The sequence below is a fragment of the Streptomyces sp. NPDC048696 genome, assembly GCF_043198895.1.
Classification (GTDB): domain Bacteria; phylum Actinomycetota; class Actinomycetes; order Streptomycetales; family Streptomycetaceae; genus Streptomyces.
In genome coordinates, this window is the sequence record NZ_JBICVJ010000030.1 from 1 (window position 1) to 54,057 (window position 54,057).

Consider the following 54,057-nt stretch of genomic DNA (forward strand, 5'->3'; position numbering starts at 1 on the left):
TCAGACCGTTTCCGTTCCGATTTCCTCGGTGCTTTCCAGGTTCTTCGCTCTCGCGTTTTCCCTTTCCGGCGGTTCCGACTCTATCAGATCCTTTCGGGCCTGATTTCCGGTCTCCCGGAGCCAAGTCGGCTTGTCTTCCCGGCTGTTGGGCCGTTCCGACGTCCCAGACTCTAGCGGATTTCCCGGGCGGCTCCTAATCGGGCCGGCCAGTCGATCCCACTCTCGTCGAATTGAAATTCGGCATGCCGAAATTCATCCCGGACGGGAGATCGTGCTGAGTAGGGTTGCCGCAAATCTGCGGCGGACGGCTGTCGCAGAAACCTTCCGGCTCCCTGACAACTCGAAGAACCTTACGGATCCGGGAGGGGGATGTCAACCCCCGTCAACCGGTTAACGGACGGGCTCCACAGGGCAGTCCGGCTCGTCGGCCTGGCGACCCCCGCAGGTCAGTCCTGGTCAGACCAGCTCAGTCCAGGTCCGTCAGGCGCCCGCCCGCGTCCGGCTGGGCGTGTTCCACCCGGCGCAGCAGGCGGATCAGCATCTCGCCGAGGACGCCGCGCTCCTCGGAGGAGAGGTCCTGGAGCAGGTCGTCCTCGAAGTCGGTGGCCATCTCCATGGCCTCCAGCCACTTCGTACGCCCCTCGTCGGTCAGCTCGACGATGACCCGCACCCGGTTGTTCTCGTCGCGGTCGCGCGTGACCAGGCCCTCGCCCGCCATGCGGTCGATGCGGTGGGTCATGGCGGCGGGGGTGAGGCCGAGGCGCTTGGCCAGTTCGCCGGGGCCGAGCCGGTACGGCTTGCCCGCGAGGACGAGGGTCTTCAGGACCTCCCACTCGGCGTTGCTGATGCCGAGGGCCGCGACCTGGCGTCCGTACGCCACGTTCATACGGCGGTTCAGCCGGCCCAGGGCCGAGACGACCTTCTCCACCTGGGGGTCGAGGTCGCGGAACTCGCGCTGGTACGCCGCGATCTGCTCGTCGAGGGTCGGCTCCTCGGGGCCGGTGGGCCCGCCGGGCTCGGTGGTCTCAGCCATGCCGCGAGTATCGCACGGTACGCGTTGGCGTCTAAGTCCTTCAGTGTGTATTGTTGAGGTCCTAACTTTAATGTTGAAGTCTTCGGGCCTGAGAGCTTCAGGTTCAAGACCTCCGCTTCGAGACCTCAAGGTGGTGAGTGTGACCAAGGTGATGGGCGCCGCGATGCGCCGGATCCAGGCGGGGAACGCGCTGAGCGCGTTCGGGCTCGGGTTCACCGTTCCGTATCTGTACATCTATGTGGCGACGGTGCGAGGGCTCGGCTCCTTCTGGGCCGGGATCGTCCTCGGCGTCTTCGCCCTGGCCGCGCTCGTCGCGCTGCTCTTCACCGGCCGGGTCATCGACCGGCGCGGGCCGCTGCCCGTCCTGGTCGGCGCCGCCGTGACGGCCGCCGTGGGCGCGCTCTTCCTCGGCATCGCCTCGAACCTGGTCGCGGTCCTGGCGTCCGCCGCGCTGCTCGGCGCGGGCACCGCGGTCATGCAGCCCGCGCTCGCCACCATGATCGTGTGGTGCTCGGGTCCGGCGTCGCGCACCCGCGCCTTCGCCATGCAGTTCTTCCTGGCCAACCTCGGGCTCGGCATCGGCGGGCTCGTCGGCGGGCAGATCGTCGACGAGAGCCGTCCGGGCTCCTTCACGCTGCTCTTCGCCATCGAGTCCGTGATGTTCCTGGTCCTCGCCGGGATCGCGCTGTCCGTGAAGCTGCCGCAGAACGCGGCCATCGGGGACGCCCGGCCCAAGGGCGAGCAGGGCGGCGGCTTCCGCGCGGTGCTCGGGCACGGGGCGATGGTGCGCCTGTGCGTCCTCGGCTTCGTGCTCTTCTTCGCCTGCTACGGGCAGTTCGAGTCGGGCCTCGCGGCGTACGGCACCGAGGCCGCCGGGATCGACCCGGCGACGCTGGGGATCGCCCTGGCCGCCAACACCGGGGCCATCGTCGTCGCCCAGTTCCTGGTGCTGAAGTTCGTCGAGCGCCGCCGGCGCAGCCGCGTCATCGCCGCCGTCGGGATCATCTGGACCGTGGCCTGGCTCTTCGCCGGGTACGCGGGGCTCGGGCACGGCAGCCAGACGATGGCGACCGCCGCGTTCATCTCCACGTACGCGCTCTTCGGGCTCGGTGAGGCGATGCTGTCGCCGACCGTGGCGCCGCTGGTCGCGGACCTGGCGCCCGAGTCGATGATCGGCCAGTACAACTCGGCGTTCGCGCTGGTCAAGCAGATGGCACTGGCGCTCGGCCCGTTCGTGGGCGGGCCCATGGGCGCCACGCTGCACGGCCCGTACATCGTGACGTTCATCGTGTTCTCGCTCGGGATCACCGTCCTCGCGCTGCGCCTCGGCAAGAAGCTGACGCTCGCGCAGGACCATCCGATGCTGGCCGCGAAGTCGCGGGTGGTCGCGGTGCACAAGGCCGAGCCGGCCGAGGTCGCCGTCTAGGACGGAGAGCCGCAGCCGATGTCTACGTAGTGGCGGTCAGCCTCTACGTAGACGCAGTCAGCCACTACGTAGGCAGTGCGAACTCGCACCACACCGCTTTTCCGCCGCCCGGTGTGCGGCGCGAACCCCAGGACGAGGCGATCGTCGCGACGATCGAGATGCCTCGTCCTGACTCGTCCCCGGGGTCGGCACGGCGGCGGCGCGGCAGGTGGTCGTCGCCGTCCGTCACCTCGATGATCAGGCGGCGGTCGGTGCGGCGCAGGCGCAGGCGCATCGGCGGGGTGCCGTGCTGGAGCGAGTTCGCCACCAGCTCGCTCGCCGCCAGGACGCCCAGGTCGCGCAGTTCGACCGGGAAGCGCCAGGAGGCGAGGACCCCGGAGGCGAAGGCACGCGCGCGTGGCGCCGCTTCGACGCCGCCGAGCAGGTCGAGCGCCGCGTTGTGGAACAGCTCCGCGTTCGGGCCCGTACGGGCCGGGTGCTGGAGGACCAGGACCGCCACGTCGTCGTCGTGCTCGGCGGTCACCCCGAGCGAGCGGATCAGGCGGTCGCAGACGACCTGCGGGGTGCCGACCGCGCCGGAGAGCGCGCGCTCCAGGGCGGCGACGCCCTCGTCGATGTCCTCGCCCCTGCGTTCGACAAGACCGTCCGTATAGAGGACGGCGGTCGCGCCGGGCGGCAGGGCGATGGTGCCGGAGGTGTGCAGCCAGCCGCCGGTGCCCAGCGGTGGGCCGTTCGGGTCCTCCGCGCGGTGCACGCTGCCGTCCTCGTGGCGTACGAGTACGGGCAGGTGGCCGGCGGACGCGTACACCAGACGGCCCTCGTTGGGGTCGTGCACCGCGTAGACGCACGTCGCGATCTGGCTGGCGTCGATCTCGGCGGCCAGGCCGTCCAGGAGCTGGAGCACCTCGTGCGGCGGCAGGTCCAGGCGCGCGTACGCCCGCACCGCCGTGCGCAGCTGGCCCATCACGGCGGCCGCCCGCACCCCGCGCCCCATCACGTCCCCGATGACCAGCGCCGTGCGCCCGGCGCCGAGGGTGATCACGTCGTACCAGTCGCCGCCGACCGCCGCGTCCGTGCCGCCCGGCTGGTACGTGGCGGCGACGCGCAGGTCGTCGGGCTGCTCCAGCTCCTGCGGGAGCAGGGAGCGCTGGAGCGTCACGGCGGTCTCGCGGTGGCGGCGCTCGCTGGCGCGCAGCCGCTCGGCGGCCTCGGCGTGGTCGGTGACGTCCGCCGCGTGGACGAGGACGCCTCCGCCGCCCTCCCCGCGCGCGGGGAGGACGCCTCCGCCGCCCTCCCCGCGCGCGGGGATGGCGACGGGCGTGCAGGTGACCGTGTACGACCCGCCGCTCTGGGCCTTGCGGGACTTGACCGTACGGGGCTTGCCGCTGCGCAGCACCTGGTCCATCAGCGGCAGCAGCCCGAGCTCCTCCAGCTCGGGCAGCGCCTTGGCCGCCGGGGCGCCGGGGGTGCGGGGGCCGAAGACCGTCGCGTACGCGTCGTTGACGTACGCCACGCGGTGCTCCGGGCCGTAGACCAGGGCCACCAGGGCCGGGAGCTCGCCGAGGAGACGGCGGACCGACAACTCCTCCAGGGCGGGCGCGCCCGGTCCTTCCGTCCCGTCGCCGTCGGGCCAGGTGTCGGGCCCCGGCCCGTACTCACCGCGCGCGGCGGGCACGGAGCCCCGGTCGGTCCGTGCGGCGGCGCGGCGCTGCGTACCGGGGAGCCGGGCGCTCCAACGCGTGAAGTTCACGGATCTCTTGGCCTCGTGTGTCGCTGGCTGCTGGGGTCACTCTGTGCAGGTGTGGGCCCACCTATGGTCACACGTCCAGTGTGACGGACCGCACTGACAACCGTCAGTTCCCCTGGGGGCCGGACGGCTTGGGGCCGGGTCCCGGGCCGGATCCGTGGCCGGGTCCGACGGGCCGTCCGCCCGCCGCGCTCTCGAATTCCGCGCGCGGGTGCTCCAGCGAGCCCAGCGAGACGATCTCCCGTTTGAACAGGCCCGCGAGCGTCCATTCGGCGAGCACGCGCGCCTTGCGGTTGAAGGTCGGGACACGGCTGAGGTGGTAGGCGCGGTGCATGAACCAGGCCGGATAGCCCTTGAGTTTGCGGCCGTAGACATGGGCCACGCCCTTGTGCAGGCCGAGCGAGGCGACCGAGCCGACGTACTTGTGCTCGTACTCCTTGAGCGGCCCGCCGTTGACGGAGGCGGCGATGTTCTCGGCGAGCGTCTTGGCCTGGCGCACCGCGTGCTGCGCGTTGGGCGCGCACTCGGTGCCCTTCTCCTCGGCGGTGATGTCCGGGACCGCGGCCGCGTCCCCGGCCGCCCAGGCGTGCTCGACGCCCTCGATCCGCAGCTCCGCGGTGCACTTCAGACGGCCGCGCTCGGTCAGCGGCAGATCGGTGGCGGCGAGGACGGGCGCCGGCTTGACCCCGGCCGTCCACACGACCGTACGGGTGGGGAAGCGGGCGCCGTCGCTGAGCACCGCGACCCGGTTCTCGCAGGAGTCCAGCCGGGTCTCCAGGCGTACGTCGATGTTGCGGCCGCGCAGCTCGCGGATGGCGTACTGGCCCATCTCCTCGCCGACCTCGGGCAGGATGCGGCCGCTGGCCTCCACGAGGATCCACTTCAGGTCCTCGGGCTTGAGGTTGTGGTAGTACCGCGCGGTGTAGCGGGCCATGTCCTCCAGCTCGCCGAGCGCCTCCACGCCCGCGTAGCCGCCGCCGACGAACACGAAGGTGAGGGCCGCGTCGCGGATCGCGGGGTCGCGGGTGGAGGAGGCAATGTCCATCTGCTCGATGACGTGGTTGCGCAGGCCGATGGCCTCCTCGACCGTCTTGAAGCCGATGCCGTAGTCGGCCAGGCCCGGGATCGGCAGGGTGCGCGAGACCGAGCCGGGCGCCAGGACGAGTTCGTCGTACGCGATCTCGACCGCTCCGGTGCCCTCCTCCTCGGTGGCGAGGGTGGTGACGGTCGCGGTCCGCGCGGCGTGGTCGATGCTCCGCGCCTCGCCGATGACGACGTGGCAGCGGTCCAGGACGCGGCGCAGCGGCACCACCACATGGCGGGGCGAGATGGATCCGGCGGCCGCCTCCGGCAGGAACGGCTGGTACGTCATATACGGATCGGGAGTGATCACCGTGATCCGGACGGCGCCCTCCCGCAGCCGGGCCTTCAGCTTCCGCTGGAGGCGCAGCGCCGTGTACATCCCGACGTAGCCGCCGCCGACGACGAGGATGTGCGTGCCGGGCGGTGGTTCGGGGCTCGTCCCCCGATTGATCGCAGCCTTCACCATCCCATGAGGCCTCCCGCTCCGGGGTTTGTCCACAGGCCCGGCAAATTGTGTGACTGATGGATGTGGCCACATGTGCTGCCGGGTTTTCCCGCCACTTGAGGAAAACATGCAGGTCAGAGCGGTGATACGAGCCCTGCGAGCGGGTCCGAATCGGGAAGGTTCCGGTCCTTGCGCCGATCGGGGGGCAGACGGTGCGGAACAACCCTCTTCTGAATTGACTCCGGCTCAACTATGTTCGTACCTCGTCGGGGTGTCGGGTCCGGCCACCCGACTGTCAGGGCGGGGAGTCTCCGGGGGGAGACGTCATTACCGGGGGAACGGTTATGCATATTCAGGACTCTCATTGGCAGGCTGCCGTCGTCGCGTCGGCGGACGGCATGGGACGTACGGGCGGTGGTGGGAGCGCTTCCCGCTCCGCACCGCTGCGCGTGGACGCCCAGCGGAATCTGGAGCACGTGCTGCGCGCCGCGCGCGAGGTCTTCGGTGAACTGGGGTACGGGGCGCCGATGGAGGACGTGGCGCGCCGCGCCCGCGTCGGTGTCGGCACGGTGTACCGCCGGTTCCCCAGCAAGGACGTGCTGGTCCGGCGGATAGCCGAGGAGGAGACCGCGCGCCTGACCGACCAGGCGCGCACCGCCCTCGGCCAGGAGGAGGAGCCGTGGTCGGCGCTCTCCCGGTTCCTGCGGACCTCGGTCGCCTCGGGCGCGGGCCGGCTGCTGCCGCCGCAGGTGCTGCGGGTCGGCGTGGACGTCGACGACTCGACGGTGGTCGGCGGAGCGCCGGTGCTGGAGCCGGTGGAGCCGCTGGAGGCGGTGACGCCGCTGCCCGCCGAGGCGCGGGTGCCGCAGCAGCGCCAGGCGGGGCTGCCGGGCACGCCGGACCTCCGGGTCGTCGAGCCGCGCACGACCGCCGACGAGCTCGACGACGCGGGGGCGGCCGAGCTGCTCGCGGTCGTGGGCCAGCTGGTGGACCGCGCGCGCGAGGCGGGCGAGCTGCGCGTCGATGTGACGGTGGCCGATGTGCTGCTGGTGATAGCCACGGCGGCGCCCTCGCTGCCGGACGCGCACCAGCAGGCGGCGGCGTCCGCCCGGCTGCTGGACATCCTCCTTGAGGGGCTGCGGTCGCGGCCGGTGTGACCGGCGTACGTCCAGCGGCTCCGGCGGCCCGCCGCGGCTTCGGGGCGGACGGGCTCCGGCGGTCCGTGCTCGCGGTGGTCGATCCTTCCCCGTACGGGGAAGCGGTAGTGCCGCGGTGCGGGAAGTCTCCCCGGATGAGTGGTTGACGCTCCGGGGGCTCCGTCGGGCCGTGGACTCTGTGGCACGCTTGCCCGGTGGTCGGGTCTGAGCGCGCTTACGGGGGCTTCCGCGATGAACGTTGACGGGCGGGACGAGTCGCTCGGAGGCGGCAGCGGGACGGAGCCGGGCGGGCTGCCCGCTCGGCACGTGCCGAGCCAGGGCGGCTCCGGCGGGCGCCAGGACGGCGACGGCGAGCCCGGCGGGACCGTGCTGCCCGGCCCGTGGGGCGCGGCCCACGGCTCCGACGCCCCGGCGTCCGGATCCGCGTCCGGGTCTGGCTCGGAAGGCAGCGTTCCGCAGCAGCGCGAGGGCGGCACCGGTACCACCAAACCGACCGCCCCCGAGCTCTCCACCGCCGACGCCGAGCTGATCCGGCGGATGCGGGCGGGCGACGACAGCGCGTACGAGGAGCTGTTCCGGCGGCACTCGGACGCGGTGCGCCGCTACGCGCGCACCTGCTGCCGGGACGCGCACACCGCCGACGACCTGACGGCCGAGGTGTTCGCCCGCACGCTCCAGGCGGTGCGCGGCGGAGCCGGTCCCGAGCAGGCCGTGCGGGCGTACCTGATGACGACCGTGCGCCGCGTCGCCGCGTCCTGGACGAAGACCGCCAAGCGCGAGCAACTGGTCGAGGACTTCGCGGTGTTCGCCGCCCAGGCCGCCCGCACCTCGGACGGCCGGGACGACGACACGGTCGACCTGGGCGCGGACGTACGGGCGATGCACGAGGCCGAGCAGTCGCTCGCCCTCCAGGCGTTCCGCTCGCTGCCCGAGCGGTGGCAGGCGGTGCTCTGGCACACCACGGTCGAGGAGGAGTCGCCCAGCGAGATCGCCCCGCTGTTCGGGCTGAGCGCCAACGCCACGGCCGTGCTCGCCTCCCGGGCCCGGGAGGGCCTGAAGCAGGCGTACCTCCAGGCGCATGTCTCCACCGCGCTCACCGAGGGCGGCGACTGCGCCCGTTACGCGGACCGGCTCGGGGCGTACGCGCGCGGCGGGCTGCGGATGCGGGCCGAGCGGGGCCTGAGCAGGCATCTGGAGGAGTGCGCCAAGTGCCGGGTGGCGGTCCTGGAGCTCAAGGACGTCAACGCCGGGATCCCCGCGCTGCTGCCGGTCGCGGTGGTCGGCTGGTTCGCCGCCGGGTACTCGCTCAAGGCCGCAGGGATCGTGGCGGGCGGCGCCGCCGGTGCGGCGGGCGCGGGTGCCGCCGCGGCCGCCGGCGGCGGAAGTTCGTCGGGCAGCACGGCCGGGGGTGCCGCCGCCTCGGAAGGGCTCGGCGCCCCGGCGAAGGCGGGCATCGCGGCGGCGGTCGCCGTCGCGGTGGCCGCGGGCGTGGTCTTCGCGCTCACCGGCAACGACAGCAAGCCGCCCCCGAAGCCCGAGGCGAAGCCGTCGGCGGTGGTCCCGGTCGTGCCGCAGAAGCAGCCGCCCTCCCCCACCCCGGAACCCCCGGCGCCGCCCGCGCCCGTGCCGCCCCCGCCGCCGAAGAAGCCGTCCCCCCGGCCGACGCCCAAGCCCGTACCCCCGAAGCCCAAGCCGAAGCCGCCCGCCCCCGCGCCGAAGCCCACGCCTCCGAAGCCGAAGCCGACCCCTCCCCCGGCGCCCCCGCCCCCGCCCCCGGCGCAGACGGTCTACCAGGTCAACCGGCTCCAGTACGGCGTGTTCGGCGACCACACCAAGCCCGAGGTGCGGCTCGGCGAGTCCAGCTGGCTCTGGCAGCGCTGGGGGCTTTCGATCGACGACCAGCCGTACAGCCATGGCGTGACCGTGCACGCGAGGTCGTCGGTGACGATCGACCTCAACCGGCAGTGCACCTCGTACGACGCGTTCGCGGGGGTGGACGATCTGACGATGGGCCTGGGCGCGGTGCGGTTCTCCGTGTACGGGGACGGGACGCTGCTGTGGCGTTCGCCGGTGATGCACGGCGGGGATCCGGCGGTGCCGGTGCGGGCGGACCTCTCGGGGCGTCGGACTCTGCGGCTGGTGGTCGAGCCGCACACGCCGTTCGGGTCTGTGGCGCTTGCCGACTGGGCAAAGTCGGTCATCAACTGCCGCTGACGCTCCGCGGGGGGGGGTGCGGATCTTCGTCTGCGGATCGTGCGTGGCTGGTCGCTCCCCCAAGCTCTCAAGGAGCAGGGGGGACCCCCATCGCGGCGGAGCCGCAAATCGACACAGCCCCGCGCCCCTTGATGGGCCCTTCGGGCCCGCCTCACAAATCGCTGACCAGCCCCTCCAACAGCGCCACGACTTCCGTCGTCGAGAGATCGGCCCCGGCCGCGCTCTCCTCCTCGTACGTCTCTCGTCCCAGCTCCTCCTTCAGCCGGGTGCGCAAGGCGGCGAGGGCGGATCGGTCCGGGATCCAGAGGGGGATTCCGGCGCGCCAGGTGGTGGCGGCGGCCAGGACTCGGGCGGCCGGGCGGAGTTCGCCGAGGTCGGGCAGGAGGCGGGCGGCGCTCTCGGCGCAGTGCGCGAGCAGGATCTCGGCGCAGTCGCTCTCGGCGGCGGCGCGCAGGGCCGAGGCGAGCCCCCGTACCCCGGCGGCGGGGCCCGACTCGGCTCCCTCGACGCGGGCGCCCAGGCCGTCCAGGATCGCGGCGAAGTGCGGCGGTGGGATGGTGCGGGCGGACTCCGTCACGGCCCGGTCGTACTCGGCCCGCCCGGCGGCCACGTCGCCCCGGTCCAGGGCCATGCAGGCGCGCAGATAGTGCACATAGGAGGCGGTCTCGAAGACGCTGTAGCGGGCGGCGTCCGCCGAGGCCTCGTCGAGCAGGGCCTCGGCTCCGTCGAAGTCGCCCGAGCGGTAGGCGAGTTCGGCGACGCGGGCCAGCAGGAAGGGGGATTCCGCGTACGCGCCGACCTCGCGGGCCAGGCCCAGCGCCTCCTCGTACGCGGGCCGCGCGTCGGCCGGGCGGCCGCGCATCATCGCGGCCTCGCCGACGGCGCTGGCCACCTGCGCGCGCATCCAGCGGTCGCCGACGCGGCGGCAGATCTCGCGCAGCTCGGCGAGGTCGCCGTCCACGTCCCAGACGCCGCCGGGCATGTCGATGACCATGTGCGTACGGAACATGAGGCTGACGCCGATCTCCCATTCGCCGCCGTACGCACGGCAGTTGGCGACCACGGCGTCGACGCAGGCGCGCACCTCGGCGGGGGTGTCGAAGAGGAACGCGGCGAACGGCCAGAGCAGCCCGGGGAAGTTCGCCGCCTGCGGCCCGCCCTGCCCGAAGGCGTCCTTCAGGCGGGCCATCTCGGCCAGGCCCTCGGGCGTGCGCAGGGCGTCGGCCGGGCTGGACTCGCTGAGCAGGAACGTCCGCAGGAGTGAAAGCCGCATGCGCGGCCAGTAGCCGGGGTCGTCGGGGTCGTCCGGCGCCTTCGCGTCCAGGGCCAGGACGCGTTCGGCCCACCCGGCGCCCTCGGCGCGGTAGTTGCGCAGCCACCAGAACCACCCCATGGCGAGGGCGAGTTCGGCGGCGCCGACCGGGTCGGGGTCGATGACGGTGACGCGGTGGAGTACGGCCCGGATGTTGTCGAGCTCGCTCTCCAGCCGCCGGATCCAGGGCAGCTGCCCGTGCGAGCGCAGCAGCGGGTCGGCCTCCAGGGCGAGGTCGCGGTAGTACGCGGTGTGGGCGCGGGCGGCCTCGGCGAGCGCGTCCGGCGCCCGGGCCGCGCGCTCGGCCGCGTACTCGTGGATGGTCTCCAGCATCCGGTAGCGCATGCCGCCCGCGTCGGGGTCGGGGGTGGCCACGACCAGGGACTTGTCGACGAGGGCCGCCAGGTCGTCGGTCGCGGTGTCAGTGTCGCTGTCGCTGTCGGCGGGGTCCGCGCACACGGCCTGGGCGGCGGCCAGGTCCCAGCCGCCCGCGAACACGGAGGCGCGGCACAGCACCGCGCGCTCGCGCTCGTCGAGCAGGTCCCACGACCAGTCGACGACCGCGCGCAGCGTCTGCTGCCTGGGGAGTACGGTCCGGCTGCCGCTGGTCAGCAGCCGGAACCGGTCGTCGAGACGGTCCGCGATCTGGCGCGGCGTGAGCAATCGCAGCCGGGCGGCGGCCAGTTCGATCGCGAGCGGCAGACCGTCGAGCCGGCGGCAGATCTCGGCGATGGCCTCGGGGTCGTCGCGCGGATCGAAGTCCGGTCGTACGGTACGGGCGCGCTCGGCGAAGAGCCGGTGCGCGGGGTCGGGGGGCAGCGGCTCGACCGGGCGGACGCGTTCGCCGGGCACGCCCAGGGGTTCGCGGCTGGTGGCCAGGATCCGCAGGCCCGGGCAGCGGGTCAGCAGGGTCTCGGCGAGGCGGGCGGCGGCGCCTATGACGTGCTCGCAGTTGTCGAGCACGATCAGGGTGGCGGGGGCGGCGGACAGATGGTCGACCAGTCGCGCCACCGGGTCGTCGGCGTGCGGCTGCCCGTCCCGGCCGAGCAGCGTGGTCTCGCGCAGGCCGAGCGCGGAGACGACGGCACCGGGGACGGCGTCGGGGTGCTCCAGCGGGGCGAGTTCGGCGAGCCAGGCGGGGGTGCGGGCGGCGGACTCCTCGGCCAGCCGGGTCTTGCCGGAGCCGCCGGGGCCGGTGAGGGTGACGAGCCGGTGGCGCGTCAAGTCCTCGCGGATGGCGGTGAGTTCGGGCTCACGGCCGACGAAGGAGGTGAGGCGGGGGCGGAGGTTGCCGACGGGGGCGGGGGTGGCCTCGGGCGGGTTCAGGAGCTCCTGGTGCAGCTTGGCCAGTTCGGGGCCCGGGTCGGCGCCGAGGGCGTCGGCGAGGGTGCGGCGGGCGCTCTCGTACGCGAGGAGGGCGTCGGCGGTGCGGCCCTCGGCGCGCAGGGCGCGGATGAGCTGGGCGTGGAGGGGTTCGTCGTACGGGCGGTCGGCGAGCAGCGCGGTGAGCTCGGCGGGCAGCCGCGCGGTGGCGCCCCGGCGCAGGTCCGCCTCTACGCGGTCGCGCAACGCGGCGAAGCGGCGGGCCTCGGCGTGTACGGGGGCGCCGGTGCGGTCGGGGAGGTCGGCGAGGGCGGGGCCGCGCCACAGGGCGAGGGCGGTGCGCAGGGTGCGGGCGGCGGTGTCGGGGTCGCCGTCGGCGAGCTGGCGCGCGCCGGTGCGGGCCAGGTGCTCGAACGCGAACAGGTCGACGTCGTGCGGGCTGTCCACGACGAGGCGGTAGCCGCCGGGGGCGGAGGCGACGGCGTCGTGCCCGAGCGTGCGGCGCAGCCGGCCGACGAGGGCCTGGAGGGCGGCGTGGGCGTCGGCGGGCGGGTCGTCGGCCCAGATGTCGTCGACGAGTGCGGTGGGCGGGACGGGGGTGTCGTGGTCGGCGCGGGCGGCGAGTGCGGTGAGCAGGGCGCGGAGGCGGGGGCCGCCGAGGGGGATGGGGGTGCCGGTGTCGTCTTGGGCGTCGGCGGGGCCGAGGATGCGGTAGGTGTGCGGCACGGGGTCATTGTCGCGTGCGCTTTCCCCACCCCGCCCGTTCCCTTAACCCTCCGGGGGCGGGTGGGGGGTGGAGGTGGTCTCCCGGGGGCTGCGCCCCCGGACCCCTGAGCGGGGGCTGCGCCCCCTGCACCCCGCTTCGTTCGTCTGCGGACCGTGCTGGCTTGCTCGCGCAGTTCCCCGCGCCCCTTAGATGGGCCCTTCGGGCCCCCTTTAGGGGCGCGGGGAACTGCGCGAGCAACCCCCACCGGCCCGCAGACGAAATGACCACCGCCGCCCCCCCCTACGCCCGCAGCGTCGGCCGCCCCGGTGCCACCCCGCTCGCCACCGCTCGCTGCTTCGGGGCTGCCGTGCCCGTCCAGCATGTGCCACGGCGGGCCAGCAGGCGGCGGAGCCAGAGTTCGGTGGAGATCAGGTCTGCCAGGCCGTCCAGCGCGAGGGGCGCGCCGGAGGCCGCCTCGTGGAGGGCCTTGCGGATCGTGGGGGCCTCGATCAGGCCCGCGTCCGCCAGCAGGGGGGCCTCGAAGAGCGCGATCAGGGGGTCGACCGCGAGCCGCAGGCCGGTGCGGACGGCCGCTGTCGAGGACGCGTGGGACGTGGCGCCCCAGCCGGGCGGCAGCTCCCGTACGCCCGAACCCGCCAGCACCGTCCGCAGGATCGCCGCCCGGGCGCCCGGCTGGACCCGCAGGGCCTCGGGCAGGGCGCGGCAGGCCCGTACGACCTGGTTGTCCAGGAACGGGGCGTGCAGGCGCTGGCTACGGATCTCGGCGGCCTGCTCCAGGACGCGGTGGTCGGCCGCGTAGCGGGCCAGCGCCGCGCGGGCCCGGGCCTCGCCGGGGCGCAGGACCGTGGCGGGCCGCGTCGCCGAGGCCATCAGCCGGATCGATACTTCTGCCAGCGCCTCGCCGGTGAGCCAGCGCGCCGCCGGGCCCGGGCGGGTCCACGCGAGGGACGCCAGCGAGGCGTCCAACGGGCTCTCCGCGTCCGCCACTTGGAGGCCGACGTCGCGCCGCAGCCGCTCGGCCGCCGACTCGATGCCCGTCCGGTACGGCGTACGGGCCAGCTTGCGCGCGGCCCGGTAGACGGTCAGCGGGACGAACAGCGAGTGGGCCGAAGGGCCGCCCGCCTTCGCCAGCGCTGCCGCCGGGCGGAGCAGATGGCGGCGCTGGCGGTCCATCAGGAGGTCCGCCAGGCGGGCCGGGTGGGCGTCCAGGACCTGGCGCGCGCCGCTGCCGGTGAAGTGGTCCGCGCTGCCCGCCGCCAGCCTGCGGCGGTGGCGTTCGGCGGTGACCAGCGACGGCCCCGGCTCATCGGTGAGCGGACCCGCCAGTTCCGCGTACGGCAGGGCCTCCTCGCCGCCCGCGACCACCACATGGTGCAGCCGGGGATTGGCCGCGATCGCCCCGGCCCGCTCCAGCTCCGCCTCGGACCGCCGGCCCGGCACGGCCAGGTCGTTGAAGGTGACGGCGAGCAGGCGTTCGCCCGCGCCCGTGCCGTGGCCGAGCACCGTGCCGGGCACGCCGGGAAGACCGGCGGCGAGCAGCGCGAGGGTGGCCGAGGCCGGGCCGCCGGAGAGGTCCGCGCCGATGCCGGGCGCCGGGCCCCCGCGCGCGGCGCGCCGCTCGGCGGGGCCCATCCCGGGCACGGGCCCGGGGTCCGGCGGCAGCGTCTCGGGGGCGTGCCGCGGCGCCGTGAGTCTCGCGCGCACCGCCCCGACCAGGGCCTCCCGTACGCCGTTGACCGCGCTCTCCTCGTCGACCTGGGCCGCGGCGACCGCGAGCGAGGCGACCGGCTCGTATCCGGTGATCTCCCGCGAGCCCTCCCGCAGCACCAGCGCGTGGCCGGGCGGAATGCGCCGCACCCCCGCGTAGGGGGTCGAGTCGCCGAGCGCCTCCGGTACGTCCGGGCAGGCGAGCAGGGCCGCCAAGTGGCCGATGTCCAGCTGGGCTTCGATGAGGTCGGCGAGCGGCAGGGCGGCCGTGGCGTAGGCGGTGCCGGTCGCCCACGGCGTGTAGAACACGGGGCGTGCGCCGGCCAGGTCGCCGACGACAGTGACCCGTCGGCCGACCTGCGCAACCGCCGTATAGCTGCCGGGCCACGCGGACAGGTGCCGCAGTGCGCCCCCGCGTGCCGCGAAGAGTCCGACCCGCAGCTCCTCGTCACTGGCGGCGCAGCAGCCGAGCACCGCGAGCCGGGTGTCCGCCCCCACGCTGACCACCCGGATCTCGTCGGGCCGCCAGTCGCCGACCGCCCAGAGCGGGTCGGGGTCGCCCCACAGGAGCTGGGATCCGACGGGGTGCACGGTGCGCCCCTCCTCGGGCGCGCCCACGGCACCGGCCGTCCCCACGGCACCGAAACTCGCGGCGACACTGCTCCAGCCCACCAGCCACCGCATCGCCGCCTCCACAGCCTGTGGACAACTCGTCGCACGCGCCGCAGAACCAGCGGGAGCCGTACTTCCGCGTACTTGCGTGTGGTTCCGAGGTCGCTCGGGACCATGCTGCCATGACAATGGCGCGCGGGAGGGGCCTCGGGGTAGCGCGCGCAAAAAGTGAACGCGCCCCCTGGGATGGCCGATTGACGGCGCCGAGCGCGCCCCGGACACGAGAAGAAACGGTCTTCCCGGTCGGTATGGGACCGTCGGTTTTCGGCCAACTTCTGCCCTCGCGCGCGTGGCGCACGCCCTGGAGCGGGCATGAAACCGTCAGGAAAGCGGACGCGGAACAAGCACAGTCCGGGAGGCGCTGTCCGCCTCCCGGACCGGTCCGCCGCCCGCGGGGATTGAGGCGACGGTGTCCCCCAGCCCACTGGATCCAGTACAGCGGGCCGACCCACGCACCTCACATGGAAGCGCTCCCCACACGTTCGCGGCCAGAGCGCACGCACCGCGCACGGCCACACACCCGGAGCACACAGGAGCCGCCACAAGTCGTCCGGACGGAAAACAATCTCGCCATCCGGAACACCGCCTCTTAACGCTTGGGATGCGGCGAACTACGCTGGGTGTACTGCTGTTCTCCGTGGGCGGCATATTCCTGGGGGCTCGGCCACACGAGTGTGCGGCCGGACGGGACCTCGGGGCGCTGCCCCCGGGGGACGCCGTCTGTGTCGAGGGGTGGCGCATGTCCAGGGAGCAACGCGGGCCGAACGAGAAGCTCGGCACCGTTCTCGCCCTCGCGGGAATCAGCAACGCCGGACTGGCACGAAGGGTCAACGACCTCGGCGCGCAGCGCGGTCTGACGCTTCGTTACGACAAGACGTCGGTGGCCAGGTGGGTGTCCAAGGGCATGGTGCCGCAGGGCGCCGCGCCCCACCTGATCGCGGCGGCCATCGGCGCCAAGCTCGGCCGCCCGGTGCCGCTGCACGAGATCGGGCTCGCCGACGCCGACCCGGCGCCCGAGGTCGGTCTGGCGTTCCCGCGCGACGTGGGCGAGGCGGTGCGCACCGCCACCGAGCTCTACCGGCTGGATCTGGCCGGGCGGCGGGCGGGCGGTGGCGGTATCTGGCAGTCGCTGGCCGGATCCTTCGCGGTCTCCGCGTACGCGACGCCCGCGTCCCGCTGGCTCATAACCCCCGCCGACTCGTCGGTGGCGCGTGAGCACGACGGGGCGGCCGGGACACCGCTGAAGGTCGGCCACAGCGATGTGGCCAAACTGCGCGAGGCGGCGGAGGACGCGCGCCGCTGGGACTCCAAGTACGGGGGCGGGGACTGGCGTTCGTCGATGGTTCCCGAGTGCTTACGGGTGGACGCGGCGCCGCTGCTGCTCGGCTCGTACTCCGACGAGGTCGGCCGGGGACTGTTCGGGGCGACCGCCGAACTGACCAGGCTGGCCGGGTGGATGGCCTTCGACACCGGTCAGCAGGAAGCCGCCCAGCGCTACTACATCCAGGCGCTGCGCCTCGCGCGCGCGGCGGCCGACGTGCCGCTCGGCGGCTATGTGCTCGCCTCCATGTCGCTCCAGGCCACCTACCGCGGCTTCGCCGACGAGGGCGTCGACCTCGCGCAGGCGGCCGTGGAACGCAACCGGGGCCTGGCGACCGCCCGCACCATGAGCTTCTTCCGCCTGGTCGAGGCACGCGCGCACGCGAAGGCGGGCGACGCGCTCGCGGCCGGCGCCGCCCTGAAGGCGGCCGAGTCATGGCTGGAGCGCTCGCGGGACGGCGACGCGGACCCGTCCTGGCTGGGCTTCTACTCCTACGACCGGTTCGCCGCGGACGCGGCCGAGTGCTACCGCGATCTGAAGGCCCCGCGCCAGGTGCGCCGCTTCACCGAGCAGGCGCTGTCGCGCCCGACCGAGGAGTTCGTCCGCTCGCACGGCCTGCGCCTGGTCGTCAGCGCGGTGGCCGAGCTGGAGTCGGGCAATCTGGACGCGGCGTGCGCGGCGGGCACGCGCGCGGTGGAGGTCGCCGGGCGCATCTCGTCGGCCCGCACCACCGAGTACGTACGGGACCTGCTGCACCGCCTGGAGCCGTACGGGGACGAGCCCCGCGTCGTCGAGCTGCGCGAACGTGCGAGGCCGCTCCTGATGGCCCCGGCGTAGATCACTTCCGTCAGGGGTTTACGGGCGTTGTCAGTGGGCCAGTGCAGTATGTGAATTGCCAGGGGTTCCGGCGGGCGGCGCGGCCGCCGTCGGGCCCGGTGTCCTTGCGAGATGCGGCCGGGTGGGAGGTGCTGGGGTGAGCGGGTACGACTGTGACGTGCTGGTGATCGGCGGCGGGATCGTCGGCCTGTCGACGGCGTACGCCCTGACGCAGTCCTCGCCCGGGACCCGGGTGACGGTCCTGGAGAAGGAGGACGGCCCGGCCCGCCACCAGACCGGCCGCAACAGCGGAGTGATCCACAGCGGGATCTACTACCGCCCCGACTCCCTCAAGGCGCGGTACGCGGTGCGGGGCGCGGCCGAGATGGTCCGCTTCTGCGCCGAGCAGGGCATCGCGCACGAGGTGACCGGAAAACTCATCGTGGCCACCGAGCGCGCCGAGCTGCCCAGGCTGCACGCGCTGGCCCAGCGCGGCCGGGCCAACGGCATCCCGGTGCGCGAGCTCGGCCCCGCGCAGATAGCCGAGTACGAACCGGAGGTCCGGGGCCTGGCCGCGATCCACGTCGGCACGACCGGGGTGTGCGACTACGGCGCGGTGGCCGCCCGCCTGGCCGAGCTGTCCGGCGCGCGGATCATGTACGGCACCCGGGCGGAGCGGATATCCCGCCGCCCCGACGCGGGCGTGGCGGTGCGCACGTCGACCGGGGCGGTGCTGCGGGCCCGGGCGCTGGTGAACTGCGCGGGGCTGCACTGCGACAGCGTGGCGCGGCTCGCCGGGGACGACCCCGGGGTGCGGATCGTGCCCTTCCGGGGCGAGTACTACGAGCTGGCGCGGCCCGGTCTGGTGAAAGGTCTCGTCTACCCGGTGCCGGACCCGGCGTTCCCGTTCCTCGGGGTGCATCTGACCCGGGGTGTGGACGGCGGGGTCCACGTCGGGCCGAACGCGGTACCGGCCGCCGCCCGCGAGGGCTACGACTGGCGCACGGTGCGGCCCGCCGAGCTCGCCGCGACGCTGACATGGCCCGGCTCCTGGCGGATAGCGGCCCGGCACTGGCGGTACGGGGCGGGCGAGATCCACCGCTCGCTGTCCCGCCGCGCCTTCACGGAGGCGGTGCGCCGCCTGCTTCCGGCGGCGACCGAGGCCGATCTGCACCCGGCTCCCGCCGGGGTCCGCGCCCAGGCGGTCCTGCGCGACGGCACGCTGGTCGACGACTTCCTCATCCGCGAGGCCCCCCGCACCATCCACGTCCTGAACGCCCCGTCCCCGGCCGCGACGGCCTCGCTCCCCATCGGCCGCGAGGTGGCGAGACGGGCGCTGGGGGTGCTGGGGGCGGCGCGGGTGTAGGTGTGGGTGGTCGCGGCCGAGGGGGCCTCGGCGCCCGGCCGCGTAGAATCGGTTCATTGTGTCTGAGCAGCCCCACACCTCCCCCGCCCGTCGCCCCAAGGGCGAGCCCCGGTTCCCCGGGGGTCCCGCCGCCGATCCCGCCGGCTCGCACCACGAGCGCCGGATCCGGAGTTTCCAGCCGCGCCGCAGCCGGGTGACCACCGGCCAGGGCGAGTACCTGGAGCGGCTGTGGCCGCTGTGGGGGCTCGACATCGACGGGCTGCGCAAGCTGGACCTCAAGGAGATGTTCGACGGGCTGCCCGTCGTCCTGGAGATCGGCTTCGGGATGGGCGAGGCGACGGCCGAGATGGCCGCCGAGGACCCCGGCACCGGCATCCTCGCCGTCGACGTGCACACCCCCGGCCAGGGCAACCTCCTGGGCCTGGCGGAGCGCGGCGGCCTCGGCAACATCCGCGTGGGCAACGGCGACGCGATCATCCTGCTGCGCGAGATGCTGGAGCCCGAGTCGCTGGACGGGCTGCGCGTCTACTTCCCGGACCCCTGGCCCAAGAAGCGCCACCACAAGCGCCGCATCATCCAGCCCGACTTCCTCACCCTCGTCGCACCCCGGCTCAAGCCCGGCGCCGTACTGCACTGCGCCACCGACTGGGAGCCGTACGCCGAGCAGATGCTGGAGGTGCTCACCGAGCACCCGGCGTTCGAGAACACCCAGGCCGACGGCGGCTACGCGCCGCGCCCCGCGTTCCGTCCGCTGACCCGCTTCGAGGGCCAGGGCCTGGACAAGGGCCACGTCGTCCACGACCTGCTCTTCCGGCGCGCGGCCGAGCTGCCGTCCGCCTGACGGCCACTCCACGCCCTGCCGGCGACCCCACGCCCCTGTCGGCGACCCGCGCGCCGCCCGCGATCACCGCGGGCACCGTCGCGGATTGTCGGTGCGGGTCGTTAGGGTCGTCTGGTGTCGTCCGAATCGCTTCCGCACCGCTCACCGCCGGGCCCGGTCCAGCCGGTCCCGGACTGTCGCGCGCAGCCGCGGTTCGACGCCGTCCCGGAGCGCGCCAAGTGGCGCTACCGGCCGCGGCGCGACTTCTGGCGCTCCAAGGCCGTCCGGGCCGGCGCGCTGATCACCCTGCTCGCCCTCTGCGGCCTGGTCATCCTCGCCATCGTGCGGGACCAGACGGGCACCGAGGGGTTCCTGGTGGGGCTCGGCCTCGCCGTGCTGCCGGTGCCGCTGCTCGCCACAGCGTTCCGCTGGCTCGACCGGGTCGACCCGGGCCCGTGGCGCAATCTGCTGTTCGCCTTTGCCTGGGGCGCGTGCGCCGCGGCCCTGGTGGCGATCATCGCGAACTCGTTCGCGACCAAGTGGATAGCCACCGCGACCGCCGACCCGTCCTCCGCCGACCACCTCGGCGCGACCGTGATCGCGCCGGTCGTGGAGGAGAGCGCCAAGGCGGTCGCCGTGCTGATGCTCTTCCTGTTCCGAAGACGGGATTTCAAGGGGATAGTCGACGGCGTCGTCTTCGCGGGCTTCACCGCGACCGGCTTCGCCTTCACCGAGAACATCCTCTATCTGGGCAACGCCTTCGGCGAGGACCAGGCCAGCCACACCGCCGGGCTCGCCTCGACGACGGCCGCGACCTTCTTCGTACGGATCGTGATGTCGCCGTTCGCGCATCCGCTGTTCACGGTGTGCACGGGCATAGGCTTCGGCGCCGCGGCGCTGGCCTCGGCCCGCTGCCGCTGGCGCCGGATCGGGCTGCCGCTGCTCGGCCTGCTGATGGCGATGGGCATGCACGCGCTGTGGAACGGCTCGTCGACGTTCGGCACGTACGGCTTCTATCTGGTGTACGCGGCGTTCATGGTGCCCGTCTTCGGCCTGCTCACCTGGCTCGCGATATGGAGCCGCCAGCGCGAGCTGCGCACGGTCGCGGCCGAGCTGCCCGCGTACGCGGCGGCGGGCTGGCTCGGCCCCGCCGAACCGCTGGCGCTCTCCTCGATGCGGGCCCGCTCGATGGCCCGCGACTTCGCGCACCGCACCTACGGCGGCAGGCGCGCGGCGCGCACGGTCGCGGAGTACGAGGCGTTCGCGACGGCCCTGGCCTTCCTGCGCCACCGCGCCCACCAGGGCTCGGCGGGAGCCGACTTCACGGCCCGCGAGCAGGAGCTGCTGCACCATCTGTGGGAGCGCAAGGCGGTCGCCGGTCCCGCGCTGCTGTACGCGGCGGGCGCGGCGGGCCGCATCTGGATCCCGCCCCAGCCGCACCCGTACGGCCCCCGCGCCCCGTACAACCCCCCGGCGTCCTACGCCCCGTACGGCTACGAGACCCCGTACGGCACCCGGGCACCGCACGGCCCCGGCCCCGCCCCCGAGCAGTCCGCGCCGTACAACCCCTACCTGCGCTGACCCCCGTACACCGCAGGCACCGCGCGCCTACGCCGACGCGGTCTTCAGCTCGCTCAGCTCGGCGTCCGTGAGCTCGAAGTCGGCGATCGCGACGAGCGCGGGAAGCTGCTCGACGGTACGGGCCGAGGCGATCGGGGCGACGACGGTCGGCTGGGCGGCGAGCCAGGCGAGCGCGACGGTGGCGTGCTCGACGCCGCGCTCGCGCGCGATCCGGTCGAGCGCGGCCAGCACCTTTATGCCCCGGTCGGTCTCCAGGTGCTTGCCCGCCCCCTCGGCCCGCGCGCTGTCGACGGTCGCGCCCGGGCGGTACTTGCCGGTCAGGAAGCCGGAGGCGAGCGCGAAGTACGGGACGGCGGCCAGGCCCGAGCGGGCGGCGGTGTCCTGGAGCGCGCCCTCGTAGGTGTCGCGGGAGACCAGGTTGTAGTGCGGCTGCAGGGCGACGTACTTGGCGAGGCCCTCGCGGTCGGCGAAGTCCAGGGAGTCCTGCAGCCGCGCCGGGGAGATGTTGGAGGCGGCGACCTCGCGGACCTTGCCGTCCCTCACCAGCTGGTCGAGGGCGGTGACGATCTCCTCGACGGGGACGGACTCGTCGTCGAAGTGCGTGTAGTAGAGGTCGATGTAGTCCGTGCCGAGACGGCGCAGGGACTCCTCCACGGCGGCCTTGACCGTGGTGGGCGAGAGCCCTTTGTACTTGGGGTGGGCGCCGACCTTGGTGGCGACGACGACGTCCTCGCGGTTGCCGCGCGCGGCCAGCCAGCGGCCGATGATCTGCTCGGACTCACCGCCCTCGTTGCCCGTGGCCCAGTGCGAGTACATGTCGGCCGTGTCCACGAAGTTGCCACCGGCGGCGGCGTACGCGTCGAGCACGGCGAACGACGCCGCCTCGTCGGCGGTCCAGCCGAAGACGTTGCCGCCGAGGGCGAGCGGGAAGACGGAGAGGTCGGAGGAACCGAGCGGGCGCAGAGAGGTCATACGGGGGCAACGGCGTTGTGGGGCAGGGCTATTCCGGATGCGGGGGCCCGACTGGGCCGCGGCGGGAACCGCGGCCGGGGACCACGCCCCGGCCGCCCCCCCGTACGACCCGCGTACGACCTACGGGTTGAGCCCCTTCGACTGGAGCCACGCCATCGGGTCGATGCCCGTGCCGTCCGGCGTGTGCACCTCCAGGTGCAGATGCGGACCCGTGACGTTGCCGGTGGCGCCGACGCGGCCGATCGTCTCGCCGGTGGTGACCTGCTGGCCCGCGCTGACCGCGATCGAGGACTGGTGGCAGAACCAGAGCTCGGAGCCGTCCTCCAGCTCGATGACCGTGCGGTAGCCGTACGAGCCTGACCAGCCCGCCGACTTGACCGTGCCGCCGTGGATCGCCTTCAGCGGCGTGCCGGTCGGGGCGGCGAAGTCGAGGCCCGTGTGGTGGCCGGAGGCCCACATCGAACCGGCCTCGCCGAACGTCGAGGTGATCGTGTACGAGGCGACCGGCAGCGAGTAGCTCTTGGCGAGCTCGGCCAGCCGCTCCTCCTCCGCCTTCTTCGCGGCGGCTTCTTCGGCGGCCTTCTTCTCGGCCTCCGCCTTCTGCTGCGCGACGGTCTGCGCGGCCTTCGCCTCGGCCGCGGCCTTGTCCGCCGCCGCCTTCTCGGCACTCGCCTTGGCCTCGGCCTCGGCGTTGTTCTGCTGCTGTTCGGCCTGCTGCAGGATCCGGGCGCGCAGGGCCTCGCCCGCGCCGGTGGCGCCCTTCTCGGCCTCGGCGCTGGAGACGCCCGCCATGGTGAGGGGGGCGCTCGCCACGGCCCTGTCGGCCTCGGCGGACGGGGACGTGTCCGGGGTGTCGTCGCCCGCGATGTCCGATATCAACGTGCCCACGCCCGGCAGGGACTTGACGTCCGGGAGTTTGTCGGCGACCGAGTCGGGCAGGGATATGGAGACCGGCGGCTTGGTCTGCGCGCTGGCCATGCCGCCCGCGCCGACGGCCGCGATGACGCCGACGCCGAGGACGGTGGAGCTGCGGGCGAGCCCGCCGCGCTGCTTGGCGACGCGGTGCCGGCCGCGCACGGAGGGCAGGGACTCCTCCGTGGGGTTCCACTCCTCCCACACCTCGGTGTCACTGGGCGCGGCCCCGTACAGGGAGACGGGGGAAACCGGCGGGGTGCCGAGGGCAGGCTCGTTGGACGCCACGGGGGCGCACTCCTTTCCTTCCTTCTCGCCTACCGGGTTAGCTGACGGGTTCGGAGCAGGAAGGTCTCCTACGGGCACCTCAGAAAGGCGCGAAGGTGCCCGATTCACCCCAAGTTGGTGGTTCCCCGGTTCCCTTGCGGGATTCGGCGCGTGCGCACGGTGCCGCCTTGGCGACGGCTGGGACGACCGCGCTGCGTTATCGAACGTTAATAGACACCGGGACCTGTTTCCAAGCTGTTCCCGTTGATCCTTAATGACAGCGCGTCAAACAGCGTGCGCAGCGGGGCCGTTCGGCTACCAAGGGCTACGGCACCACCGGCATCGTCCGGCGCCGCTCGGGCTGGCGCACGCCCGGTCTGCTCACCGCGAGCAGCGCCATGTCGTCGCTCGCGCCCCCGCCCGTATGTCTGCGCACGTCGTCGACGAGCGCGTCCAGGAGCTCGTCCGGCCCGGGGAAGATCCGGTGGCGCAGCCGCTCGCGCGGGTCGTAGAAGTCGCCCGGGGCCTCGAACGCGCGCGCCTCGGAGAGGCCGTCGGTGTACAGCAGCAGCGTCGCGCCGGGCGGGAACGGATACGTGTCCACCCGGTCCGGCCACACCCCGAGCTCCGCCATCCCCAGCGGCAGCGCGGGGTCGGCGGGGGCGAGCGCGTCGAGGGCGCCGTCCGCGTGCAGGAGCAGCGGCTCGGGGTGCCCCCGGTTCACCAGGCGTACGCACGCGCGGCCCGGCGGGATCTCGGCGAGCACGGCCGTGGTGAAGCCCTCGAAGGCGTCCAGGGCGTCACGCCGGACGCCCTCCCGGGCCAGCGCCCGCTCCAGCCGCCCGGCCACGCCTTCGAGCGACTCCTCCTGCTCGGCGGCCTCCCGGAACGCCCCGATGACCACCGCCACCGCCCCCACCGCCCCCAGGCCCTTGCCGCGCACGTCCCCGACGACGACCCGCACCCCGTACGGCGTGTCCTGGACGGCGAAGAGGTCGCCGCCGATGAACGCGCCCGCCTGCGCCGCCTCGTACCGCGCGGCGACCTGGAGTCCGCCGATGCGTGCGGCGGGCTCGGGCAGCACGGCGCGCTGGGCGGTCTCCGCGATGACGCGCGCGGAGGCCAGGCGCTCGCCGCTGCGGCGCAGGGTGCGGTTGATGACCAGCGCGAGCATGGCGACCGTGAACACGGTGAACAGCTCGCTGACCCCCTCGGAGGTGCTGGGGATGTCGTGGAAGTAGTCGGTGAGCAGCACCGCCGCGACGGCGCCCGCGCCCGTGACGGCCGTGCCGACCCGGCCGAAGAACGACGCGGCGACCAGGGGCGCGGCCGAGTAGAGGGCGGCGGCGGTGAGATCGGGCGGGGTCGAGATGTCGAAGACGAAACCGACGACGAGGAGCAGCGCGGGCAGGAAGCGGACGAGCCCGGGGCCCCGGGGGCCCTCCGGGTCGCCGCCCTCGCCGGGGCCGAAGGGCCGGGAGTCCTCCCCGCCCTCACCCTCTCCTCGCTGCCGCACCTGTCGTCTCCCTGCGCGTCCGCCGGGCCGCCGACATGCCGTGCCCCACCCAGGCTGTCGGGCGGCGTGCCCGACGGCGACCGCACCTCGGCCAACCGGGTCAGCGGCGGTCGGCCCCCGTCGCGATGAGCCGCGCCCGGCACCGACGGGGCCCGGAGAGGCCCCGTACGCACGTCCCTCTCGCGTGCCGACGGGGAGCGGGCGGCCCGTGCACGGCCGGGACGCCGCCCTTGGTGCGGCCCGGCGCGGACAGCCAGGGCACGGCGGTGGGCGGCAGCGGCAGCGAGACGCACATCAGCAGCGCGCACAGGACGAGGAACAGCGGCACGACGGGCACTCTCCGCCGCGTCGCCGCCCCGATCCGGGCGGCCGAATCCAGCAGCCCCGCAGCGTGCTCGCGCATAGCAATCGGGAGACTACTTTACGTACGCAGGACCGTCCCGGGAAAACACGGAACGGAAGCACGGAACGGAACCATGGAGCGGGCAACGCCAAGGGCCCGGCACATATGACATGTGCCGGGCCCTGTGGACTTCAGTAGCGGGGACAGGATTTGAACCTGCGACCTCTGGGTTATGAGCCCAGCGAGCTACCGAGCTGCTCCACCCCGCGTCGGTAAACACAACTGTACGGCATGCGGGGAGGTGCTCCGTACCGGATTGGCCTGGGCCACCCCATCGAACGCATCAGGCCGACCAGTGACCCCGGGTCGCGGCGAGCACGAACCCCGGGCCGAAGCCGATGATCAGGCCGTACTGGCGGTCGGCGGGGGCCTGCCCGAAGGTGCGGGCGAGCACGTCGAGGACGGCCGAGCCGCCGAGGTTGCCGTTGGCGGCCAGGCTCGCCCAGGCGTGCCGCAGATCGCCCTGGTCGCGGTCGCCGTTGAGCCCGAAGCCGATGGCGGCGTCCTCCAGGATCCGTGGCCCGCCGGGGTGGACGACCGCGAACTCCAGCGCCCGGCCGCTGCCGCCGAGCCACTTGCGTACGGCGGGAAGGCTGTCGTTGAGGGCGGCGGTCGCGGCGGAGGTGGAGTCGAAGTGCAGGCCGGCGCCGGACAGGCGGCCCTGGTAGCGGTCGATGCTGTCGGGCAGCACGTACTCGAAGGTGTCCTCGATGACGAAGCTCGGCCCGGCCCAGGCGGGGGTGTCGGAGACGACGACCGCGCCCGAGCCGTCCCCGAAGAGGACCTTGTAGATCATCGACTCGCGGCTGGTGTCCGTGTGGTTGTACGTGGCCGTGGAGAGGCATTCCGCGACGACCACGAGGACGTGCGAGCCGGGGTGCGCGGCGATGTCCTGGTGCGCCCGGACCAGCCCGTGCGCGCCGCCCGCGCAGCCGACCGTGGCCATCGGGATCCGCCGTACGTCGGGTCGCAGGCCCAGCTCCCGTACGAGCGCGACATCGAGGGACGGCACGGTCCACGAGGTGGTGTGGCTGGTGACGACGCAGTCGATGTCGTCGGGTTCGAGTCCGGCGTGCGCGAGCGCCTGCCGACCCGCCCGCACCGCGAGCCGCAGCGCGTCCTCGAAGGCGGCCCGGTTCCGCTCCTCGATGGTGGCGTTTCCGGCCACGGTCGGAGCGTGGAGCGGGCGGGTGAAATGCCGCGTTCGGACGGTGGTCGCGCGGGCGATGCGCAGGTGCGCCTCAAGCCGCGGGCGCTCCGGGTGGACCCGCCGTATGTCCGCGCAGATCTCATCCGTGGCGACTGTGTGCTCCGGCAGGACGACGGAGGGAAGGGCTATGTGTACGGGCACGACGGGGCTCCCTCAAGAGACCAACGGGCGAAATACCAACCTAGTTGAGACGGCTGGAATTCGTTCCTCTGCATTCGAACAGAGCGCAGGTTTCGGGGTCGCGGGCGTGGTGCGGGCGGCGCGTACGAGGAGGTGACCGGTGGCTGCTCCGGCTGGTCCGGCCGGTTCAGCTGGTGAGGGGTGCGCTCAGCATCGGGTGACGGCTCACCAGCGACGCCCCGGGCGTGTAGAGCAGCAGCATGACGCGGGCGCCGGGCGAGGTGACCGGCTCGGCTACGCACGTGGTGACCCAGCCCGCCCCGTGCAGGCTGTGGTGGATGGGCCGTTCGGACCCGTCCGGGTACGGGATCGCGCTCGCCCCGGTCTCCCGGTACAGCGGTCCCGCCACCGGGTCGGCCTGCACCTCGGCCTCAAGCCGGCGCAGCTGGGCGTCGTTGGGCCGCATCTCCACGCCGTGCTGCAGCTGCGGCAGCACCATGGGCGCCCACCGGTACTCCCAGTCGGTCAGCACCTCCTCGCGGGCCTCGGGGTCCAGGGCCATCCAGCGCATGGTGTTGTCCGGCACCTCGCGGCGCGGGAAGAGGTCCGCGAACTCCTCGTTGTACGCGAGCAGGTTCCAGGCGGCGTCGGTGATGTAGGCCATCGCCCCCTCGATCTGCTCGACGACCCGCTGCCACACGCCCGGCACCGACATCCCCGAGTCCCGGTTCAGCGTGTACGGCGGGTACTCGCGCCGCGTGAGGCGCCACAGGAACGTCCACTCCTGCTCGTTGAGCCGCAGCGTTCGCGCCACGTTCGTCAGGAACTCGGCGGTCGGGTTGAGTTGCCCGTTCTCGAAGCGGTTGTACGTGCCCGGTGTGCGGTCCAGGAGCACGTCCATCTGCTCCTGGCTGAGCCCGGCGACCCGCCGCCCCGGTCCCGCCTGCCGGGGCGGAAACCCGGCCGACTCCGGATGAATGGCGGCACGCCGCTCCTGCAGGAGCGTCTTCAAGGACATGCGGTCACGAGCGGCGAGCGGCAAAGCGGGACCTTCGTTCGGGGGACGGGTGGCGGGACCGGCTGGTGCCGGGGGTGGCGGCTGGGGCGGGAGGGCGGACCTTCGCTCGGGAGCTGGGCGCTCGGGGCTGGATGTTGATGGCTGGATCATTATCTGCAATTCAGCCCCCTGGAAAGGGGGCGGGGTGGCCCTCCACACTGGTGCGCACGAAGCCCTCACGGGTCTCGTACGCATCAACCCAGGTGGCAGCGGTTGCCTGGCGTCCGACCGTCCGGACGCCGACGCCCGCCGCCCCCGGGATACGGCGACTGCCCCAGTGCCGCGGGGCCGGTCGGCGTATGCACCCCAGACAGCGGCCGGTGTCGACAATCGCCAATACGTTGCGTCCTCGACACCGGCCGCCCGCGGCGCGCCGGAGAGCATCAATCCCCCGTCTCCGGCCAACCCCGGCATGCGGGCCGGGGTTCTTGAAACGGCCGGTGCCGTGGAGCTCGCCCCCAGGGCGACACCACGGCACCGGCCGTCTTCGTGTTCCGGGCCCGGCCCGGCCCCGGAACGACAGAACCCCCGCCGACCTGTGTCGACGGGGGTTCCGGACCTCGAAGGGTCCCGGTAGGCCATGTCGGACTCGAACCGACAACCAATGGATTAAAAGTCCACTGCTCTGCCAATTGAGCTAATGGCCCTTGGCATACCGCACCCCCGCAGCATAGCCCGACAGGGCCCGGAGGCCGATCGGGTATCGGCCTCCGGGGCCGGCGGGCTCTCAGGCGGGCGTCACGGGGACGCGGGCGGGGGTACGGGCGTGGCCGACGCGGGCAGCGGCGCGGGCCCTGACGTGTCCCGCAGGAACCAGTGCCGGGCCGACGCCACCCACCACACCGCCGCGAAGCCCAGGACCACCAGGACCGCGACCGGTGCGTAGTTGAAGTTCTTCGTCGTCACCGGGGACACCTGCGGGAGCATGAACAGGACCGTGATCAGGGCCACCCAGGCGACCGCCACCACGCCGACCGGACGGGACCAGCGGCCCAGGTGCCAGGGGCCGCGTTCGAAGGCGTCGCCCTTGAGCAGGCGCAGCAGCGTGGGGATCACATACGCGATGTACAGGCCGATCACCGCGATCGAGGTCACGGCCGCGTACGCCGTCACGTTGATCAGATACGGCAGGCCGAGCGCCAGCGCGCCCAGCGCCGCCAGCCACACCGCCGCCACCGGCGTGCGGGTGCGGGGGCTCACCGTGTGCCAGAGGCGGGAGAAGGGCAGCGCGCCGTCGCGCGAAAAGGCGTAGATCATCCGGGAGTTGGCCGTCACCGACGCCATCCCGCAGAACAGCTGCGCCCCGATCACCACGAGCAGCAGCAGCTTGCCCGACGTCGCGCCGAGCGCGTCCAGGAGGATCTGCGCGGGCGGCGCGCCGGTCGGCGAGGCCAGTTCGTCGTCGTACGACTGGATGGCGTACGTGAAGCCGAGCAGCAGGACGAAACCCGCGATCCACGACGTCCAGATCGAGCGCACGATGCCCTTCGGGCCCGCCGTGGAGGCGTCGTGGGTCTCCTCCGTCATGTGCGCGGAGGCGTCGTAGCCGGTGAAGGTGTACTGGGCCATCAGCAGGCCGATCAGTACCACGTAGAAGCCGCTGCTCCAGCCCGTGTTGTTCACGTAGTGGGTGAAGACGAACTTCGTGGAGCGGTGGTGGTCCGGCGCGATCGCCAGGGCCCCGACGATCACCGCCACGCCCAGCACGTGCCACCACACGCTCACGCCGTTCAGGATCGCCACGATCCTTACGCCGAAGGTGTTCAGGAGGCCGTGCAGGACCAGGATCGCCGCGAAGAGCAGCATCGTGCGGCCGGGCGTCACCCCGAAGCCCCACTGGAGATTCAGGTAGGCGCCCAGGAACGACGCCGCGCCGAAGTCGATGCCGGCGGTCACCGCGACCTGGCCCAGCACGTTGAACCAGCCCGTGAACCACGCCCAGGCCGCCGCGCTGCGCTCGGGCGCCAGCCGGTGCGCCCAGAAGTACAGGCCCGCCGACGTCGGGTACGCCGAGCAGATCTCGGCCATCGACAGGCCGACCAGCAGTGTCATCAGGCCCACCCCGACCCAGCCCCAGGTGATCAGGGCCGGGCCGCCGGTGCTCATGCCGAACGCGTACATCGTCAGGCAGCCGGAGAGGACCGAGATGATGGTGAACGAGACGGCGTAGTTGGCGAAGCCGGACATCCGGCGGGCCAGCACCTGGGTGTAGCCGAGCTGCGCCAGCCGCTCTTCGTCGGACGTCGCGCCGCCTGCGCCCACCGCGCCGCCGTCCGCCGGACCGAGACCGTCCGGAGCCCCGTGGGCGTCCGGATTCGTACTCGCGTCACTTGTCATGCCCCCAGCGATTCCCTCACCGGGGGCATGCCATGCGCCAATTGTTGGCCGAAACCGTTCCCAGGCGTCCCAGAGGCGTCAGGCGATGTACTTGTACATCTGCCAGCCGCCGCCGATCCGCTGCCGCCCGGCGAAGTTGCCCTTGCCGTCGCCCGCGTAGGACCACAGGACACCGGTCGTGTCACGGGCCAGCAGGTCGGGGCGGCCGTCACCGTTCAGGTCGCCCGCTCCCACCAGGGAGTCGTACGTCTGCCAGCCGCCGCCGACCTTGGTACGCGGCGCCAGCTCGCCCTTGCCCGTGCCCGGGTAGAGCCACAGGACGCCGGACGCGTCGCGGGCCAGGAGGTCCGTGGCGCGATCGCCGTTCAGGTCGCCCGCGCCGGTGAGCGTGTAGCCCTTCCAGCCCGTGCCGATCTTGACCCGGCCCTTGAAGTTGCCCGAGCCGTTCGCCTCGTACAGGTACAGGTCGCCCGTCGACGCCTCGCGGGCGATGAGGTCCGCCCGGCCGTCGCCGGTGAAGTCGCCCGTCGAGGTGAGGGAGTCGAAGATGTTCCAGCCACCGCCGATCTTCGTGTACGGGGTCGACGGGGTCAGCGCCTTGCCGGACGGCTTGTACGCGCGCAGTTCGCCGTTGGCCAGGCGCACCAGGACGTCGTTGGTGCCGTCGCCGTCGATGTCGTCGAACGGGACCGCCGCCGTGACCGTGTTCGCGCCGGTCCAGCCGGAACCCGACACCTTCGCGTCGACCTTGCCGTCCTTGCCGCCACGGAAGTCGGCGACACCGGACGGCGTGAATGCGAGCAGGTCGCCGTACGCGTCGTCACCGATGAAGTCGCGCGGGGCCGGGGTCGCGCCGGTGAGGGTGAAGGAGGACTTGGCGAGCACCAGCGGGCTGTTCAGGTCGGCCGAGGCGGAGTACAGCTCCCAGGTGTACCTGCCGTTGGTCGCCAGGCGGCCCTTGCTGTCCCTGCCGTCCCACTCCGCGCTGATCGGACCGCGCGCCACGTCGCCCTCGACCTGGCGGACGACGCCGCCCCGGCCGTCCTTGCGCAGGACCAGGAACCAGTTGCCGGCGGGCCTCGGCAGCCACCAACGGAACTTCGCCGCGCCCGACTTGGCGTTCAGCGTCGCCGGAATGTCCTCGTCCAGCACCTTTCGGGTCGCCTTGGACGTGTCGACACCGGACGGCACCACATGTGTGTCGCCCGCCGCGTCCACGTACGCCACCGCGCCGCCGAACGGGTCGACCGTCCAGCCGCGCCCGGGCCGGGCGTCGGCGGGCTTGCCGACAACGTGCGTGCCGGTCGTGCCGCGTACGTCCGTCACGCTCAGCACGCCGTCCTTCTGCCAGGCGACATAGCCGTCGCCGAGCAGCGCGCCCTGGTGGGCGGGGAGGTCGACCGACTTCTTCGTGACCGTGTCGTACACACCGGACCTGCCCGGGCCGCACTGCCAGTACAGGCTGGTGCCCTGGGCCTGGAGGGCCGGGGCGGCGCAGTCGCCGACCACGGCCCGGTCGACGCGCTTGCCGGTGCGCACGTCCACCGCGTCCGCCACGGCGGGCTCGCCCGTGCTCCACAGCGTGCTGCCCGACAGGGCGAAGCCGGATGCCGCCGGGCCGTGGTGGACCTGCTTGCCCGTGTCGAGGTCGGTGACCTTGATGCCGTCGAGCGCGGTGGCGACATAGTGGCCGGACGCGCTCAGCCCGACGGCGTCCACGCCGAGCTTGCGCGCCGGGAGCTTCGCGCCTTCGTCGATGACGCGTACGCCGCCGTCGGGCCCTCGGTAGACCAGCCGTCCGTCGCCCGAGGCCTGGAGGTCAGGAGCGCCGTCGGCCGGGAACTCCTTCGGGTCCAGGCCCCGGTCGGTGCGCGGGCCGGCCGTCAGCGGGCCGGAGAGCGAGAGGTCGATGCCGCGCAGCCGCGCCTCGGGGCCGTCCTCGCCCGGCACCAGGTCGACCGTGTTCAGACGGCCCTGGGCCAGCGAGATCCGCGTGGTCGTCGACCGCACCGAGGGCGCGTCCACGATCTTGGTGGCGTCCAGCGAGGAGCCCACCGCGTACACACCCTGGTGGCCGTCGACCACGGCGCCGATCACCATCGTGCCGTCCTGCTTGAACTGCGGCATGGCGGTCGCCCGGTCGAGTACGACGCGCTCGGGGCCGCCCTTGAACGGCCGTGCCACCACGCGGTAGTTGAGCGAGGAGTAGAGCTTGGCGCTGTCGTCGATGCGGCGGGCGACGAGGACGTTGTCGCCGACGGCGCCGAGCAGCACGTCGTCCCCGTACCCGGGAAGCGTCAGATACTGGTCGGCCTGCCAGAAGTCCGAGGTCTTCCAGACCGTGGCCTTGCCGTCCTTGGTCCACTGGACCAGGCGGTCGCCGCTGACCTCGATCCGGCCGGTGTCGAACTGCTCCGCCTTGAGGTGGGTCGAGCGGACGACGCCGTCGCGGCCGAGCCAGCTCAACATGGTCATGCCGGAGACGGACTCCTGGACGAGGATGCCGTCCTTGTTGCCGTAGTGGAGCGCGGCGGCCGAACCGGCCGTCCTGACCCGCTTCTCCTGGACCTTGCCGTCCTCCCAGTACATCAGCGAGAGGCCGAGCGACCCGTCGGTGACGACGACATCGCCGAAGGCGCCCGCGAACAGCTGGCCCCCGGGGAGCGGAATGGTCCGCTCCGAGCCGTCCTTCATGTTGCGCTGGATCACCGCTCCGGTGTCCCTGCCGCCGGTGAGGACGAGGGTGTCGGTGCCGGTGCCCCAGGCGGTGTTCATGCCCTTGGGCATGGTGACGGGCTTGGTGACGCCGTCCGCGTATGTCGTCCAGTGGAAGCCGGTCTTGGTCCAGCCGGACAGATAGCCGCTCTCCCCGGCCGCGTTGAGCACGGTCGCGTTGGGGTCGGTGCGCTGGTCGGCGGGGATGACGAGTTCGCTCGGCGCATCCGCCGCGAAGGCCGCGCCCGTGGTCAGCGGGGCGATACCGGCCGCGATGCCGATCGCCGTGACGGTGGCGACCGCGCTGCGGACGAGGGTGTGACGTCTCAAGTTGCTGCTCCGAAAGCCGTTCAGGGTATGGGAGGAGCACGACGCGCGGTGTGCCGCGCGGTACATAACGAAAAGCCCCCCGGCTTCCGCAAACCCCCCATACGAGTGATTTGACCTTAACAGGAGACACACAGACTTCGCCGGGGAGATCCACATCCCCATGAACGGAGCAAAACGGAAGGGCCCGTACCGCACCCGGTGGGTGCCGTACGGGCCCTTCTGTCGTTCAGCCGCTCACTGCTGAGCGGGGTTCAGCTCGCGTCAGCCGTTGCGCTTCCAGCGCGGCTTGTCGTCACGACGGGCGCCGAAGGAGCCGGTGTTCGTGCCGGTGCCACCGCGGTGGTCGTCGCGACGGCCGTACGGACGCTCGCCGCTGCCGCCGGAGCGGAAGCCGCCCGAGGGACGGTCGTTGCGGTCACGGTTGAACGGACGGTCGCCGCCACCGGAGCGGAAGCCACCGGAGGGACGGTCGCCCCGGTCGCGGTTGAAGCCGCCACCACGGTTGTCGTCACGACGCTCGAAGCCACGGTCGCCACGGTCGCGGTTGAAACCGCCCGACGGACGGTCGTCCCGGCGGAAGCCACCACGATTGTCGTCCCGACGGTCGTCGCGGCGGAACCCGCCACCACGGTTGTCGTCACGGCGCTCGAAGCCACGGTCGTTACGGTCGCGGTTGAAGCCACCGGAGGGACGGTCGTCGCGGCGGAAGCCACCGCCACGGTTGTCGTCACGGCGCTCGAAGCCACGGTCGTTGCGGTCGCGGTTGAAACCGCCCGACGGACGGTCGTCGCGACGGAAGCCACCACGGTTGTCGTCACGACGGTCGTCGCGGCGGAACCCGCCACGGTCACCACGGTCGTCGCGGCGGGCGTAGTTGCCCCGGTCGTCACGGCGCTCGTACGCCGGACGCTCGGAACGCTCCTGGGCGACGGGCTCGGCGGCGACCACAGCGGCCGCGACCTCGGCCTCGGCGGCCTCGGCCACCTCGGCGACAGCGGCCGCAATGCCCTCGGCGTCTTCGCCGCGCTCACGGGCCGAGCGGGCGACCAGACGGTCGGCCTCCTCGCGGAGCTCGGCGGCGCGGCGCGTCAGACGCTCCAGCTGCTTGGTGAGCTCGGCGACCTCGCGCTCGGCCTGCTTGGCGGCGTTGTTCGCGGAGTCGGCCTGGACCTCGGTCAGCGAACGGGCGCCGGTGATCTCGGCGACCTCCGGGTCGAACGCGCCGGCGCTCTGGATGATGTGGCGCGAGGCGTCGACGCCCGCGTCCTCCATCAGCCGGAAGATCTGGCGGCGCTGGTGCGGCAGCGACAGCGAGACCACGACACCGGACTTGCCGGCGCGGGCGGTACGGCCCGAGCGGTGCAGGTAGTCCTTGTGGTCACCGGCCGGGTCCACGTTCAGGACCAGGTCGATGCCGTCGACGTGGATGCCGCGCGCGGCGACGTCGGTGGCGACGAGCGCGTTGACGTAGCCCTTCTTGAAGTCCTCAAGGACTCGGGTACGCGCGCCCTGGGTCATGCCGCCGTGCAGCGCGTCGGCCTTGACGCCCGACTCGCACAGCTGCTCGGCGATGCGGTCCGCGCCCAGCTGGGTGCGGACGAAGATGATCGTGCGGCCCTTGCGGGCGGCGATGGCGGCCGTGACCGGCGCCTTGTCCTTCGGCTTCACGACGAGGACGTGGTGGGTCATGGTCGAGACGTTGCCCTGCGCGCTGTCGACCTCGTGCGTGACGGGGTTCGTCAGGTAGCGCTTGACCAGGGTGGAGATCTCGTTCTCCATGGTGGCGGAGAACAGCATGCGCTGGCCGCCGCCGGGGATCTGGTCGAGCAGCTCGGTGACCTCGGGCAGGAAGCCCAGGTCGGACATCTGGTCGGCCTCGTCGAGGACGGCGACCTGGACGTTGGCGAGCGAGCAGGCGCCGCGGTTGATGAGGTCGCGCAGACGGCCCGGGGTGGCGACGAGGACGTCGACGCCGCGCTCCAGGGCGTAGATCTGGTTGCTCATCGACGTACCGCCGCAGACGACCTTCATCTTCAGGCCGAGCACGTCGCCGTACGGCTGGAGCGCGTCCGCGACCTGCATCGCGAGCTCACGCGTCGGCGTGAGGATGATCGCGCGGGGCTTCTTCTTCTCGGTGTGCCCGCCGGCCAGCGCGGCCAGGGTCGGCAGACCGAAGGAGAGGGTCTTGCCGGAGCCGGTGCGGCCACGGCCGAGGATGTCCTTGCCGGCCAGGGCGTCCGGGATGGTCGCGGCCTGGATCGGGAAGGGGGTGGTCACACCGTTCTGCGCGAGCTTGCGCACGACGCCCTCGGGCAGACCGAGGTCCGCGAAGGTGATCGTCGGCTCGGCGTCGGCCTCGGCGGCGGGCTCCGCGATCTCGACGACGGCCTCGGCGGCCTCGGAGATCTCGGGGGTCTCGGTGACTACGGTCTCGACAGCCTCGGCGACGACGATCTCGTCGTTCTCGGGCATGACGGTGTGATCAGTACTGGAAATGGACATGCGAAATGCGAAACCTTCCGGAGTCTCGGCACGCGCCCGTCAACTCCGTGAATTCGCAATTCGACCGCCTCGATGCGGTCAGCCACGGCTAGGGAGAGTACGCGCCACACGGCGCTCTTCTGTGTCGGCGCCGGGCAATGGGATCAAACGATCTACCACCATACGCACTCACCCCACAGGAGCGCAAACCGCTCCTGTGCGATCCACCTCACACCAGCCCGCCCGAAACCCCCCTAAGCCGGTCCCACCTGCGGCGATGCGGCCGGTTCCGTCTTGGTGGCGGGGCTGGCGCCGAGCTCCCGGAGCGCGGTGTTCCGGGTGTCCGCCGCCGGGGAGGCGGACGGCGAGCCGTCGCCCGAGGGCTTCGGGCTGACCGGCGGAGCGGGGGGCGTGGGGCTGGCCGGCGGGGTCGGCTGGGTCGGCGGCGCCTGCGGCTGCGAGGGCTGCTGCGGGGGCGCGGAGTGGGCGCCCGCCGGGGCGCCCGGAGGCACCGGGTCCTGCGGCTTCCCCGGCCGCCCGCCGCCGCCCGGGGAGGCCGCCGAGCCCCCGGACGCCGAGCCGCTCGGGCGCGGGGACGCGGACGACCCGCCGGACGGCTTCTCGCCGCGCCTGCCGGGCCGGCCGCGAACGGCCTCCCCGGCCACCCCCGCGACCCCGCGCGTCCCGGCGCCCGCCTCCTCGCGCCCGGCCGAGGCCGAGGGCTTCGGCGCCTTCCCGTCGTCGCTCACACTCATGCAGCCCGCCGACGCCGCGACCACCAGCGCGGTCACGGCCAAACGGACGGGGGCGGACAACTGGCGCACGGGTGGCCTCCACAGGCGCGGGCGGGGCAGGTCGCCCTGCCCAACTCCCTTTTCCCCGCCGGGGACACGCCCGGGACCGCGCCGGTACGAACGGGATTCCGACGGGTAGCACCCGCCACCGCGCTGACCGGCGACGCACTTCACCGGCCGAACGAACGTTCACCCGACGGCCCGTCAGACGCCCCGGCCGAGCGCGCTCAGCCGTATCCCAGCGCGTGCAGCCGGTCGTCGTCGATACCGAAGTGGTGGGCGATCTCGTGCACCACGGTCACCTCGGTCTCGGCGACCACGTCCTCCCGCGACTCGCACATCCGCAGGGTGGGGCCCCGGTAGATGGTGATCCGGTCCGGGAGCACGCCCGCGTACCACTCGCCGCGGTCGGTGAGCGGAGTCCCCTCATAGAGCCCGAGGAGGTCGGGGTGGTCGGCGGCGGGCTCGTCCTCGACGAACACGGCGACGTTGTCCATCAGCCGCGTCAGCTCCGGCGGGATGCGGTCCAGCGCCTCGGCGACCAGTTCCTCGAACTCCTCGCGCGTCATCTCCAGCACCCGGCCATTGTCACGCATGGGGCACGGATGGGGAGGGACGGGACGTGCGGGGCGGCGCGGCCCGGGGGCGGACACAGGCCCGGAACCGGGCCCGGCGGGCTCGCCACGAGCCCCCGGGAAACCGTTTTGGCGATAGCTCCTCCCATCCCATATGCTTCTCACGTCCCCGACGCGCTGCGAAGCGCGCAGGTGGGCCCTTAGCCCTCATCGTCTAGTGGCCCAGGACGCCGCCCTTTCAAGGCGGTAGCACGGGTTCGAATCCCGTTGGGGGCACGCATTACTGTGTGCGAGACTAGCGCTCGCACATTGCTTGGTCCTGTGGAGCAGTTTGGAGTGCTCGCCACCCTGTCAAGGTGGAGGCCGCGGGTTCAAATCCCGTCAGGACCGCTGGTGTTTCACGTGAAACACCGTGGCTGGGTAGCTCAGTTGGTACGAGCGATCGCCTGAAAAGCGATAGGTCGCCGGTTCGACCCCGGCCCCAGCCACAACCGGAAGGCCCCGTCCATCGGACGGGGCCTTCCTCGTTCTCACTCCGTCTCCGTCTCCCGCTCCCGCGCGCGCCGGCCGCGTACGCCGAGGACCAGCGCGACCACCGCCACCACGGCCACGAGCAGCGCCCAGTCCGGGACCGCGTCGCCGAACGAGCGGGCCCACTTCTCGGCCGCGTACGAGTCGTCCACGTTCAGCAGTCCGGGCAGCGCCGTCGCCCCGTCGTACGCGAGGAACAGGCCGCCCAGGGCGATGAAGAACAGGCCCGACAGCAGCGAGGTGGTGTGCAGCTCGAAGCGGCCGAGCCTGATCACCTTCCCGCGCAGCCAGCGGCGCCCGCCGAGCCCGAAGCGCTCCCAGAGCAGCGCGAGCAGGAACAGCGGGGCCGCCATGCCGAGCGCGTACACCGCGAGCAGCAGACCGCCGTAGGCCGGGCTGCCGCTGACCGCCGCCACCGTCAGGACGCTGCCCAGGATGGGCCCGGCGCAGAAGCCGGCCAGGCCGTAGACCGCGCCGAGCGCGTACACCGAGAGGGCCGTGGTCGGGCGGATCCGGCCGGACAGCTCCGTCATCCTGCGGCTGGCGAAGCCCATGCCGAGGATCTGGGCGGCGCCGAGCGCGATGATCAGCCAGCCGCCGAACAGGACCAGCTGGTCGCGGTGGCCGTAGAAGAGCCGTCCGGCGTACGAGCCCGCCGCGCCCAGCGGGACCAGGGTGGTGGCCAGACCCGCGTAGAAGATGCCGGTACGGGCCAGCAGGCGGGACGTCGAGTTGATCGAGTACGCGAAGAACGCCGGGAGGAGCAGGGCGCTGCACGGGCTGAGCAGGGCGAGCAGCCCGCCCAGGAACGCCGCCAGATAGCCGATGTCCGGGGTCACTTCCCGGCCGCCTTCGGCCCGGCGGTCTGCGCGGCCTTGTACGTCGCCGCCTCGTCGATGGCCTGCGCGAAGGTGTCCAGCGGCTGCGCGCCCGCCAGCGGGCGTCCGTTGATCACGAACGACGGGGTGGAGCTGGCGCCGAGCGCGTACGCCTCGTCCTGGTCCTTCTTCACCGAGGCCTTCGCCGCGTCGCTGTCCGCGTCCCGGGCGAAACGGTCCAGGTCGGACACGCCCGCCTCCTTCGCGAGATCGCGCAGCCGGTCGGCGCCGAAGCCCTTCTCCTTGGAGCCCTTGGCGTAGGCCGCCGCGTGGAACTGCCAGAACCTGCCCTGCTGCCCGGCCGCCCACGCCGCGCGCGCCGCCGCCTCCGACTGGGCGCCGAAGATCGGCATGTTGCGCCACTCGACGCGCAGGGTGCCGGCCTCGACGTACTTCTTCACCAGCTCCGGCTCGGTGTCACGGGCGAACTTGCCGCAGTACGAGCACTTGAAGTCGGCGTACTCGATCATCACGACCGGGGCGTCGGCCCGGCCCTGGGCGAGCGGGTCCTTGGCGTCCCGGCGGGCCAGCTTCTCCAGCTCGGGGAAGGTGCCCTCGGGCGCCTCGGCGGCGGCGGAGGTGTCGCTCTTCTTCGCCGAGCCGGAGTCCGACGCCCGGTACGAGGCGACGCCGAGCACGACCGCGGCCGCCACCACGACCGCCCCGATCACGAACGGCTTGCGCGACGCGTTCTTCCTGGACGACGGCTTGGACTTCTGGGACGGCTTGGACTTGGGCGCGGGAGTGCCCTGGGACTTGGACATACGGGTCTCCGTGTACGTACTGCGAGAGGGAAGGCGAAAGGGACGGCCGGTCGCGATGACCGGCCGCCTAGACCCTCAGTACGGAGAGCTCGACGGGTGTGGGCGCGGTGAGTGTGGGGCCGCGCACCGGCGGCACGCGGTGCTCGGCGGCCTGGACGGCGAAGGCCGCCGGGGCGAACCGCTCGCCGAGGGCCGGGGCCTGGTCGTAGGCGGTGCGGGCCCGCACCGGGGCGGCGGGCTCGCCGCCGTCGTGTTTGCCGCCCTGCTTGCAGCCGGGCGAGCCGTCGGCGGGCGGCGCGGCCTGCGCCATCGGCGCGTGCGTGCGCGGCGCGTCGGCGACCGCCGCGGGCGACGGTCCGCACAGCAGCACCGCCACCACCCCGAGCACCATCAGCAGCACGGCCGCGAGGCGGCGGCGCGGGGCGTGGGTGCGGGGCATGCCCGAAATGGTACGGGGTGGACGGGGACGGGCGCCGGACGGCGGCGACGGCAGGGGACGGCACCCGAAATGCGTTCGCCACTCGTTGGCGCCGGGTGAGATCCTGAATCAGGTATGTCTACTTCCTTCGCCGATCTCCAGACCCTGCTGGCCGAGATCTCGCTGCGCGACGCCCACCGGCTCGGCCGCCGTCTGGACGGCGCCCGCCGTATCAAGAAGCCCGAGGCCCGGCAGGCCGTCCTCGACGAGATCGGGGCCGAGGCCGCCAAGTCCGCCGAGCGCGTCGCCCGGCGGGCCTCCCGCATGCCCGAGGTCACGTACCCGGAACAGCTCCCGGTCAGCCAGAAGAAGGACGACATCCTTCAGGCGATACGGGAGCACCAGGTCGTGATCGTCGCGGGCGAGACCGGCTCCGGCAAGACCACCCAGATCCCCAAGATCTGCATGGAGCTGGGCCGGGGCGTGCGCGGCATGATCGGGCACACCCAGCCCCGCCGGATCGCGGCCCGCACGGTCGCCGACCGGATCGCGGAGGAGCTGAACACGCCGCTGGGCGAGGCAGTCGGCTGGAAGGTCCGGTTCACCGACCAGGTCGACCAGGACGCGACCTTCGTCAAGCTGATGACGGACGGCATCCTGCTCGCCGAGATCCAGACGGACCGCGAGCTGCGCGCGTACGACACGATCATCATCGACGAGGCCCACGAGCGGTCCCTCAACATCGACTTCCTGCTCGGCTATCTGGCCCAGCTGCTGCCCAAGCGCCCCGACCTGAAGGTCGTCATCACCTCGGCGACCATCGACCCCGAGCGGTTCTCGCGGCACTTCGGCGACGCGCCGATCGTCGAGGTCAGCGGGCGTACGTATCCGGTCGAGGTGCGCTATCGCCCGCTCCTCGAAGAGGACAGCCAGGACGCCGACCGCGACCAGATCACCGCGATCTGCGACGCCGTCGACGAGCTCCAGTCCGAGGGCCCCGGCGACATCCTGGTCTTCCTCTCCGGCGAGCGCGAGATCCGCGACACGGCGGACGCGCTCAACAAGAAGAACCTCCGGTTCACGGAGGTGCTGCCGCTGTACGCGCGCCTGAGCCACGCCGAGCAGCACCGGGTGTTCCAGCAGCACACGGGCCGCAGGATCGTTCTCGCGACCAACGTCGCCGAGACCTCCCTGACCGTCCCCGGCATCAAGTACGTGATCGACCCGGGCACCGCCCGTATCTCCCGCTACAGCCATCGCACCAAGGTGCAGCGGCTGCCCATCGAGGCGATCTCGCAGGCCAGCGCCAACCAGCGCAAGGGCCGCTGCGGGCGCACCAGCGACGGCGTCTGCATCCGGCTCTACTCCGAGGACGACTTCGTCTCCCGGCCGGAGTTCACGGACGCGGAGATCCTGCGGACCAACCTGGCCTCCGTCATCCTCCAGATGACCGCCGCCGGGCTCGGCGACATCGAGAAGTTCCCCTTCATCGACCCGCCGGACCACCGCAACATCCGCGACGGCGTGCAGCTGCTCCAGGAGCTCGGGGCGCTCGACCCCACGGAGAAGGATCCCAAGAAGCGCCTCACCCAGATGGGCCGCAAGCTCGCCCAGCTGCCCGTCGACCCGCGCCTGGCCCGGATGGTCGTCGAGGCCGACAAGAACGGCTGCGTACGCGAGGTCATGGTCATCGCGGCCGCGCTCTCCATCCAGGACCCGCGCGAGCGGCCGTCCGACAAGCAGACGCAGGCCGACCAGCAGCACGCCCGCTTCAAGGACGAGACCAGCGACTTCCTCGCCTTCCTCAACCTGTGGCGCTACGTCCGCGAGCAGCAGAAGGAGCGCGGGTCGTCGTCCTTCCGCCGGATGTGCAAGCAGGAGTACCTGAACTTCCTGCGCATCCGCGAGTGGCAGGACATCTACTCCCAGCTGCGCACGGTCGCCAAGACGATGGGCATCCACATCGAGGAGCCCTCGGCGGGTACAGCCGTCCCCGAGCAGCACGTCCACGTCTCCCTGCTGGCCGGTCTGCTCTCGCACATCGGCCTGAAGGACACCGACAAGAACGAGTACCTGGGCGCCCGCGGCGCCAAGTTCGCGATCTTCCCGGGCTCGGCGCTCTTCAAGAAGCAGCCCAAGGTCGTCATGTCGGCGGAGCTGGTGGAGACGTCCCGGCTGTGGGCGCGCGTCAACGCGAAGATCGAGCCCGAGTGGATCGAGCCGATCGCCCAGCACCTGCTCAAGCGCACCTACAGCGAGCCGCACTGGGAGAAGGACCAGGCCGCGGTGATGGCGTACGAGAGGGTCACGCTCTACGGCGTGCCGATCGTCGCCAACCGCAAGGTCAACTACGGCCGTATCGACCCGGAGGCGTCGCGCGAGCTGTTCATCCGCAACGCGCTGGTCGAGGGCGACTGGCGTACGCACCACAAGTTCTTCGCCGACAACCGCAAACTCCTCACCGAGGTCGAGGAGTTGGAGCACCGGGCGCGGCGCCGCGACATCCTGGTCGACGACGAGACGCTGTTCGACTTCTACGACCAGCGCGTGCCCGAACACGTCGTCTCCGGCGCGCACTTCGACTCCTGGTGGAAGCACAAGCGCCATGACGAGCCCGAATTCCTGGACTTCGAGCGGGAGATGCTCATCCGGGAGTCGGCGCTGGCCGTCACCAAGGACGACTACCCGGACAACTGGCGCCAGGGCCGGCTGAAGTTCAAGGTCACCTACCAGTTCGAGCCGGGCGCGGACGCGGACGGCGTGACCGTCCACATCCCGCTCCAGGTGCTCAACCAGGTCACCGACGAGGGCTTCGACTGGCAGATCCCGGGTCTGCGCCAGGAGGTGGTGACGGAGCTGATCCGCTCGCTGCCCAAGCCGATCCGCCGCCACTACGTCCCCGCGCCGAACTTCGCGACGAGGTTCCTGGAGACGGCCCTGCCGTTGCAGGAGCCGCTGCCGACCACGCTCGCGCGTGAGCTCCAGCGCATGGTCGGCGTCCCGGTCACGGCCGACGACTTCGATCTGACGCGCGTCCCGGACCACTTGAAGATCACCTTCCGGATCGTCGACGAGCGGCGCCGCAAGCTGGCCGAGGACAAGGACCTGGAAGCCCTCAAGCTGCGGCTGCGCCCCAAGGCCCGGCAGGCCCTCTCCCAGGCCGCCGCGGCCGCCGCCCCGTCGGGCGGGGTCTCCATCGAGCGCACGGGCCTCACGGACTGGACGATCGGCACGCTCAGCAAGGTCTTCGAGACCAAGCGCGCGGGCCAGCCGGTGAAGGCGTACCCGGCGCTCGTCGACTCCGGGGAAACCGTCTCCGTACGCCTCTTCGACACCGAGGCCGAGCAGCGCCAGGCGATGTGGCGCGGCACCCGGAAGCTGATCCTGCTGAACATCCCGGTGAACCCGGCGAAGTTCGCCTCGGACAAGCTGACCAACCAGCAGAAGCTCGCCCTGTCCCGCAATCCGCACGGCTCCATCCAGGCGCTGTTCGACGACTGCGCCATGGCGGCGGCCGACCGGCTCATCGCCGAGCACGGCGGCCCGGTCTGGGACGAGGAGTCGTTCCGCAAGCTCTTCGACAAGGTGCGCGCGGACCTGGTCGACACCACCGTGCGGACCGTCGGGCAGGTGCAGCAGATCCTGGCCGCCTGGCAGGCCTGTGAGCGCCGTCTGAAGGCCACGAACAGCCTGGTCCTGATCAACAACCTCCAGGACGTACGGGAGCAGCTGGCGGCCCTGATGCCGGCCGGCTTCGTCACCGCGACGGGCCTGCGCCGGCTGCCGGACCTGATGCGCTATCTGGTCGCGGTGGACCGGCGCCTGCAGCAGATGCCGACGTCCGTGCAGCGCGACACCACGCGCATGGAGAAGGTCCACGAGATGCAGGACGAGTACGCCTGGCTGCTCGAACAGATGCCGCAGGGACGGCCCGTTCCGCAGGAGGTCCTGGACATCCGCTGGATGATCGAGGAGCTGCGGGTGAGCTACTTCGCGCACGCGCTCGGCACCGCGTTCCCGGTGTCGGACAAGCGGATCGTGAAGGCGATCGACGCGGCGGCGCCGTGATGTCCGTATCGCTGTGAGTGAGTTCGACCGGACCCTCTGACCTGCTGTACAGTCTGTCTCGCAGCCAAGCGAAAACGGCCGCAAAACTCCCCCAGTGCCTTAAAGGCCTGGGAGGGGCCCCCAGGTCCTGTGGAGCAGTTTGGAGTGCTCGCCACCCTGTCAAGGTGGAGGCCGCGGGTTCAAATCCCGTCAGGACCGCAGTGAAGTCGGAGCCCGCATCCCCACCGGATGCGGGCTCCGGCGCTATGGGCCCCCGAGGCCGCGCCCCGCGGCGGAGCCGCGCAGAAGACACGGCAAATCCCGTCAGGACCGCAGTAAGACGAAGGCCCGGATCCCTTGGATCCGGGCCTTCGTCGTATCCCGCCGTCTTGACGGCGTCACCTGCCACCGGTACCCAGAGAAGAAGCTGCGGGACCGGTCCGGAGGTGGCGCATGACGGCGTCGTCCGCGAGGCATGAGACCAGGGCGCTGCTGCGCGCCCATCTGTCGGCCGCGAGTGGCTACCGGCACCACACGGGCCGCTGCCCGGTCTGCCGCAAGCTCCTGCGGCTCGCGATGGAGCCCTCCGCGCTGGAGTCGGCCCTGGAGGCCGCCACGGAGGCGGCCGTTGAGGCCGCTCTGGAGCCGTCGGCGCCGGATCCCGCGCCCGTGGGCCCCGAGGACGAAAGTCCCGTCGAGCGGTGACCATTGGCCGGTTGGCAGGCCGCTGCGCGGTGGCAGGCTCCCTATAGGGAACGTGGGGCGGCCTTCCGGCGGCAGCTCCAGCGGCGTTCCGGTGACGCTCAGGCGGTGTGACGGGAGTCACCGAACAAGTTTTGGGAACCGGGGAACTTACACCGCACCTACAACCCCCCAATTTAATATGTGCAATTGCACCACCCATCCAGGGGTACGCGACTCCCCCTCCCGAGTACCCCCGCAAGCCCCCGCGTACCACCCGGATCGGGCGGGATCAGGGCATAAAAAAGATCGCGCTGGACCCGGCGGAGTCCAGCGCGATCAATGACGGTGAGCCCGTTGGGGCAGGCCTGCGTCAGTGGAGCAAAAGGTGGGCTGCCGGGGTGGGGGCCCCGGAATGCCCGTTATCGGGGTGTTGTTCAGGCCTCGCTACGCTGCTGCGGAATGCCCGCGAGCAGCGCACGGACCTCTGCTTCGCGGTACCGGCGGTGCCCACCCAGCGTGCGGATGGACGTGAGCTTGCCCGCCTTCGCCCAGCGGGTGACCGTCTTCGGGTCCACGCGGAACATCGTGGCAACCTCAGCCGGGGTCAGCAGCGGCTCGGCATCAGGGGTGCGAGCGGTCATGAGCGGCCTCCTCGGGAGAACCGAACCTTCTCGGTTCTTTCCTCTAAATTCTGCACCTTGACCCGCGTTGCCCGAAATGGCGGACGCGAGCCGAGTCGGTTATAGGACGAACGGCTTGTCCTCGGCACTACAACTACACCATCTGTCCAGCCACGTCGGCCAAACCGATGGAATTGCCCTCCCAGGTGTTCATCAGCGACGGAAGCCGATGGACCATGCCATAGCGGACAGTCACGCCACAGTGACGATCAGTCACAGAGCGATCAGGAGTCATCAGACCCCCCATAGCGTGCAATACCAAGCAATCCGCCCGTAGTTGGACGGAAGGAGCCCTCCCCGGACTCCTTGTCCTATTTTGGCACGAGGGTGGGGGATGGACGCAAGGGCCCAGTAAGTGCGTTCCGTCACGCTTGGGGGAAAGGCCCGTATCAGGACCTACGTCCCGGCGCACCAGTACGAACGACTCACCCGGACGAGGAGAACACGCGCCGTGAACGGCGCGCGTTCGCCCTCAGTTCGCGAGCCGGCGGTCCCTGACGGCCCGCCAGCGCTCCGTGAAGCGCTCGTACGCCTCGGCCGCCCCCGCGCCGTCCCCGGCCCGCAGCGCGGCGATCCCCTCGGCCACGTCGGCCGCCGAGCGGTCCGCCGCGAGCCGGGCCTCCGGCAGCGCGTGCACCAGACCGCCGTAGTCGAGCTCGACCAGCGAGCGCGGATGGAACTCCTCCAGCCAGCGGCCCACCTCGACCAGCCCCTCGATCAGCGGCCCCTCGTCGATGTGGTCGCGCAGCGTCCTGAGCGCCCGCGCGAGGCGGCGGCGGGCCTGGACCATGGGGGTGCGGTAGCGCAGCACCGGGGGTGCGCCGCTCTCCGCCCGGACATACTCGCGCTCTTCGTCCGAAAAGACTGTGAACCAGCTCACGGGCACATGCCAGACCGCCGTCAGGATCCACGGCCGGGCGTCCGGGTTCCGCTCGCGCCACCGCTCGTAGTCGGCCGCGGCCTGCCGGCGCACCACCGGCGGCAGCAGCGCGTCGAGCACCGGCGCCGGGTACTGGTCCGCCAGCTCCTCCAGCGCCCGCCACCCGCGCAGCCGGGTGCGCCACGGGCAGACGCACACCACCCCGTCCAGGTGCGCCACGAACGCCTCCGCGCTCTCGTGGACCGGGACGGCCACCGGCGGCGTCGGCACCAAATCCGCCAGCGCGCGCCGGAGTTCGTCCTGGGCACTGGGGGTACGCCCGCTCTCGGCGTACCGGGCCCAGTGGCCGCGCTCCGGTTCGGGGAAGGCCGCCAGCGGCTCGTACACCCGCAGATAGGACGCGTACGGGACGATCACCGAGGACACCACCGCCATGGGTCGAATCGTCCCACGCGCGGGGCGGGCGGGAGGGTGATCCTCGGCACTGCGCCTGATCTACGCACGCGTAGGACTTACTCTGCTCCCAGCGCGGCCCCGGGCGGGCCGCGACGACGGCCCGCCCCACCCGCAGGCGGGCCGCCAACCGCCGCTTCGTACTTGGGAGTCACCACCGTGACCGATGTGACCGACGGCGTCCTGCACACCCTGTTCCGTACGGACCAGGGGGGCCACGAACAAGTCGTGCTGTGCCAGGACCGCGCCTCGGGCCTCAAGGCCGTCATCGCCATCCACTCCACCGCCCTGGGCCCGGCCCTCGGCGGTACGCGCTTCTACCCGTACGCGAGCGAGGAAGAGGCCGTCGCCGACGCGCTCAACCTCTCGCGCGGCATGTCGTACAAGAACGCCATGGCCGGACTCGACCACGGTGGCGGCAAGGCCGTCATCATCGGGGACCCGGACACGATCAAGAGCGAGGAGCTGCTTCTCGCCTACGGGCGGATGGTGGCCTCGCTCGGCGGGCGCTATGTGACGGCGTGCGACGTCGGCACCTATGTGGCGGACATGGACGTCGTGGCGCGCGAGTGCCGGTGGACGACCGGGCGCTCCCCCGAGAACGGCGGCGCGGGCGACTCCTCCGTGCTCACCGCCTTCGGCGTCTTCCAGGGCATGCGGGCCAGCGCCCAGCACCTGTGGGGCGACCCGACGCTGCGCGGCCGCAAGGTCGGTGTCGCGGGCGTCGGCAAGGTGGGCCACTACCTGGTGGAGCACCTGGTGGCGGACGGCGCCGAGGTCGTGATCACCGATGTACGTGAGGAATCGGTACGCCGGATCCTCGACAAGCACCCGGGCAAGGTCACCTCGGTCGCCGACACGGCCGCGCTGATCCGTGTGGAGGGCCTGGACATCTACGCCCCCTGCGCGCTCGGCGGCGCGCTGAACGACGAGAGCGTCCCCGTGCTCACCGCGAAGATCGTGTGCGGCGCGGCCAACAACCAGCTCGCCCACCCGGGCGTCGAGAAGGACCTCGCGGACCGCGCGATCCTGTACGCGCCAGACTACGTGGTGAACGCCGGCGGCGTGATCCAGGTCGCGGACGAGCTGCACGGCTTCGACTTCGACCGCTGCAAGGCGAAGGCCGCGAAGATCTTCGACACCACGCTGGCCATATTCGCACGTGCGAAGGAAGACGGGATTCCGCCGGCCGCCGCGGCCGACCGGATCGCCGAACAGCGCATGGCCGAGGCGCGCGGTCGCTGACCCCTCGCGGCACCCGATCCGCCGACCGGCGAGACAAGACTCACGCCGGTCGGCGGGTCGGACGCCAAGAAGAGGTTAAAATCGCGGTTGACCAGCTAGGAAGGGGCTTCTTGCGGGTCCTGCGAAGTGGCACGTCATGCGGGCGGCGTACCGTATGGCCGCGGAAGCAGGTACCGTTGAACCCCTACGGACACGGTCTCTCCACGGAGAGCCCGTTCCGACTCATGAACGCGTGTCAAGACTCTGGGGCCGTCGAGCCCCGTCACCGAGGGGGTCGAGCCATGGGGCGCGGCCGGGCAAAGGCCAAGCAGACGAAGGTCGCCCGCCAGCTGAAGTACAGCAGCGGCGGGACTGACCTGTCGCGTCTGGCCAACGAGCTGGGCGCATCGACTTCGAATCCGACAGTGAGCCAACCGCCTAACGCGGAGCCGCTGGAGGACGAGGAGGATGACCCGTATGCCCGCTATGCGGACATGTACGGGAACGACGAGGACGAGGACGATGAGTCCGGTCCGTCGTCGCAGCGCCGCGGCGCTTGACTTCGCTGAATCCCTCTTTGGCAGCAGCTCTGGTTCTCGCTGCTCCGAGAACATAAGAACCCGGTCCAGGGCCAACGCCCCGGACCGGGTTCTGTGCTGCCCGCGAGTTCTGTGCTGACAGGGAGGGGCCTCGCGGCTCCTCCCTTTCGCCTACTTCGCGTAGTCGCCGGTCAGCGCGGCGCCCGTGGAGTGCTCGCCCCGCTCCGTGATCCCACCGGCGACCCAGGCGTCCACGCCCCGGTCCGCCAGCGCCGTCAGGGCCACGTCCACCGAGTGCTCGGGCACGATCGCGATCATGCCGACGCCCATGTTGAGCGTCTTCTCCAGCTCCAGGCGCTCGACCTGCCCGGCCTTGCCCACCAGGTCGAACACCGCACCCGGCGTCCAGGTCGAGCGGTCGACCGCGGCGTGCAGGTGGTCGGGAATGACCCGGGCCAGGTTGTTGGCCAAGCCGCCGCCGGTGACGTGGCTGAAGGCGTGCACCTCGGCGGTGCGCGTCAGGGCCAGGCAGTCCAGCGAGTAGATCTTGGTCGGCTCCAGGAGCTCCTCGCCCAGGGTCCGGCCGAACTCCTCGACCTGCTGGTCGAGCGACATCTTCGCCCGGTCGAAGACCACGTGCCGCACGAGTGAGTACCCGTTCGAGTGAAGACCGGACGACGCCATCGCGATGACGACGTCACCCGTGCGGATACGATCCGCGCCGAGCAGCAGGTCGGCCTCGACCACGCCCGTACCGGCGCCGGCTACGTCGAAGTCGTCCGGGCCCAGCAGGCCCGGGTGTTCGGCGGTCTCGCCGCCGATCAGCGAGCAGCCCGCGAGCACACAGCCCTCGGCGATGCCCTTGACGATGGCGGCGACCCGCTCGGGGTGCACCTTGCCGACGCAGATGTAGTCGGTCATGAACAGCGGCTCGGCACCGCACACGACCAGGTCGTCGACGACCATGCCCACGAGGTCGTGGCCGATGGTGTCGTACACGCCCATCTTGCGGGCGAGGTCGACCTTCGTACCGACGCCGTCGGTGGCGGAGGCGAGCAGCGGGCGCTCGTAGCGCTTGAGGGCGGAGGCGTCGAAGAGGCCGGCGAAGCCGCCGAGGCCGCCCAGGACCTCGGGACGCCTCGTCTTCTTCACCCACTCCTTCATCAGCTCGACTGCGCGGTCGCCCGCTTCGATGTCGACGCCCGCGGCTGCGTAGCTGGCACCAGTGGTCTCAGGAGGCATGGCTCTGAAGAACTTTCGTGTCGTACTGCAGGGTTCGTGCGGGCGCTACGGGCGACGCAGGGCGTCGGCCGCCGCCGTCGCGGCGGGACCCGCCGCGAGCTCGGTCTCCAGAAGCTGCTTGCCGAGCAGTTCGGGGTCCGGGAGCTCCATCGGGTAGACCCCGTCGAAGCAGGCGCGGCAGAGGTCGTCCTTGGGGATCGTGGTCGCCTCGATCATCGCGTCCGTGGAGATGTACGCGAGCGAGTCGGCCCCCAGCGACGTGCCGATCTCCTCGATCGTCATGCCGTTGGCGATCAGCTCGGCGCGGGTCGCGAAGTCGATGCCGAAGAAGCACGGCCACTTGACCGGCGGCGACGAGATCCGGATGTGGACCTCGGCGGCGCCCGCCTCGCGGAGCATCTTCACCAGCGCGCGCTGGGTGTTGCCGCGCACGATCGAGTCGTCCACGACCACCAGGCGCTTGCCCCGGATGACTTCCTTGAGCGGGTTCAGCTTGAGGCGGATGCCCAGCTGGCGGATGGTCTGCGAGGGCTGGATGAAGGTCCGCCCGACATAGGCGTTCTTCACCAGGCCGGACCCGTACGGAATGCCGCTGGCCTCCGCGTAGCCGATCGCGGCGGGGGTGCCGGACTCCGGAGTCGCTATCACCAGGTCGGCGTCGCACGGCGCTTCCGCGGCGAGTTTCCGGCCCATCTCGACCCGCGAGAGGTAGACGTTCCGCCCGGCGATGTCGGTGTCGGGGCGGGCCAGGTAGACGTACTCGAAGACACAGCCCTTGGGCTTCGCTTCAGCAAATCGGGAGGTCCTGAGCCCGTTCTCGTCGATGGCGACGAGCTCGCCCGGCTCGATCTCGCGGACGAAGCTGGCGCCGCAGATGTCGAGGGCGGCGGTCTCGGAGGCCACCACCCAGCCGCGCTCCAGGCGGCCGATGACCAGCGGGCGGATGCCCTGCGGGTCACGGGCGCAGTAGAGCGTCTGCTCGTCCATGAAGACCAGCGAGAAGGCGCCCTGGACCTGGGGAAGGACCTTGGCGGCCGCCTCCTCCACGGTCAGCGGCTTGCCGTCGTCGTCGGTCTGCCCCGCGAGCAGGGCGGTGACGAGGTCGGTGTCGTTGGTGGCGGCGACCTGGGTCGCGCGACCGTTCTCCTTGGGCAGCTCGGCGACCATCTCCGCCAGCTGGGCGGTGTTCACCAGGTTGCCGTTGTGGCCGAGCGCGATCGAGCCGTGGGCGGTCGCCCGGAAGGTCGGCTGCGCGTTCTCCCACACGGAGGCACCGGTGGTCGAGTAGCGGGCGTGACCGACCGCGATATGACCCTGGAGGGAGCCGAGAGAGGTCTCGTCGAAGACCTGGGAAACAAGCCCCATGTCCTTGAAGACGAGGATCTGGGAGCCGTTGCTGACCGCGATTCCCGCGGATTCCTGGCCCCGATGCTGGAGGGCGTAAAGCCCGAAGTAAGTGAGCTTGGCGACCTCTTCACCCGGAGCCCAGACGCCGAAGACGCCGCAAGCGTCCTGGGGGCCCTTCTCGCCGGGGAGCAGGTCGTGGTTGAGTCGTCCGTCACCACGTGGCACGCCACCGAGTGTAGGCGAGATCGACCACTGGTCCGAATTGGGGATAGCGACAAGAGGACCACGGTGGGTGGTTTGTGGCTTCTGCCGGACCGGCCGGAGGGCCGTTTTCCTGGCATTTTCCTGCCGGTTTCCCGCCGCGGCCGGATTCCGGCGCCCCGAGGAATGTGACGGAGCTCGCTCGGGGGTGCGAATTCGCCCGGGGGGCGGATGGGGCGGGGTCACTTGCCGTAGTCGTATGAATTCGGCGGTACGGGGGTGACGGCGGCGGGGGCGACGGGCTTTTTCGAGCCTCCGGCTCGGCACATCACGACATCAGCGGCAGGAGTCCCGAAAGGTCCGCGCGCTCGCCGCTCGCCGAGACCTCGGCCGCGTCGAGCGCCGCCGCCCATCGCGTACGGCCGGTGGCGAGGCGGAGCCAGGTGAGGGGGTCGGTCTCCACCACGTTCGGCGGCGTGCCCCGGGTGTGCTTGGGACCCTCGACGCACTGGACCACCGCGTACGGCGGCACCCGCACCTCGACCGAGCCGCCCGGCGCCTTCGCCGCGAGCGCGTCGGCGAGCAGCCGGGTGCAGGCGGCGAGCGCCTGGCGGTCGTACGGGATGCCGAGCCCGGGGACGGCGTCGTTCAAGTCGTCGGTGTGGAGGCAGAGTTCCACGGTCCGGGTGACCATGGCGTCGCCGAGGGTCATGGCGCCGGACCCGGGCGCGGGAAGAACCCGGACCAGCCGGTTGTCCGGCGCGTCCGGCAGCCGCGCCGCGATCCGCTCGGCCACGTCGGCGTACAGCGCGTCCAGGTCCGGCCGCTCGGCGGCGTACTCCCCCGGTCCCGCCCGGTCCGCGAACGGCCAGTCGAGGAGGGCGAGTTCGCGTGCGGCGGGCTCGGCCTCGTCGAGGGCGCGCACGACCGTGTCCAGGGTCAGGGCGAGGTGCGCGGCGAGGTCGCGGACCGTGCGGTCGCCGAGGCGGGTGGGCCGGTCGAGCTGGTCGGGCGTGAGGGCGCGGACCGCGTCCCGTACGTGTGCGAACTGGGCGAGTACCGCCGCGCGGGTCTTCGCCGGGTCGTAGCTGCGGGTGCGCTTCTTGGCCGGAGGCATGATCCAGAGCTTAGGCGGGCGATGCCGCCTGGGCTGCGGGCTTGGTCGCGTAGTCGCCGAGGCCGTGTTCGACCTGGTCGAAGGCCTGGACGGCGAGGCGGATGGCGTCCGGGGCGATCTCGTCGGCCGGGTCGCCGAGCAGCAGCCGCCGGTGGTTCTCGCCGATCAGCGTCGCGCGTACGGCCTCCAGCTGGGCCGCCGCGACCCGGGCCATGATCCGGTCGCCGGTCTCCTCGGCCAGCACCTCGGCCAGCAGGTCGGAGCCGCGGACGAGGGCGGCGTGGGCGCGGGTGAGCAGGACGGGCGTCTCCATGATCAGCCGGAGCAGCTGGATCACCAGCGGCCCGTCGTTCATCCCGATGGAGGCGTCGCGCTCGTCCACGGCGCGCAGATAGTGGCGGCGCATGGCCTGGACGGCGGACTCGCCCGGGGCGCGGTCGCGCACGGTACGAGCGGCGTCGTGGACATGGTCTTCGAGCGGCCGCAGGGCCAAGTCCTCTTTATTGCCGAAGTGGTTGAAGACGGTCATCTTCGACACCTCGGCCGCCTCGGCGATCTCGGCGACGGAGACCTTGTCGTAGCCGCGCTCGGTGAAGAGCTGGATGGCGACGCCCATCAGCCGCTGCTGGGTCTGAATCTTCTTGCGCTCACGCAGCCCCATGGCAGTGCCACTACCGCCGCCGGTCCGCTCACCCGTCTCCACCATGGAGCCAATGTACCAGGATGAATGTTTGCCCAGACATAAAAGTTGACTCGGTATAGATCTATGGGTCATGGTGGAGCCACGACGAGGGCGGGACCGCTGCCCCGGAGGGGGAATCACCATGTCCAGAACCTTGAGCACACCCATGCCGAAAACAGCTGAGCGGCCGGACATCGGGACGACCGGACCGTCCCCGACGCCTCCGCCGTCCCCGAGTTCCCCGATGTCGGAAGGCCGGACGCGGATCGCCTTCGCCCTCTGCCTGGTGACGATCCTGGTGGCCGTGCTCGACATGAACATCGTGTCGGCGGCCACGGTGCCGATCGTCCGCGACCTCGACCCGGTCCACGGCATGGACAAGATCCCGTGGCTGATCAGCTCGTTCGCGCTCGCGTCGGCGGCCGTACTGCCGCTGTACGGGAAGCTGTGCGACACGATCGGCGCGAAGAAGGTCTTCGTGGGCGCGCTCAGCGCGTTCCTGCTCGGCTCGGCGCTGTGCGGAGCCGCCCAGTCCATGGGCGAGCTGATCGCGGCGCGGGCGCTGCAAGGCGTCGGCGGCGGTGGCCTGATGAGCGTGACCATGGTCGTACTCGCCCAGCTCAAGGGCCCGGGCGACGGCTCCGGCCGGGGCAAGGGCGGCAGCATCGGCGGGATCGTGGCCGGCGCCGGAATGGCGCTCGGCCCCTGGCTCGGCGGCACGCTCGCCGACCGTGCGAGCTGGCGCTGGATCTTCTACGTGAACCTGCCGGTCGGCATCGCGGTGCTGGTCGGGGCCGTGCTGGTGCTGCGCCTCCCGGTCACGCCCGTACGCCACCGGATCGACTTCCTCGGCGCGGTCCTCGCGGCGGCCTTCTCCACGTCGTTGCTGCTGGTCACGGAGTGGGGCGGCAAGGACTACGCATGGACCTCGCCGGTGATCGTCGGACTCTCGGTGGCGAGCGCGGCGACGCTGGCGCTGTTCCTGCGCCGCCAGGCGACCGCTGCCGAACCGATCCTGCCGCTGTCGATGTTCAAGGTCCCGGCGCTCCGGCTCGGCTTCGTGATCCAGGGGCTGGTGGGCGCGGCGATGATGGGCACGCTGGTGTACGTGATGATCTACCTCCAGGTCGTCCGGGGCATCGAGGCCACGTCGGCCGGGCTGTATCTGATCCCCATGGCGCTCGGGATGACCGCGGTCGGCCTCGGGTCGGAGCGGCTGGCGGGGCGCGGCTGGTCGCAGAAGACGTTCGTGCAGACCGGAACGGTGCTGTCGGCGGTCGCGCTGGGGCTGCTCGCCACGACGGGGGTGACCACGTCGCTGTGGGCCGTGCGGGGTGAACTCCTGCTCATGGGCGCGGGGTTCGGCCTGCTCATCGGCCAGCTCATCCAGATCGTGCAGTCGGCCGCGCCCGCGCGTCAGCTGGGTGTCGCGACGACGGGGGTGCGGTTCTTCCAGACGCTGGGGAACGCGTTGGGGGCGGCGGTGTTCGGGACGGTGCTGAGCCGGGTGTACGAGTCGCGGGGCCCCGGCGGCTCGACGTCGACGGTCCGCGCCCTGTCCGGCGCGGCTCGGTCGTCGGGCCTGGACGCGCTGACGGCGGGGATGGATGTGGTGTTCGTGGGGGCGGCGGGGGTGATGGTGCTGGCGGCGTACTTGTCCACGCGCCTGCCGTCCCGGACACCGGGGGCTTGATCCCCCACCCCGCCCGTTCCCGCTGTGACATTTGCGGCTCCGCCGCGTGGCCTCCGGGGGTGGGTGGGGGTGGAGGTGGTTTTCCCGGGGGCTCCGCCCCCGGACCCCTGAGCGGGGGCTGCGCCCCCTGCACCCCGCTTTGAGCGTTCGGCTGCGGACCGTGCTGGCTTGTCGCGCAGTTCCCCGCGCCCCTTAGATGGGCCCTTCGGGCCCTCCTTCAGGGGCGCGGGGAACTGCG

General features: G+C 72.1%; 37 protein-coding genes, 6 tRNA genes and 1 riboswitch. Of the genes, 16 read left to right on the forward strand and 27 right to left on the reverse strand.

All coding sequences use genetic code 11. The annotated features are described in order from the left end of the window. Positions 1-466: 466 nt before the first annotated feature. On the reverse strand, positions 467-1,033 hold the full coding sequence (locus tag ACGFRG_RS35165; RefSeq protein WP_188274895.1) for a MarR family winged helix-turn-helix transcriptional regulator: 567 nt from the start codon (positions 1,031-1,033) through the stop codon (positions 467-469). 163 nt (positions 1,034-1,196) lie between these two features. On the opposite strand from ACGFRG_RS35165, the gene ACGFRG_RS35170 reads away from it, so the two are divergent. Beyond that, positions 1,197-2,459, forward strand: a complete 1,263-nt coding sequence (locus ACGFRG_RS35170; RefSeq protein ID WP_361434033.1) for an MFS transporter — start codon at positions 1,197-1,199, stop codon at positions 2,457-2,459. Positions 2,460-2,523: 64 nt separating this feature from the next. Here ACGFRG_RS35170 and ACGFRG_RS35175 read toward each other — a convergent pair whose 3' ends face one another. Both ACGFRG_RS35175 and ACGFRG_RS35180 read right to left on the reverse strand, forming a co-directional pair. After that, positions 2,524-4,209 (reverse strand): SpoIIE family protein phosphatase, encoded by a 1,686-nt coding sequence (locus ACGFRG_RS35175; RefSeq protein WP_393270642.1) that lies wholly within the window; start codon positions 4,207-4,209, stop codon positions 2,524-2,526. Between the two features lie 103 nt (positions 4,210-4,312). Further along, positions 4,313-5,755: an NAD(P)/FAD-dependent oxidoreductase gene (locus ACGFRG_RS35180; RefSeq protein WP_361434025.1), complete on the reverse strand. Its 1,443-nt coding sequence runs from the start codon at positions 5,753-5,755 to the stop codon at positions 4,313-4,315. Positions 5,756-6,078: 323 nt separating this feature from the next. Between ACGFRG_RS35180 and ACGFRG_RS35185 the strand changes: the two genes are divergently transcribed. Then, positions 6,079-6,891, forward strand: a complete 813-nt coding sequence (locus tag ACGFRG_RS35185; protein ID WP_361434027.1) for a helix-turn-helix domain-containing protein — start codon at positions 6,079-6,081, stop codon at positions 6,889-6,891. Positions 6,892-7,122: 231 nt separating this feature from the next. Beyond that, a complete protein-coding gene (locus ACGFRG_RS35190; RefSeq protein ID WP_393270646.1) occupies positions 7,123-9,105 on the forward strand; it encodes a sigma-70 family RNA polymerase sigma factor in 1,983 nt (660 codons plus the stop codon). Positions 9,106-9,256: 151 nt separating this feature from the next. Here ACGFRG_RS35190 and ACGFRG_RS35195 read toward each other — a convergent pair whose 3' ends face one another. Together ACGFRG_RS35195 and ACGFRG_RS35200 are read right to left on the reverse strand one after the other, a co-directional pair. Then, positions 9,257-12,466 carry an ATP-binding protein gene (locus ACGFRG_RS35195; protein ID WP_393270649.1) on the reverse strand — a complete coding sequence of 1,070 codons (3,210 nt, stop codon included), beginning with the start codon at positions 12,464-12,466 and terminating at the stop codon, positions 9,257-9,259. Positions 12,467-12,746: 280 nt separating this feature from the next. Beyond that, the gene (locus ACGFRG_RS35200; protein ID WP_393270651.1) at positions 12,747-14,858 is read right to left on the reverse strand and encodes an asparagine synthase-related protein; all 2,112 of its coding nucleotides are present in this window, start codon (positions 14,856-14,858) and stop codon (positions 12,747-12,749) included. A gap of 727 nt (positions 14,859-15,585) precedes the next feature. On the opposite strand from ACGFRG_RS35200, the gene ACGFRG_RS35205 reads away from it, so the two are divergent. The 4 genes from ACGFRG_RS35205 (at position 15,586) to ACGFRG_RS35220 (ending at position 20,750) form a co-directional block, all read left to right on the forward strand. Continuing rightward, a complete protein-coding gene (locus ACGFRG_RS35205) occupies positions 15,586-17,004 on the forward strand; it encodes an MFS transporter (RefSeq protein WP_361432178.1) in 1,419 nt (472 codons plus the stop codon). Positions 17,005-17,140: 136 nt separating this feature from the next. After that, a complete protein-coding gene (lhgO, locus tag ACGFRG_RS35210; RefSeq protein ID WP_393270654.1) occupies positions 17,141-18,349 on the forward strand; it encodes an L-2-hydroxyglutarate oxidase in 1,209 nt (402 codons plus the stop codon). 58 nt (positions 18,350-18,407) lie between these two features. Beyond that, positions 18,408-19,190 (forward strand): tRNA (guanosine(46)-N7)-methyltransferase TrmB, encoded by a 783-nt coding sequence (gene trmB / locus ACGFRG_RS35215; RefSeq protein WP_361432183.1) that lies wholly within the window; start codon positions 18,408-18,410, stop codon positions 19,188-19,190. 114 nt (positions 19,191-19,304) lie between these two features. Beyond that, positions 19,305-20,750, forward strand: coding sequence for a PrsW family intramembrane metalloprotease (locus ACGFRG_RS35220; protein WP_393270657.1), 1,446 nt, complete (start codon positions 19,305-19,307; stop codon positions 20,748-20,750). Between the two features lie 27 nt (positions 20,751-20,777). On the opposite strand, the gene ACGFRG_RS35225 is transcribed toward ACGFRG_RS35220, so the two are convergent. The 13 genes from ACGFRG_RS35225 to ACGFRG_RS35285 form a co-directional block, all read right to left on the reverse strand. Further along, a complete protein-coding gene (locus tag ACGFRG_RS35225; protein WP_361432188.1) occupies positions 20,778-21,722 on the reverse strand; it encodes an aldo/keto reductase in 945 nt (314 codons plus the stop codon). A gap of 120 nt (positions 21,723-21,842) precedes the next feature. After that, a complete protein-coding gene (locus ACGFRG_RS35230) occupies positions 21,843-22,922 on the reverse strand; it encodes a M23 family metallopeptidase (protein ID WP_393270660.1) in 1,080 nt (359 codons plus the stop codon). An 11-nt stretch (positions 22,923-22,933) separates the two neighbouring features. After that, positions 22,934-23,081, reverse strand: a riboswitch (cyclic di-AMP (ydaO/yuaA leader). Between the two features lie 145 nt (positions 23,082-23,226). Beyond that, complete coding sequence (locus ACGFRG_RS35235) at positions 23,227-24,417, reverse strand: PP2C family protein-serine/threonine phosphatase (RefSeq protein ID WP_393270663.1); 1,191 nt, start codon at positions 24,415-24,417, stop codon at positions 23,227-23,229. Between the two features lie 100 nt (positions 24,418-24,517). Then, positions 24,518-24,820, reverse strand: coding sequence for a hypothetical protein (locus ACGFRG_RS35240; RefSeq protein ID WP_393270666.1), 303 nt, complete (start codon positions 24,818-24,820; stop codon positions 24,518-24,520). Positions 24,821-24,955: 135 nt separating this feature from the next. Beyond that, positions 24,956-25,029: transfer RNA gene (locus ACGFRG_RS35245), tRNA-Met, on the reverse strand. A 74-nt stretch (positions 25,030-25,103) separates the two neighbouring features. After that, entirely contained in the window at positions 25,104-26,171 is a 1,068-nt protein-coding gene (locus tag ACGFRG_RS35250; protein WP_361432192.1) for a PhlD, read from the reverse strand. 166 nt (positions 26,172-26,337) lie between these two features. Beyond that, positions 26,338-27,168: a helix-turn-helix domain-containing protein gene (locus ACGFRG_RS35255; RefSeq protein WP_361432194.1), complete on the reverse strand. Its 831-nt coding sequence runs from the start codon at positions 27,166-27,168 to the stop codon at positions 26,338-26,340. 613 nt (positions 27,169-27,781) lie between these two features. Further along, positions 27,782-27,854 (reverse strand) — tRNA-Lys (locus ACGFRG_RS35260). A gap of 91 nt (positions 27,855-27,945) precedes the next feature. Further along, positions 27,946-29,394, reverse strand: coding sequence for an amino acid permease (locus ACGFRG_RS35265; RefSeq protein WP_393270695.1), 1,449 nt, complete (start codon positions 29,392-29,394; stop codon positions 27,946-27,948). Positions 29,395-29,622: 228 nt separating this feature from the next. Then, complete coding sequence (locus ACGFRG_RS35270; protein WP_393270671.1) at positions 29,623-32,589, reverse strand: FG-GAP-like repeat-containing protein; 2,967 nt, start codon at positions 32,587-32,589, stop codon at positions 29,623-29,625. A 261-nt stretch (positions 32,590-32,850) separates the two neighbouring features. Continuing rightward, positions 32,851-35,091 carry a DEAD/DEAH box helicase gene (locus tag ACGFRG_RS35275; protein ID WP_393270674.1) on the reverse strand — a complete coding sequence of 747 codons (2,241 nt, stop codon included), beginning with the start codon at positions 35,089-35,091 and terminating at the stop codon, positions 32,851-32,853. Positions 35,092-35,324: 233 nt separating this feature from the next. Then, on the reverse strand, positions 35,325-35,894 hold the full coding sequence (locus ACGFRG_RS35280; protein ID WP_361432218.1) for a hypothetical protein: 570 nt from the start codon (positions 35,892-35,894) through the stop codon (positions 35,325-35,327). 197 nt (positions 35,895-36,091) lie between these two features. Then, positions 36,092-36,442: a metallopeptidase family protein gene (locus ACGFRG_RS35285; RefSeq protein WP_188274916.1), complete on the reverse strand. Its 351-nt coding sequence runs from the start codon at positions 36,440-36,442 to the stop codon at positions 36,092-36,094. 200 nt (positions 36,443-36,642) lie between these two features. Between ACGFRG_RS35285 and ACGFRG_RS35290 the strand changes: the two genes are divergently transcribed. The 3 genes from ACGFRG_RS35290 to ACGFRG_RS35300 all read left to right on the forward strand — a co-directional run bounded on the left by ACGFRG_RS35290 (position 36,643) and on the right by ACGFRG_RS35300 (position 36,927). Further along, a tRNA-Glu gene (locus ACGFRG_RS35290) sits at positions 36,643-36,715 on the forward strand. 39 nt (positions 36,716-36,754) lie between these two features. Next, positions 36,755-36,829: transfer RNA gene (locus ACGFRG_RS35295), tRNA-Asp, on the forward strand. A gap of 24 nt (positions 36,830-36,853) precedes the next feature. Further along, positions 36,854-36,927: transfer RNA gene (locus ACGFRG_RS35300), tRNA-Phe, on the forward strand. A gap of 42 nt (positions 36,928-36,969) precedes the next feature. Here the strand turns inward: ACGFRG_RS35300 and ACGFRG_RS35305 are convergent. From ACGFRG_RS35305 to ACGFRG_RS35315, 3 genes are all read right to left on the reverse strand, one after another. Next, positions 36,970-37,809: a cytochrome c biogenesis CcdA family protein gene (locus ACGFRG_RS35305; RefSeq protein ID WP_361432220.1), complete on the reverse strand. Its 840-nt coding sequence runs from the start codon at positions 37,807-37,809 to the stop codon at positions 36,970-36,972. Then, positions 37,806-38,612, reverse strand: coding sequence for a DsbA family protein (locus ACGFRG_RS35310; protein WP_393270678.1), 807 nt, complete (start codon positions 38,610-38,612; stop codon positions 37,806-37,808). The genes ACGFRG_RS35305 and ACGFRG_RS35310 overlap by 4 nt, the downstream gene beginning before the upstream one ends. 67 nt (positions 38,613-38,679) lie before the next feature. Next, positions 38,680-39,051: a hypothetical protein gene (locus ACGFRG_RS35315; RefSeq protein WP_361432225.1), complete on the reverse strand. Its 372-nt coding sequence runs from the start codon at positions 39,049-39,051 to the stop codon at positions 38,680-38,682. A 114-nt stretch (positions 39,052-39,165) separates the two neighbouring features. Here ACGFRG_RS35315 and hrpA point away from each other — a divergent pair, with 114 nt between their 5' ends. From hrpA to ACGFRG_RS35330, 3 genes are all read left to right on the forward strand, one after another. Beyond that, entirely contained in the window at positions 39,166-43,098 is a 3,933-nt protein-coding gene (hrpA, locus tag ACGFRG_RS35320; RefSeq protein WP_361432228.1) for an ATP-dependent RNA helicase HrpA, read from the forward strand. A 123-nt stretch (positions 43,099-43,221) separates the two neighbouring features. Then, positions 43,222-43,296: transfer RNA gene (locus ACGFRG_RS35325), tRNA-Asp, on the forward strand. A gap of 234 nt (positions 43,297-43,530) precedes the next feature. Further along, on the forward strand, positions 43,531-43,782 hold the full coding sequence (locus ACGFRG_RS35330; protein WP_393270683.1) for a DUF6274 family protein: 252 nt from the start codon (positions 43,531-43,533) through the stop codon (positions 43,780-43,782). A 413-nt stretch (positions 43,783-44,195) separates the two neighbouring features. Here ACGFRG_RS35330 and bldC read toward each other — a convergent pair whose 3' ends face one another. Beyond that, complete coding sequence (gene bldC, locus ACGFRG_RS35335; protein ID WP_003949541.1) at positions 44,196-44,402, reverse strand: developmental transcriptional regulator BldC; 207 nt, start codon at positions 44,400-44,402, stop codon at positions 44,196-44,198. 511 nt (positions 44,403-44,913) lie between these two features. Beyond that, positions 44,914-45,756, reverse strand: a complete 843-nt coding sequence (locus ACGFRG_RS35340; protein ID WP_361432233.1) for a hypothetical protein — start codon at positions 45,754-45,756, stop codon at positions 44,914-44,916. 177 nt (positions 45,757-45,933) lie between these two features. Here ACGFRG_RS35340 and ACGFRG_RS35345 point away from each other — a divergent pair, with 177 nt between their 5' ends. Continuing rightward, positions 45,934-47,019, forward strand: coding sequence for a Glu/Leu/Phe/Val dehydrogenase dimerization domain-containing protein (locus ACGFRG_RS35345; protein WP_361432235.1), 1,086 nt, complete (start codon positions 45,934-45,936; stop codon positions 47,017-47,019). A 281-nt stretch (positions 47,020-47,300) separates the two neighbouring features. Next, positions 47,301-47,558 carry a DUF3073 domain-containing protein gene (locus ACGFRG_RS35350; protein WP_393270687.1) on the forward strand — a complete coding sequence of 86 codons (258 nt, stop codon included), beginning with the start codon at positions 47,301-47,303 and terminating at the stop codon, positions 47,556-47,558. A 150-nt stretch (positions 47,559-47,708) separates the two neighbouring features. Here ACGFRG_RS35350 and purM read toward each other — a convergent pair whose 3' ends face one another. The 4 genes from purM to ACGFRG_RS35370 form a co-directional block, all read right to left on the reverse strand. Continuing rightward, a complete protein-coding gene (gene purM, locus ACGFRG_RS35355; protein WP_361432240.1) occupies positions 47,709-48,779 on the reverse strand; it encodes a phosphoribosylformylglycinamidine cyclo-ligase in 1,071 nt (356 codons plus the stop codon). 45 nt (positions 48,780-48,824) lie between these two features. Next, on the reverse strand, positions 48,825-50,351 hold the full coding sequence (gene purF / locus ACGFRG_RS35360) for an amidophosphoribosyltransferase (protein WP_361432242.1): 1,527 nt from the start codon (positions 50,349-50,351) through the stop codon (positions 48,825-48,827). A gap of 304 nt (positions 50,352-50,655) precedes the next feature. Next, positions 50,656-51,444: a sterol carrier family protein gene (locus ACGFRG_RS35365; RefSeq protein WP_393270689.1), complete on the reverse strand. Its 789-nt coding sequence runs from the start codon at positions 51,442-51,444 to the stop codon at positions 50,656-50,658. Between the two features lie 10 nt (positions 51,445-51,454). Continuing rightward, positions 51,455-52,150 (reverse strand): TetR/AcrR family transcriptional regulator, encoded by a 696-nt coding sequence (locus ACGFRG_RS35370; RefSeq protein ID WP_393270692.1) that lies wholly within the window; start codon positions 52,148-52,150, stop codon positions 51,455-51,457. A gap of 220 nt (positions 52,151-52,370) precedes the next feature. On the opposite strand from ACGFRG_RS35370, the gene ACGFRG_RS35375 reads away from it, so the two are divergent. Beyond that, entirely contained in the window at positions 52,371-53,819 is a 1,449-nt protein-coding gene (locus ACGFRG_RS35375; protein ID WP_361432249.1) for an MFS transporter, read from the forward strand. Positions 53,820-54,057 lie beyond the last annotated feature (238 nt).

What these genes read in the sequence shown, in the direction of transcription:
- ACGFRG_RS35165 (WP_188274895.1), bottom strand. Translation starts at nt 1,033, where the DNA reads ATGGCTGAGACCACCGAGCCCGGCGGGCCCACCGGCCCCGAGGAGCCG.
- ACGFRG_RS35170 (WP_361434033.1), top strand. Translation starts at nt 1,197, where the DNA reads ATGCGCCGGATCCAGGCGGGGAACGCGCTGAGCGCGTTCGGGCTCGGG.
- ACGFRG_RS35180 (WP_361434025.1), bottom strand. Translation starts at nt 5,755, where the DNA reads ATGGTGAAGGCTGCGATCAATCGGGGGACGAGCCCCGAACCACCGCCC.
- ACGFRG_RS35185 (WP_361434027.1), top strand. Translation starts at nt 6,079, where the DNA reads ATGCATATTCAGGACTCTCATTGGCAGGCTGCCGTCGTCGCGTCGGCG.
- ACGFRG_RS35190 (WP_393270646.1), top strand. Translation starts at nt 7,123, where the DNA reads ATGAACGTTGACGGGCGGGACGAGTCGCTCGGAGGCGGCAGCGGGACG.
- ACGFRG_RS35200 (WP_393270651.1), bottom strand. Translation starts at nt 14,858, where the DNA reads ATGCGGTGGCTGGTGGGCTGGAGCAGTGTCGCCGCGAGTTTCGGTGCC.
- ACGFRG_RS35205 (WP_361432178.1), top strand. Translation starts at nt 15,586, where the DNA reads ATGTCCAGGGAGCAACGCGGGCCGAACGAGAAGCTCGGCACCGTTCTC.
- ACGFRG_RS35225 (WP_361432188.1), bottom strand. Translation starts at nt 21,722, where the DNA reads ATGACCTCTCTGCGCCCGCTCGGTTCCTCCGACCTCTCCGTCTTCCCG.
- ACGFRG_RS35240 (WP_393270666.1), bottom strand. Translation starts at nt 24,820, where the DNA reads ATGCGCGAGCACGCTGCGGGGCTGCTGGATTCGGCCGCCCGGATCGGG.
- ACGFRG_RS35255 (WP_361432194.1), bottom strand. Translation starts at nt 27,168, where the DNA reads ATGTCCTTGAAGACGCTCCTGCAGGAGCGGCGTGCCGCCATTCATCCG.
- ACGFRG_RS35265 (WP_393270695.1), bottom strand. Translation starts at nt 29,394, where the DNA reads ATGTCCGGCTTCGCCAACTACGCCGTCTCGTTCACCATCATCTCGGTC.
- ACGFRG_RS35275 (WP_393270674.1), bottom strand. Translation starts at nt 35,091, where the DNA reads ATGTCCATTTCCAGTACTGATCACACCGTCATGCCCGAGAACGACGAG.
- ACGFRG_RS35310 (WP_393270678.1), bottom strand. Translation starts at nt 38,612, where the DNA reads ATGTCCAAGTCCCAGGGCACTCCCGCGCCCAAGTCCAAGCCGTCCCAG.
- ACGFRG_RS35315 (WP_361432225.1), bottom strand. Translation starts at nt 39,051, where the DNA reads ATGCCCCGCACCCACGCCCCGCGCCGCCGCCTCGCGGCCGTGCTGCTG.
- hrpA (WP_361432228.1), top strand. Translation starts at nt 39,166, where the DNA reads ATGTCTACTTCCTTCGCCGATCTCCAGACCCTGCTGGCCGAGATCTCG.
- ACGFRG_RS35330 (WP_393270683.1), top strand. Translation starts at nt 43,531, where the DNA reads ATGACGGCGTCGTCCGCGAGGCATGAGACCAGGGCGCTGCTGCGCGCC.
- bldC (WP_003949541.1), bottom strand. Translation starts at nt 44,402, where the DNA reads ATGACCGCTCGCACCCCTGATGCCGAGCCGCTGCTGACCCCGGCTGAG.
- ACGFRG_RS35340 (WP_361432233.1), bottom strand. Translation starts at nt 45,756, where the DNA reads ATGGCGGTGGTGTCCTCGGTGATCGTCCCGTACGCGTCCTATCTGCGG.
- ACGFRG_RS35350 (WP_393270687.1), top strand. Translation starts at nt 47,301, where the DNA reads ATGGGGCGCGGCCGGGCAAAGGCCAAGCAGACGAAGGTCGCCCGCCAG.
- purM (WP_361432240.1), bottom strand. Translation starts at nt 48,779, where the DNA reads ATGCCTCCTGAGACCACTGGTGCCAGCTACGCAGCCGCGGGCGTCGAC.
- ACGFRG_RS35365 (WP_393270689.1), bottom strand. Translation starts at nt 51,444, where the DNA reads ATGCCTCCGGCCAAGAAGCGCACCCGCAGCTACGACCCGGCGAAGACC.
- ACGFRG_RS35370 (WP_393270692.1), bottom strand. Translation starts at nt 52,150, where the DNA reads ATGGTGGAGACGGGTGAGCGGACCGGCGGCGGTAGTGGCACTGCCATG.
- ACGFRG_RS35375 (WP_361432249.1), top strand. Translation starts at nt 52,371, where the DNA reads ATGTCGGAAGGCCGGACGCGGATCGCCTTCGCCCTCTGCCTGGTGACG.